The following is a 57,671-nucleotide window of genomic DNA, read 5'->3' as shown; positions in this document are numbered from 1 at the left end:
ATCAGAAATTTGATCAGCAGTTGAGAACCCTGGAGCAAAGATCAATTCGTAAATTTCATTGTCTTCTAAAGTTTCAGCTTCTTTTTCCGTAATGACCCCGCGCTCAAGTGCTTTTTCGAGAATTTTTTTGCGATTAAGGCCTGCACCGTCATCCTCTACTTCGATAAAGACATGGTTGCCGCTGTGATAAGCTTTAAGTACAACTTTTCCTGATTCCGGTTTTCCCTTTTGCAAACGTGTTTCCGGCGACTCGATCCCATGGTCAATACTGTTTCTGATCAAGTGAACGAGAGGATCTCCAATCTCATCGATCACTGTTCGATCCAGTTCAGTTTCCGCACCGATAATCGAGAGTTCGATTTTTTTATTCAGCTCTTTTTGAAGCTGGCGAATCATTCTCGGGAACCGGTTAAAAACGGTTTCAACCGGAACCATTCTCATATTAAGAATAATCGATTGCAAATCTCCGGAAATTCTCGTCATTCGTTCAACCGTTTCAGTCAGTTCATTGTGCTCAAGCTCTTTTGCAATCTGCTCGAGACGCCCACGGTCAATGACAAGCTCTTCAAATAGGTTCATTAAAGAATCAAGTCTGTCAATGTTGACACGAATTGTTTTAGACCCGCCGGCTGTATGCTTCGCCTGTTCATCGTTTTTAGCAGACTGCTTTTGTTTCTCCTGCTTCACAGGTACAGGCGCTTGCGAATCTGCCGGCTTAGATTCTTCCGGCTTTTCAGCTGATGTTAAAGGAGCCCCTTGGATGACTTGAACATGCTCAATTTCTGAAACGCCATTGATTAATTGTTCAATCTCTTCCGCTGATTGATGTGTTAAGAAACAAACTTGAAAGTCAGTGCCGAAATCTTCTGTTTCAAGCACTTCCGCACTTGGAATTGTTTTGGCTACTTCCCCAACTTCATTAAGCTTTTCAAACACCATATAGACACGAACTGCTTTTAACATACAGTTTTCGTTCAGAGAAATCTTGATTTCATATCGTTTGAAACCTTGCTCCTCAGCTTCTTGTATAACAGTCCGCTCAAATTCGTCATATTCCCAATCAGATGCTGAAACAGCTGCTTCTGCAACTTCCGCAGAAGCAGCTGTTTCAGCGTGCGCACCATTCACATCAAGCTTGGCACTCACTTCTGAGATATCTCTTTTACCATCCCCGCCGTCAATAATAGACTGAACCATAGCTTCCAGGTGATCCAAGGCTTCAAACAAAATATCCAGCCAGTCTGGGGTAACTGCCATGTCTCCGTTTCTGAATGCATCCAGCACGTTTTCAAGCAGGTGGGTTAGATGTGCTAAGTCGGTATAGCCCATCGTTGCGCTCATTCCTTTTAATGTATGGGCAGCTCTGAATATATCATGAACGAGCTGAAGGTCAGTCGGGTCTTTCTCTAAAAGGAGAAGCTTTTCATTACATGTTTGTAAATGTTCTTTACTCTCATCAATAAAGACATCTAAATACTGATTCATATCCATTTGAATCACACCCTTTCTTTTTTCACACAGCTTGTGATGGATGCTGCGATATCTTCCACATGTTTAATCTCATGGATGAGGCCCGCTTTAACAGCTGCTTTCGGCATCCCATATACGACACAAGAATCTTCAGACTCCGCAATGGTTTTCACATTGCCGGCCGTAACCATGTCCTTTAAGCCGGCAGTGCCGTCACTGCCCATTCCGGTCATGATAACCGCTACTTTTTCATAGTCTGCCAGTTTACCGACAGAACGGAATAAATAATCAGCTGATGGTTTATGACGGCTTGGCGTATCAAGATTATCAAGCACGATCTGGAGTCCTCCGCTGTTTTTGATAACGGATATGTTTTTTCCTCCCGGTGCTATGTAAACACAGCTGTTAAGAGCTGCTTCACCATCTTTTGCTTCTTTTACTTGAATGTCGGATAAATGATTCAGCCGCTCAGCCAAAGAAGCAGTAAAACCTTCAGGCATATGCTGAACAACAACCACTGGTGCGTTCAAATCCTTAGGGAGCTTCGGTATCACCTTTTGTAACGCCCTTGGACCGCCTGTTGATGTGCCGATACATACAATTTGTTTGCCTGTGCCGGGTCTCGGCTTGCTTAATTCAGGCTTTACAGCACGTACTATAGGTTCAGGCCGAACTGCCTGTGAAACAGAGTGTTTCCGCTTGCCGGAAAGTCCAGCCGCGACAACACGCTCAACCAATTGTTCTTTAATTTTGTACAAATCCAGAGATATTGAGCCTGATGGCTTTGTGATAAAGTCAAAGGCACCGATCTCTAAACAATTAATGGTGCACTCTTTTCCTTTTTCGGTCTGGCTTGACACCATGATGACCGGCAAGTTATAAATCTCAATGATTTTGCGCAGTGTGTCTGTTCCATTCATGACCGGCATTTCAACATCAAGAGTAACAACATCCGGTTTTAGTAATTCAATCTTCTTAAGCGCTTCTTCTCCGTTTCTCGCAGTTCCGATTACTTCTATCTGCTGTTCCTCGGTTAAAAAGTCACTTATCATTTTTCTCATGAAAGCTGAATCATCAACTACAAGCACACGAATCAAATTAAGCCCTCCTCATTAAAAAAGAAGATAATTTCTCAATAAATGTCTGTTTGTCTTCTTTGTGTCTTGTTTCTTCTCTTTCAAACAAGGCGTCCGCTAAAAGACGGACTGACCGGCTGGCTTTTGCCTGAGGACTTTTTATGAAAAAAGGAACCTGTTCGATAACTGCTTTGCCCACGATCGGATCGTCAGAAACGGAACCGGCAAACTGAACCTGAACATCCAAAAACATATGAATCGTGCGGGAAAGGCGAGTAAAAGCCTCCAGCCCTTCCTTTTGATCACGGCACCGATTGACAGCCACATTCATTGAAAGTTTATTTCCTGTTAAAACCAAGTGCTTGACAGCGCTGTATGCGTCCATGATGGCCGTTGGTTCGGGAGTTGTTATGATCAAAATATCTTCTGCCGATAAAATAAAAGGCAGCTGATCTTTTGATAAGCCCGCTCCCATGTCAAACAGCACATAATCGAACTGGCTTAGTGCATGAGAAAGCTCATTAGCAAAAAACGCCCATTTTTTCTGATCCAGCTTGAACATTACATCCAGGCCGGTTCCCCCTGATATATACCGCAAACCCTTTGGCCCAGTGGATAATGACTGCATCAAAGGCTTTCGATCGGTTAATACATCGATAATCGTGGCGGACGATAAGTCTCCAATTAATATATCAATGTTCCCCATCCCAATATCAAGATCGATGAGCAGTACCTTCTTACCTTTACCCTGCAGCGCAAGGGCCATATTTAAGGTAATATTGGATTTTCCGACACCGCCCTTGCCGCTGATGACAGCAAGTGTCTTCGCTTTTTGTGAATAAACCATTGGCAGAACACGCTGACGCTTTTCCATTTTCGCCCGTAAAGTTGCTGCTTGGTCAAATCTATTCATCTGCACAGCATCCTTACAAAATCAAGTGGAGATACAGTCTGTATATCCTCCGGCACATTCTGGCCGTTCGTTATAAACCCGGCACCTATTTTTGATTCTTCCAGTATATTAAATACAGAACCTAAGGAAGTAGTCTCATCTAATTTCGTAAAAATAAACTGATTGACAGGGACGGATGAAAAACGTTTGACAATATACTTCATATCTTCATATTTTGCAGTCGCGGATAAAACGAGAAATGACTGAATGCTGCTCTCAAAAGGAATCGTTTCTTTCAATTCTTCAATGTATTGCTGCTCCTTGAAGTTTCTTCCGGCTGTATCAATAAACACATGATCATACTCAGAAAATAACTCCTTCGCCTGCTGAAATTCTTCTTTTGTATAGCAAACTTCCAGAGGAGCCTGCAGCAGTTCGGCGTATGTTTTCAACTGTTCAACAGCTGCTATCCGATACGTATCTGTTGTAATAAAAGCGATTTTTTTCTGTTTTTCAAGCATAGATATGGCTGCGAGCTTAGCCAGTGTTGTTGTTTTTCCAGCCCCTGTTGAACCAAACAGCACGATATACTTTGAGTGAATAGGCTCCTGCCACTTGTCTGCTGAAGGCAGCGTATCGCATAGTATATCCTGAAGTTTGCCGATCACGTTTTCTTCCGTCAGACCGCCCGCTTCCACAGAGCAGCGAAGCAATTTTTTCAGAGCACTCGTCTTCGTCGACTCTTTAATTCCCGTTTCCTGCAAAAGCTTTTCTGCTTTTCGCAGCGGCTCAGGAAGTACAGATTGATAAACTGAAAAATCACCAGGCTCATGTTGCGCCGGAATTTGAGGGAGATATGTCCTCTCCTCTATTTTCGGACTGCTGACCGGAGTTTTTAATGCTGGTTTCGGCTCAGTTGCTTTCTTAGGCCTTTTTTGCTCAAGAAAGTCCTGATCCAATACGGCAATTACTTCAACAGCAGGCTTGTTGATGAGTCCAAACCATTTTCGTTTTTTAATGTTTTTCGAATTTAATATGACCGCTTCATTACCTAACTCTTTTCTGATGAGAAGTGCCGCTTCTTGCATTGAAGCAGCAGTAAATTTTTTTATTTTCATTAAATATCCACCACTCCAATGCTTTGTACCTCAACATTCGCCTCAAGTTCGTTATAAGAAAGTACCGGAAGGTCAGGGAAGTATCGTTCCAGAAGCTGTTTCACATACATTCTGACAGGCGGCGAGCAGAGAAGGATCGCAGTTTCCTGACGTAATGAAAGCTGTTCGGCTTCTTTAGCGACGGAGCGTACAATACTTTCTGAAACATCTGGTTCAAGCGACAAATAATTTCCGTGTTCTGTTTGCTGTACACCATCTGCAATTGCCTTTTCTACACGACCCGAACAAGTAACAACCTTCAACACTTCATTTTCTTTGGCAAACTGGGCTGTAATTTGTTTAGCCAGTGCCTGTCTTGTATACTCTGTCAAAAGATCAGAATCTGTTGTTAATTTTCCATAGTCAGCAAGCGTTTCAAAAATGGTTACTAAGTTTCGGATTGAAACTTTTTCTTTCAAAAGCTTGGCCAGCACCTTTTGAATATCACCGACAGACAACGGATTAGGCGTAACCTCTTCCACAAGGACTGGATACGTTTCTTTCAAGTGATCGATCAGCTGTTTCGTCTCCTGTCTTCCGATCAATTCGTGGGCATACTGCTTAATTTTCTCCGTAATATGGGTCGAAACGACTGAAGCAGGATCGACGACTGTATAACCAAGCATGTCAGCTTCATCTTTTACCGATTCGCTAATCCACTTGGCTGGCAGTCCGAATGAAGGTTCCACTGTTTCAATCCCTTCAATGAGATCGTCTTCAGGTGTAGGCGACATCGCTAAATAATGATCAAGCAACAGCTCGCCTTTTGCTACTTCGTTGCCTTTAATTTTCAATCGGTATTCATTAGGCTGTAACGCTATATTGTCTCTGATGCGCACGACAGGAATGACAAGCCCGAGTTCCAGAGCCAACTGACGGCGTATCATCACAATTCGGTCTAATAAATCACCGCCTTGATTGGCATCAGCAAGCGGTATCAGACCATATCCAAACTCAAACTCTATTGGATCGATGTGCAGAAGCTGAACAACGCTTTCAGGGCTTTTAAGGTCGTCAACCTCAGCCTCTTCCTCGAGAATCTCATCTACTTCTTCTTTTTCCTTACCTGATTTAGATAGCATATAAGCGCCGAAAGCAAGCAGCCCTGCAAGCGGCCCCGTCAGAAAAATGCCAATCGGAGTGAAAATACCAAGAAGCAAAATCGTAGATGCTGCGACGTATAAAAGCTTTGGATAGGCAAACAGCTGACCTGTAATGTCATGCCCTAAGTTTCCTTCAGAGGCAGCTCTAGTCACGACAATACCCGTCGCTGTAGAAATTAACAGCGCCGGAATTTGCGAAACAATTCCATCCCCTACAGTCAGCATTGTAAATTTTGAAGCGGCCTCTTGAATGGACATGCCCTGCTGAAGCATTCCGATCACGATACCGAAAATAATATTGATCATCACAATGATGATTCCGGCAATCGCGTCACCTTTTACAAATTTACTGGCACCGTCCATTGCTCCATAAAAGTCTGCTTCTCTTGCCACTTTTTCGCGGCGGTGCTTCGCTTCCTGTTCGGTAATCATCCCTGCGTTTAAATCAGCATCAATACTCATCTGCTTCCCCGGCATTGCGTCCAGCGTAAACCTTGCTGCAACCTCGGAAACACGTTCAGCACCTTTCGTAATCACGATAAACTGAATAATAATAAGGATGATAAATACAACGAGTCCAACTAATACATTTCCGCCGACAACGAAGTTTCCGAAAGTCTCGACGACTTTTCCTCCTTCACCATGGGAAAGAATTGAACGGGTAGTTGAGACATTCAAACCCAAACGAAATAGGGTTAGAAGAAGCAACAGTGACGGAAAAATCGAAAACTGAAGCGCTTCCTGCATATTCATTGTGGTGAGAAGCACGATCAACGCAAGAGAAATATTAATAATGATCAAAATACTTAACAGCCATGGAGGAAATGGAATCACCAGCATCGCCACAATGAGGACAACACTTATTAAAACGGATAAATCTCTTGTTGACATGCTGTTTTTTCTCTCCTTTTAAATCGAAAAATTCAATATACTTTTTGTTTTGTTTTATATACGTAAGCCAGAATTTCTGCCAAAACTTTAAAAAATTCTTCCGGCACTGTCTGGTCGATTTCTACCTGATCATATAACGCACGGGCAAGCGGCCTGTTTTCTACCATCATGACATCATGCTCTTTAGCAATTTTCCTAATTTTTAACGCTAGGTGGTCTACACCTTTTGCAACAATATAAGGAGCGTCCATTTTTTCTTCATCATATTTTAGGGCAATCGCATAATGGGTCGGGTTTGTGATAATGACATCTGCTTTTGGAACTTCCTGCATCATCCGCCTCATCGCCATTTCCCGCTGCCTTTGTTTAATTTTAGACTTGATAATCGGGTCTCCTTCAGATTTTTTGTACTCATCTTTTATATCCTGCTTTGACATTTTGATATTTTTCTCATAGTCAAATCTCTGATATAAATAGTCGAGACCAGCAAGTATCAACAAAACCCCCGCACCGCTCAGTCCCATCCACAAGGTGAGTTTTGAAACAAAAGAAAGTGCCTCTTCGGGTGTCAGGAGCGGGAGCCGGAGAATTTCTCCATAATGCAGCCAAAGCACAGCGAAAGCTGCAAAACCGACAATTGTGATTTTCAATATGGATTTAATCAGCTCTACAATCGCCCTCATACTGTATATTCGTTTAAAGCCTTTGATCGGGTCCAGCTTTTCAAGCTTAGGCTGTATCACTTCAGTAGAAAACAAGAACCCTACCTGCACATAGTTGCTGACGACCCCTGCAACAAGGGCTACAAGTAAAATCGGTGCAAGTATCATGCCCATATCCTTTAATAAGCTGATAAACAGTGTATGAACATTGGATTCTGAGAGCTTCATTGTGAGCGACTCGGTATAAAATGTTTCTAAAAATGACAGCAGCCTGTCTCTCATATACGGGCCAATGGCAATAAACGAAAGGAATACTACTAGTAAAGAAATAGCGGTATTGACATCCGAGCTTTTGGCTACCTGCCCTTTTTTTCGCGTATCCTTCCGTTTTTTCGGAGTGGCTTTCTCCGTCTTCTCTCCCGCAAAAAACTGCAGGTCAATTCTAAGCTTCATTAAGAAACACCGACCAATGCTAAAAGATTCCGCATCGTTTCAATCGTTAAACTGAAGATATTCCGCACAACGACGAACATAACGGACATACACACAATGAGCATGATGAAACTGACAGCGATCTTTAAAGGCAGACCGACCACAAATACATTTAATTGCGGAACAGTTCGAGCCACGATACCTAATGCTAAATCAACAAGAAACAAACTGGCCACAACAGGCGCTGACATTTGAAAAGCGATAATAAACATCGCATTAAAGCTTTTCGCGATAAAATAAGCAAACTTTTCATCGCCGAAATTCGGAAATGCCTGATCAACAGAAATATACTGAAAGCTGTAGTAAATACCGTCCAGCAGCAAATGGTGGGCATTGACACTCAGCATAAACAAAAGTGCCATCGTATAGATGAACTGGCCGATTAATGGACTTTGTGCACCGGTTTGCGGATCAATAACGTTCGCAATTGAAAATCCCATTTGAAAATCAATAAACGAGCCGGCAATCTGCACTGCAGCAATCATCATATAAGCTATTAAGCCTAGACAGAGACCAACCAAAGCTTCTTTAAACGTCAAGAGCATATATTGCCCATCTATCTCCAAAGAGGGAGGTTTATCAATGGTGCTGAAACAAATGACCGCGAGAAAAAAAGCAAATCCAATACGATGAACAGCTGGAACATTCCGGTGTCCAAATAACGGAATCGTTACAAAAAAAGCAGAGATTCTAATAAAAACCAATAAAAAAGCAGGAAATAAGTCAATAATTGAATTCATCTCTACATTACCCTGCAAAACGGTTTAAATTAGAAAACAGCTCTGTTGTAAATGAAAGAATGGTGGACAGCATCCATGGGCCAAAAAAAATCAGGGCCAGGAGAACCGCCACGATTTTTGGAATAAACGCCAAAGTCTGTTCCTGGATTTGAGTTGTTGCCTGAAATACGCTGACGATTAAACCGACCAGTAAAGCAATAGCCAATAATGGCCCGCTGATCATCAGCGTTACGTATACAGCTTTTTCCGCCATAGAAATTACAAATTCTGAACTCACGTTTAGCACCTACCCTAAAAGCTCTGAAGTAAAGATTTCACAATTAAATACCAGCCGTCTACTAAAACAAAAAGTAATATTTTAAAGGGCAGAGAAATCATAACTGGAGGGAGCATCATCATTCCCATTGACATTAAGACGCTCGCCACTACCATATCTATAATTAAAAATGGGATAAAAATCATAAAACCTATTTGAAACGCTGTTTTAAGCTCCGATATGGCAAAAGCGGGAACCATTGTAGTTAGCGGAATATCCTTTAATGATTCGGGTTTATCCATTTTCGCGTAATTCATAAACAGCGCCAGATCCTTCTGCCTTGTGTGTTTACTCATAAATTCTTTAATCGGTTCCTCAGCTTTCGTATACGCTTCGTCCAAGCTGATTTTGTTGTCCATCAATGGAGTTAGCGCTTCTTTATTAATCTCTGAAAAAGTAGGAGCCATAATAAAAAACGTTAAAAACAGCGCAAGTCCGATAAGAACCTGGTTTGGCGGCATAGATTGCGTCGCCAGTGAAGTCCTGACAAATGATAGAACAATGACGATGCGAGTAAAACAAGTCATAAGGATCAATATTCCAGGCGCCACTGAAAATACAGTTAACAATAATAGTAATTTAACAGTTGAACTTACGTTTTCCGGATCACTTGAACTGAAAATATTTATAAACTCATTCATGATGACGTGGGCCTTTCTTCTTTCCTTCAGAACGGTTTTGTTTTAACTCTTCAAGCTGCTCTTTTAATGCTTTTGAAAATGAAGGCAGTTTTTGCTGCGGCTGATGTTCAGAACCCTTCAGCGGTTTCACAAATTTTTGCCACTCTATTTTGCTTGACATCGCCTCTTCATGCTGGCTGAGAATCACTTCAATCTCTGTTTCATCCTCAATTTCTTTCAGCAGTTGGATCGTCTCTCCTACACCGACGACGAGCACGCTTTTTCCAACTTTGATCAATTGGATGGATCTGTTTTGGCCGACCGATGTGCCGCCAATATTTTCAACATATTGAAAAGGCTTTAGGAGCCTATTTCTTTTGTTCATGAGCTTGACCAACCCGTAAATCAGCACGATAACAAACAATAAAGCGAAAATCATCTTCACAAAATCAAAAGCTGAGACAGAAGGAGCAGCCGCTCCCTCCGTCTCATCAGCAGTTTGTGTTGTTTTTTCTTCCTTTTGCTCTGACTTATCTGCAGTTTTTTCATCTTTCTTTTGAAACCATTCGTTTACAGTTGAATTATCAGAGTCTGCCGCGGCAGCAGCAATCGGATGTACACTGGATAAAACGAAAAAACAGATAAAAGCGATGAAATATTGACTCTTTTTCAACAGTCGTACACCCTTTAACTTAATGTTTTGTTGATTGCTTCAAGCACACGGTCTGCCTGGAAAGGTTTTACGATAAAATCCTTAGCGCCTGCCTGAATAGCATCGATAACCATTGATTGCTGTCCCATAGCAGAACACATAATGATTCTTGCCTGTGCATCAATTTGTTTAATTTCTTTTAATGCTGTAATCCCATCCATTTCTGGCATTGTAATATCCATAGTAACGAGGTCAGGAGAATGCTCTTTATATTTTTCTACTGCTTGTGCTCCACTTTCAGCTTCCGCTACTACTTCAAAACCGTTTTTCACCAAAATATCTTTAATCATCATTCGCATAAATGCTGCGTCATCTACAATTAAAATTCTGTGTGCCATACTCTATCTCTCTCCTTGTATTTCGTTATTTTAAATTATTAATGCGCTCTGCCTGGCTTAAAATGTCAGTGACTCTTACACCGAAGTTTTCTTCAATGACAACGACCTCGCCTTTGGCAACGATACGCTGATTAACTAGAATATCTACCGGCTCACCGGCTAATTTATCAAGCTCAATAATACTTCCGGCAGAAAGCTCCAAAATCTCTTTTACGCTTCTCTTTGTTCTGCCAAGCTCAACAGTGATCGAAAGCGGGATATCCAAAAGCATATCCAGATTGTTAATAGGAGTTTGTGAAGCCTCGTTTGGGTCAAACGCGGAAAATTCAACCGGTGAAACCTGAACTGGCGCTGTTTTTTTCGGTGTTCCCTGCCTTTTTGGCGGCTGTTGCTGCTGTGGTTCAATACGCGGCTCTGGCGTCACAGGCTCTTTCGGCTGCTCATATGTAACATCAGGCTGCGGCGTTGTTTCTTCCTCTGCATTCCCTGTATTCATAAGGCTTGAAATTAAATCTTTCGCAAATGTCAGCGGGTAAAGCTGCATAATGCTGGAGTCTATTAAATCTCCCACCTTTAAGTTGAAAGAAACTTTCACCAGCATTTCATCATCAGGAATACGGTCAGTTCCCTTTTCTTCAGTGACATCAAGCAATTCAACCCGAGGCGGTGAAATATCAATTTTTTTACTGAATACAGTAGACATTGATGTAGCTGCCGAACCCATCATTTGGTTCATCGCTTCTTGAACCGCGCTTAAATGGATTTCACCCAGTGAAGGGTCCGCGCCTTTTCCGTCTCCCCCAATCATTAAGTCAGCAATGATTGCCGCGTCATTTTGTTCCACGACCAACAGATTGCTGCCGCTGAAGCCCTCCGTATAATTCACTTCAATCGCTACATACGGTTCAGGAAACGCATCGCTGATTTTACTTTTAGGAATGACAGTTACGCTCGGAGTCGTAATATCGACCTTTTGATTTAATAACGTTGACAGTGCTGTCGCAGAACTGCCGAATGAAATATTTCCGATTTCACCGATCGCATCACGCTCCATTTCCGATAAGTCATGTATTTCCGGAACCTCTGGCTCATCCGGCGTGCTGCCTGTGCCGTTAAGAAGCGCGTCAATCTCATCTTGAGATAATCTATTATTCTCCATCTTGTTCACCTCTTATGTCGTGATCTAATATTTGCACTGCCTGTTTTCGATTCACCCGGCCGGCTTGTCCTAAAAATTTCGGCTTATCTCCGACCAATACAGTAAGAGGATCCGTGACTGATTTGTCCAAAGTTATGCAGTCTCCGACTTCTAAACTTAAAAACTCTTCTATTGTCAGTTCAGATGTGCCGAGCTCGGCCACGACAGGTATTTGTGCTGTCATGATACGTTTTTCAAGCGACTTTGTTTCCTCAGGCTTTGGCTCATTTCTATCTGATTGCATCCAATAGTGGACTGAAAGCTTCGGTATGAGCGGCTCGAGGACGATATGCGGGATACAGAGATTTATGACACCGCTGATTTCACCGATTTGGGTATTGAGTGAGATTACCACGACCGTTTCATTAGGAGATACCATCTGAACGAATTGCGGATTCACTTCAAACTCAGTCATTTCCGGTTCAATATCAGCAATTGACTGCCAAGCCTCTTTATAATTTCCCAGTGCATTTTCAAATAAATTAGAAATGATTTTCGTTTCAATTTCTGTCAAGCTGTCTACCTTATTATGACTGATTCCTATTCCGCCCATTACCCGATCCATCATCGTATATGCAATCGTCGGATTAACCTCCATCATAATTCTGCCTTCCATCGGATGGACATCAAACAGATTTAAAATCGTCATGTTCGGGATGGATCTGATAAATTCCTCATAAGGGACCTGGTCAACAGAGCTGACAGATATGTGAATATAGGTTCTGAGCTGAGCAGAAAAGTGAGTAGTAAGAAGTCTTGCAAAATTGTCATGAATTCTCGTTAAACTGCGGATCTGATCCTTAGAAAACCGCAGCGCACGTTTGAAATCATAAACTTTCACTTTCTTCTCTTTTTCTTCTTTTTTCAGCTCTTCAGCGTCCATTTCACCAGTTGATATTGCAGAAAGCAGTGCATCTATTTCATTTTGGGAGAGAACTTCTCCTGACATTTTCCTCACCTCCGTATTCTGTCAAATTATTGTTTATTGCAGATTAAAGGAGGTAATATACACTTTTTCTACTTTTCCTTCTTGGAGGTAGCTATTTATTTTATCTTTTAGTTCCTTCTTAAAGGCTTCTTTTCCCTTGTCTCCCTCAATCTCATTAGCATTCGTATCAGCCAGCAGTGATATTACAGCGTCCTTTACTTGAAAATCCCGCTTTTCAAGTTCTTCTTTTGATTTATCAGAGTCAGTTTCAAGTTTAATAGCAAGCCGGATAATGTTATCAGACTTTAAATTTGTTGTGATCTCTTCTACATCAACAGAAGATGCAACGATTTCATCAATACTTTTTTTCGCTTCACTTTTTTCGGACTTTCCGCCTAAAACAAAATAAGCCGCCGCCCCGAGACCACCAATTACAATAAGAATAATTAGTAAAATGATCATTAATTTTTTCTTCATTCCGGTTCCTCTATTCCTTGATCCATTGAAAATATTTGTATTTTTCGGTAGAAAGATGCGATCTTTTCCAGAACAGCTTCTTCATCTTCTTTCACTACAAACTTCTTACCGTTTGACAGAGTGATTGTAGTATCCGGAAAACATTCAATCTGTTCAATAAATAACGCATTCAGTGTAAAAGGCTGCCCATTCAAACGGGTTACTTTAATCATAAAACAGCGGAGAAGCGATTACTCGCCTCCCCTCCCTCCTTAACGTTTAAGGTTAACCAGTTCTTGAAGGATTTCATCAGATGTTGTAATAATTTTTGAGTTTGATTGGAATCCACGCTGGGCAACGATCATTTCAGTAAATTCGTCAGTTAAATCAACGTTAGACATTTCGAGAAATCCTGATTTAAGTGAACCTGTACCTCCATCACCAGGCTGGTTGGCTGGACTGGCAGTCCCAGAGTTTAAAGATTCACGGTATAAGTTACTTCCAATTTTATCCAAACCGTCGCTGTTTGCAAAAGTAACAATCCCGATTTGTCCGCCGTCTTGTGTTTGACCGCCTGCGTCAACAATTGACACCTTTCCATCAGAACCAATACTAAAACTTTGTGCATCTGTAGGAATTTGAATAGTTCCACCATCCATATTTAATACATGGTAGCCATCACCTGTAACCAATGTTCCGGTATTATCTAAATAGAAGTTTCCTGCTCGTGTATAAGCCGTTCCGTCGCCTGTATCAATTCTAAAGTAACCATCGCCGTCAATCGCTAAATCAAGTGTTCTTCCTGTGCTTTGTGTTGCGCTTGTTGAATGAATTGTATCGATTGTGCCTGAAGATGAACCTAAACCGATCTGCTTAGAGTTCGTACCGCCTATAGTTGCACCAGCCGCAGAACCGCCGGCAATCGTTTGGCTTACCATATCTTTAAAGGTAACACGGCTCTTTTTGAATCCTACTGTATTCACGTTGGCTATGTTGTTGCCGATAACGTCAAGCTTTGTTTGAAAGTTTTTCATACCGCTGATTCCAGAATAAAGTGAACGTAACATTATAAATTCCCCCAGATTTTTTTATTTAGAAGACTGTGCTACAGACATTACATTCCACGGGTTGATCTCGGTCCCATCATCAAGAATGAGATAATAGTTTCCTTTAGAATGTTTAACAGAGCATACAGTGCCAGTTTTATCTGTTGTACTTTGACCATCAGTCCAAGATACTTCTTTTCCCAACCAATCAACATACGAAGTAAACGGATCTTGATTCTCAACGAATTGAGTCATGGTCTTATTCATGTTCATCATTTGCTCCAAGCTTGAAAAAGTCGCCATCTGACTGATAAATTCTTTGTCATCAACCGGGTTGAGCGGATCTTGGTTTTGGACTTGGGTCATTAATATTTTTAAGAACTCATCTTTCCCCAAGCTGCTATTGCTAGTCGTCACAGTGTTTGTTTTTTCAGGCAGTTTATATTCTGAACTTATAGAAGTCATTCTTCTTCCTCCAATTCAACCATCGATACTTCATCGAGGATATCGCCGAAATCATTTGATTGCTTTTTCTGTCTTTGCTGTCTCTGCCCTTCTTGCTGCTGTTTCTGTTCATCTGCAAGCTGGCCATAGATCGGCTGATCCCCGCTTTGGACAGGGAGAGTAAAACGGTCAATTTGGACGGCCATATTTGGTAATGATTGCTTCAGCTGAGGAAGATGCTGTTCAAGCAGTTCTTTTGCTGATTGGCTCGATGCGATGATTTTACTCTGAAACATTCCATTTTCATTTGTCAGCTTGATTGTGACAAACCCTAAATGCTCAGGGTTCAGCCGAATAGTGAAACTTCCCGTCGATCTGCCGAAAGGCGTATACTTCATCTGCTTCCACGCATTGATCACTTGATCAGCCACCGTTTTTGTTTCAGCAGTCGGTAAATCAGATGAAAGCTGCTGCAGATCAAGTGTTTGCACTCCCCCAGTGCTCCGGTATCCTGAAAACAGCATTTGGAGTCCTGATTTTCCATCTACAGGCTGAAGACTTCCAGAAACATCCGATGCACTTTTGCTGGATGAACTCTGCGAGAGCGGTGCGAAGACACGCTTTCCAAAGTCTTGCGATGATTCGGATGATTTCGATAACAAGAACGCTTTCAGCTGACTTTCAGCTAAATTCCATTCTTTGGTCCCTTTTTGAGGAAGCATAGACATTTGTTCCATTAAGCTTTGAAAGCTTTTCAGCTCTGACGCTGTCATCGAATAAAGTTTTGAACTGGACTTTTCTTTAGTGAATATTTGCTGTTTAAGATCCTGAATCAGCTGTTGAGCTACGCCCTTTTTTTCTAATGCAGAAAGAAATTGATCTCCATTTTGATAAATGACATGAGCTTCATTGACATTCCCGCGATCAGACAGCTTATTCCCTTCTAGCAGCTGACTAATGAACATGTGGAGAAGGACAAGTACTTTACCATTCTCAGATACTTCATTCTCCTGATTTGATTGCTCTGTATCAGACTTCAGTTCTCCATTAATGTCTGCAGCAGAATCATTGACTCCTAGGGCCGTTTTACCTTCTGAAATGATTTTCTCCGCTTCTGTGAGTAATTGATCCATCTCGCCGGACATTTTTGATTCAACCGCTTGCAACAGATTCTGCAGCGCTTGCTGAGCAGTTTCATCCAACTGCTTCCCTGTTAGTTTGCTTAATGTTTGCAGAAGTTCCGCTTTTTGTTTGTCTTGATCTTCAGGATTTGCATGTAGCCATTCACTAATTGTTTTAAGCGCACCTGCTAAAAGCTGCTCACTGGTATCAGGAGTTCCTTTTCCTTGTTCTGAGAGTTCCTTCAATCCGGTCTCAGACATAAGCCAGTTTTGAAAAACTCCCTGGTTACTTTTCATGGTTTTAGCTGCAGTACCCGCCGTGGTTTGCAGCAAAGGTCCCGCTAATTCAAGTAGCTTCACCTTTAATTCCCCCTATTCTTGGCTGGCAGCAATTTTTTCTGTATAAGTTGCTGCTTGCTCAGGAGTCATTTTCGCCAATATGTCAGCAAGCTGCTTTTTGCTTAGGCCATTCAATATTTTCAGCGCTTCTTGCTCCTTTAATTGGGCAATAATTTTAGCTGCCTTTCCGCTGTCCATGCTTTTATATACACTGATCACTTTGTCATTTCCAGTAGAAGAATTCGAGCCTGATGTATTTTCAGTATTATCTTCAGATGCCTTTTTTTGATCCTCCGCCGTCTTTTCAAGTGAACGGATCTTTTGATTGAGCCTGTCGATTTCAGATTTACTCGTTTCTAAGTCTTTATTCAATATACTGATTTCACTTTTTTGATCCTTAATGGTCTTTTCCAGAGCTGCCGTATTACTGCTATCCTTACTTGATGCTGTGTCTTTTTTATTTTCGGTTTCAGGAACCAATTCTTTTAGAACCGGCGTTTTTGCCGCAGCTTCCTGTATCGGCTTTAAAACATTGACACCAGCAGCCCAAAGAACAATTCCCCCTGCGATTAAAAGAAACATCAGCGGAAGGATAATGATAAGCAAAACCGAGCGGAACTTACCTGATTCTTTCTTTTTGCCGGACATTACATTCGCTCCTAATGGCCTTGAATCATAAACTGCTTAATCGAAATATCATCCATTTCTTTCATCTCTGCAGCTTTGTCTTCAAGAGCAAACATTTTAAACTGTTTTTCACGCATTTTTTCAAACTTTTTCACTTCAATATTTTTCTCTGTCAAAATTTCTTGTTTTTGATTCATTTGATTTCTTTTCATGATGACAAGCTTTTGATAGTGATAAATCGTATTTTCAAGATTTGAGACAAATTGCTGGTAATGTCTCATTTCTTGTACACTCATGCCGCTTTTCAATTTCTTTTCCTTATTTTGTTCAAGCAATTCCTTTTTGCTCATATTCTCATATAATTTTTCAGCAACATTTTCAAATTCAGAGACAGATTGCTGATACTCGGATAAGGATTGATCTTTCTCATTTTCTTTTAGTTCCAGCAGCTTTTGGAATCTAAATTGATAAGCCACGTTTATTCCTCATTTCCTGTCAAACTAGTTAACGAAGCAATACTTTCTTCCAATAATGCTGATTCGTCTGTTCCCTGTTTTAAAAATTGAATAAGCTGCGGATAATATTGTATCGCTTCATCGATTTCTCTTGAGGATCCTCTTTTATAAGCACCGATATTAATGAGATCTTCCGAATTTTGATATGTCGATAAAAGTTCACGGAATTTATTTGCTGCATCCAGGTGTTGTCTTGTCGATATGTTTGACATCACCCTGCTGATGCTTTTTAGTACATTTACTGCAGGAAACTGGCCTTTATTAGCAAGCGCCCTGTCCAACACAATATGCCCGTCTAAAATTCCGCGAACAGTGTCAGCAATCGGTTCATTCATGTCATCCCCGTCTACCAATACTGTATAAAAAGCCGTAATGGTTCCATGTTCATTAGCACCTGTTCGCTCTAATAAACGAGGTAAAATAGCGAACACAGACGGTGTATAGCCTTTTGTCGTCGGAGGCTCTCCGGCAGCCAGTCCAATCTCACGCTGCGCCATTGCCACCCTTGTAACAGAATCCATCATAAACATGACATTCCGGCCTTTATCGCGGAAATACTCAGCAATTGCCGTTGCTGTATATGCCGCTTTCAATCTCATTAATGCTGGCTGATCTGAGGTGGCAACGACTACAATCGATCGTTTCAGCCCCTCTTTTCCAAGATCTTTTTCAATAAACTCCCGAACCTCTCGCCCGCGTTCCCCAACAAGTGCAATGACGTTTAAGTCAGCCTCTGTCTGCTTGGCGATCATCCCCATTAATGTGCTTTTTCCGACACCGCTTCCTGCAAAAATGCCAATCCGCTGGCCTTTACCGACTGTCAGCAAGCTGTCAATTGATCTGACTCCGACACCCATCTTTTCACGGATAGGCGGCCGTTTCATCGGATTGGGCGGTGATTGCTCCGTCGATACAGGCGAAAGCCCTTTCGGCAAAAGCTTTCCGTCAAGCGGCTCGCCAAAAGCATCGATGACTTGTCCAATCAGTCCGGCTCCAACTTTAACCCGAAGAGATTCACCAGTGGCTTCTACAATGCTGCCGGGCGCAATGCTTGCAGCCTCTAAATAAGGCATAAGCAAAATATTTTCTTCCTGGAAGCCGACAACCTCAGCTTTAATGACTTTTCCAGATTGCCCTTTTGCATAAATCAGGCACACGTCGCCAATTGAGCTTGCAGGTCCTTTTGATTCAATCATCAGGCCGATCACCCGCTTGACTTTTCCGTACCGTTTATACGAGTCCGTCATTTCTATACAATCTATCAGACTCTGTGTCTTCATTCAGCTGCACCCGCTTCCAGCGCTGTCAGAAGTTTATCTTTCAATTGCATCAATTGAGTGTCAACACTCGCATCTACCCTGCCAAAAGGGGTTTCAATATAACAGGATCCTTTTTGAGCTTTTTCATCAGCATATATACCAAGCCGGCATTCTTTATAAAGGAGCTGCTTGATCTCATCTTTTTGCTGAAAGACCGTCTCATAGTAATATGGATCAACATATATTGATATATCGTCATATTCCTTTACTTCGTTTATGACCTGTTTCACTAGCAGAAGAAAAGCCTCTTTATCATCAGACTTTTGCTGCCAAACTTTTTTAGCTAGTGCAACAGCAAGCTCAACGATTTCTTCATTAGCGTCTTCAAGCTTATCCTCAACAGCTTTTCTGGACATTTCAGTTATGCTGTTTGCTTGGTCGATCAGCTCGGCATACTGCTGCATAGCCTTAGCTTTGCCTAATGCCATACCTTGTTCAAAGCCCTCGGCTTTTGCTTCCTCAATAAGCCGCTGTTTTTCAGCCGCCCAATCATTTTTTTCCTGCTCGATTTGACGGCGAATAGCTTCTATATGGCTGTTTGCTTGCTCAGATATCCGGTCAGCTTCCTCTTTCACTCGGGCCATAAGCGTTTCTGGGTTCTCTTCAGCCTGCAAAAGGTGAGAATGCTCGATACGCACCTCTTGTACAGAGAGTTTTCTTCTTTCTTTTTTTGGAGAAAAAGATGATTCTTGTTTAATGATATTAGACAATAATATCGTCCCCTCCGCCTCTTGCTATCACAATTTCACCGGCTTCTTCAAGCTTTCTGACGATGCTTACAATTCTTGATTGAGCTTCTTCTACATCTTTCAAGCGTACAGGGCCCATGAATTCCATTTCTTCTTTAAAGGTTTCAACCATACGCTGTGACATATTGTTGAATACAATTTCTTTGACTTCCTCGCTTGCAACCTTTAATGAAAGGAGCAGATCGTCGTTTTCAACATCGCGAATGACTCTCTGAATTGCGCGGTTATCAAGTGTAACAATATCTTCGAAGACAAACATCCGCTTTTTAATTTCTTCAGCAAGATCGGGATCCTGAATTTCCAATGAATCTAAGATCGTCTTCTCTGTTCCTCTGTCTACCCCGTTTAACACTTCAACAACAGCTTCAATTCCGCCTGTTTGTGTATAATCCTGAGTAAATGCAGAAGATAATTTTTGTTCCAGAATTCGTTCTACTTCATTAATAATTTCAGGTGACGTTCTGTCCATGACCGCGATTCTTCTCGCAACCTCAGCCTGTACCTCAGGATTCAGCTCGGATAAAATTTGCCCGGCTTGCACAGGATCTAAATAAGACAAGATTAAAGCCATCGTCTGCGGATGCTCTTGCTGTATAAAATTCAAAATTTGTTCGGGCTCCGCTTTTCTGGCAAAATCAAATGGTTTAACCTGTAAAGAAGAAGTCAGCCTGTTAAGAATGTTTTCTGCCTTATTCTCTCCAAGCGCCTTCTCAAGAACTTGTCTCGCATAGCTTAGACCGCCTTGAGAAATATAATCTTGCGCAATGGCTATATTATGAAATTCTTCTATAATTTCATCCTTTTTTTGATGATCGACACTTCGAACACCTGATATTTCCAGGGTAAGCCTTTCAATTTCTTCATCGGTTAAGTGCTTATATACAGAAGCTGACACATCTAACCCCAAGGAAATCATGAGAATGGCTGCTTTTTGTTTTCCTGTAAGCTTATCTTGATCACGTCTCGCCATTTCTAATTCCTCCTAATCCTCGGCCAGCCAGCTTCTCAGCAGTTTTGCAAAATCCTCCGGCTTGTCTTTCGCCATCTTTTCAAGCTGTTTTCGTCTGACTGTTTCCGCTGTTTCATTTTCCTCTTCATTGATATCAGGCAAATTGATTGGTTCTTGAGGAACCTCATACTCATATTCCTCAAATTCATCCTCTTGCGCCCGTTTCTTTCTGACAAGCATAATGATCAGAACAATGATCGCTGCGATTAAAACACCGCCTGCGATATATGCCCATAGCGGGATACCTGAGGATTTTTCCGTATTTGTATCCAAGTTGACTTTCCCGTCAAATGGCTGAACGGAGACCACAATTTTATTATTAATATCTTCATCAGAAAGGTTCTGGTTTTGTGTAGCATCCTTATCCAATGATGTTCTGACTACAGTTGAGAGGATTTTTTGTATATCATCCTGTCTTTCAGTTGATAGCGACGCTGTATTTTTGGCATCAGGCGGCTCTACCATTACTTGAATCCCTAAATCTCTGACCTTATAAGGGCTTTCAGCGATTTCCTTGTGGATTCGGTTAACCTCGTAATTGATTTTATTGCTGCTTTTTTCATAGTTTCCGCTTTCGGCATTTTCACCGTCAGCTTTATAATTTGTTACATCTTCGTCACCGGTTCCGGCAGTTCCACCGTTGGCTGCGCCGTCACCCTGGTATGTTTCAGATACCTTTTCCGCGCTTACTGCAATGCCTTCCATGTTTTCTTTATCAACAGGTTCGACAATGTCTTCTGTGCGATTTTCTTTGGTGAAATCAATGTCTGCTGTAACAGAGACAACGACTTTATCTTGGCCCATCATCGTACCGAGCAGTGACTGAACATGTTTTTGAATGTCTTTTTCAACTTGAGACTTAATTCCTTGCTGAGAAGAATAACTATCCGCATAGGACCCTGCATCGCTGTCTGATTTGTCGTAGTATGTAGAGTTTTGGTCCATGATGACGATGTTATCTTCTTTTAGGTTCGGCACGCTTTTTGATACCAGATGATACAATCCGTTGATCTGGCTTTGATCAAGTGTATAGCCCGGTTGAATCTGCAGAACGATTGATGCAGATGCTGCAGATTGTTCCTCACCGACAAACACAGCGTCTTTCGGGAGATTAATCATTACTTTTGAGTTTTTGATACCGTCCATTTCATTGATCAAATTTGACAGTTCCGTCTGTGTTGCTTTCACTTTCACCATATCAAACTCATTGTCTGTCAAACCAAAGCCGGCATTCTGCCCAAAAAATGAATAATCAATTGATCCGGTTTTAGGAAGTCCTTCTGCAGCCAGCTGCACTTTCAATGAATCAACCTGATCCTCCGGAACGCTAATCACTGTACCGCCATTCGAAAGCTCGTTCGGCACTTTTTTCGCATCCAGTTCTTCTTTGATTTGCCCTGCTTCTTCGGCAGACAAATCTTTGTACAGCGGCGCCATTTTAGAACTTGAAGCAAAAACGCTAATAATAATTCCAATAATAATAATTGCCGCTAAAGCACTAATCATTAAAATCTTTTGTAATTTAGATCTATTTTTCCAAAACTCGCTCGTTTTGTTTTTCATTTGCATTAGAGTACGATTCATGTTAACCCCCGGTCATTCCACTCTTTCTCTTAATCGTCAGACCCCCTACATTTGCATTCTCATAATCTCCTGATAAGCTTCCACTGCTTTATTGCGGAACTCTGTTGCTGCAGTTAGAGAGATGCTTGCTTTTTGAGCGGCGATCATGACCTCATCAAGATTTACATCTTTTCCTGCAGCCAAGGCATTAGTCATGTTGTCAGAAGTTACTTGGGACTCATTTAACGAACTAATAGAGTTTTTTAAAAGCTCCGAAAAGCTTGTTTGATTTGAAGAATCTGTTTTTTGGCTATTGTTTACTTGATTTGTTGCATTTTGAGTGTTTTGAGTATTTTGAACCTGAAAAGGAGAAATTGCATTAATCACATTCATTCACCTTACTTTCCGATTTCTAACGCCTTCATCAGCATTCCCTTTGTGGCATTCATCGCTGTGACATTCGCCTCGTATGATCTTGTGCTGCTGACAAGGTCAACCATTTCTTTCAACGGATCTACATTAGGCTTTTGTACATATCCTTCAGCGTTTGCATCAGGGTCTGTCGGATCATATACAAGATTAAATTCTGAGTCATCTTCCGTAATTTTAGAAACTTTCACACCGTTTCCAGCATTGCCGCTTCCGCTCATTTGAGAATTGAGAATGGAAGAGAACGATTCACCTTTTGACTGCAGGGAAACCATTTTTCTTCTGTAAGGGACCCATTCTCCGTTCACCTGCTTAGCTCTTGTCGTATCCATATTTGCCAAGTTAGACGATACAACGTCCATTCTGACTCGCTGAGCTGTTAAAGCAGATGCTGAAACATTTAAGCTATGAAAAGCTGTCATCATTTTCCTCCTGTTAATACGGTCTTCAGCGAATTAAATTTACCGTTCATTCTTTCAACTAAAGCTTGATAGTTGATTTGATTTTGTGCCAATTCTGTCATCTCTTTGTCAACGTCAACATTGTTTCCGTTTTGCTGATACGATGTATCTCCGCTCGTTACAATTGAATAATTCGAATCAGTGCCAGAAAAATCAATATGACGATAGTCTGTTTTTATCGCTTCAAGACGAGAGGATTCTTGATCTAATAAATTTTGGAAAGAGACTTTTTTTGCCTTATAGTTCGGTGTATCTATATTGGCGATATTATTAGTTATGACTTTTTGCTTAATATCCGCTCTGCTCAAGGCATTTTCAAGATTTTGTATCGTTCCAGAAAATAAGCTCAAATCCACTTACCTCCATTTCAGTTTTTTTCACCCTCAATATCCTTGTCGAGAATTGTAAAACTATATGCTTATTGTAAGAAATAACAGGCATAAAGTCTATGAAGATCGTGTAAAAAAATGTCCTCACAATTATCTATTTTACAACTAGGTACATAGTCCTAGATTGTTAGAACTACATTTTCCGCCTTAATATAAGCCTGAAAATAGCAGAATTTCTGTTTTTTCTATATTCTTTTCGTCATTTTTAAGCCTTTTTCAAGAAATTTGCGAGATTTATTAAAATTATTACAAAGAAAGACTTTCATCCCAGGAATTAAAGCATATTGATTTCCTTTATTTGAAATAAAAAAAGAACCCCTTATAAGGGGTTCTTTGACATGATTAATGAGATTTTAGATTTTCTAATTCAATTAGGAATTTGTTGTTTAGGACTTTGATATAAGTACCTTTCATTCCTAATGATCTTGACTCGATAACACCCGCGCTTTCCAGCTTTCTGAGTGCGTTCACAATAACAGAACGGGTAATGCCGACGCGATCAGCGATTTTACTTGCAACAAGAAGACCTTCGTTTCCGTCAAGCTCTTCAAAAATGTGCTCAATTGCTTCAAGCTCACTGTAAGAAAGAGAACTGATAGCCATTTGAACGACAGCTTTGCTTCTTGCTTCCTCTTCGATTTCTTCTGCTTTTTCTCTCAGGATCTCCATTCCAACAACTGTAGCGCCGTATTCAGCGAGGATTAAGTCATCGTCATTAAACTGATCCTGTAAACGTGAAAGAATGAGTGTTCCTAATCTTTCTCCGCCACCGATGATCGGCACAATTGTTGTTAAACCAGCTTGGAACAAGTCTCTGTTTTCAACAGGAAAAGCAGTATATTCACTATTAATATCCAAGTTAGAAGATGTTTCAGGGACATTAAACAGATTTTTCGTATATTCTTCAGGGAATTGACGATCCTCAAGCATTTTTTTCATACGATCATTTTCAATTTGCTGGTTAATAGAATATCCAAGGAGTTTGCCTCTGCGGCTTACAACGAAAATATTGGAATCAATTACATCCCGCAGCGTCTCCGCCATTTCCTTGAAATTTACCGGTTTCCCTGCCGCAGCTTGCAGCATGGAGTTAATAATTCTTGTTTTTTGTAATAAAGCCATGATAAATAATCCTCCTAAACATTCCTCTTATTAAATTTTTCACAATATAAATTGACTTAAATCTTTGTTTTTGGCTATCGTTCCGAGCTTTTCTTCGACATACTGTGGTGTAATCGTTATTTTCTCCATTGTTACATCAGGAGCTTCAAACGATAAATCTTCTAATAGACGTTCAAGTATTGTATGAAGGCGTCTCGCACCGATATTATCTGTGTCCTGGTTCACATGATAAGCCACTTCAGCAATCTTATGAATAGCTTCGTCAGAAAATTCAAGAGATATACCTTCAGTCTCTAATAATGCCTGATATTGTTTCAGCAGCGCATTATCCGGCTCAACCAAAATTCTTACAAAGTCGTCTACCGTGAGTTTGCTCAGTTCTACACGAATCGGGAAACGCCCCTGCAGTTCAGGAATCAAATCAGACGGTTTGGCCATATGAAACGCTCCTGCTGCAATAAATAACACATGGTCCGTTTTTACCGAACCATATTTAGTGACAACGGTAGAACCCTCAACGATTGGGAGAATGTCCCGCTGAACGCCTTCTCTAGATACATCGGCAGAGGATGACGCCCCACCGTTTTTTGCAATCTTATCAATTTCGTCGATAAAGATAATCCCACTCTCTTCTGCTCTTTGAACAGCTTCCTGGCTGACTTCATCCATATCGATGAGTTTGCTTGCTTCTTCATTCGTCAGGACTTTTCTGGCTTCTCTGACTGTCATTTTGCGCCGTTTCTTTTTCTTTGGCATTAACCCGCTCAGCGCATCCTGCATATTCATGCCCATCTGCTCCATACCCGAGCCCTGCAGCATGTCAAACATAGAAGGCTGCTGCTCTTCGACTTCTACTGTTACATAGTGGTCTTCCAGCTCTCCTAAAGCCAGCTGATGTGCCATGCGTTTTCTTTTTTCTTCAATGTTTGCTTCTTCCTGGCTTTCCGCCTCATCTTCACCGTTCGGTTGGCTGCCGCCAAAAAACATTTCAAACGGATTTTTAACGCCTGATTGTTTTTTCTTCCCAGGAACTAACAGACGAACAATGCGTTTGTTTGCATTTTCTTCTGCCTGCTCCTTTACTTCATTCATTTTCTCTTCTTTTATAAGCCGTACAGAAGTTTCCACAAGGTCTCTAACCATTGATTCAACATCTCTGCCTACATAGCCGACTTCGGTAAATTTTGTTGCTTCAATTTTGATAAATGGCGCTCCTGAAAGCTTAGCGATTCGTCTTGCAATTTCAGTTTTTCCAACGCCGGTAGGCCCCATCATTAAAATGTTTTTCGGAACGACCTCGTCCTTCAGCTTTTCATCCAGAAGACTTCTTCTATAGCGGTTTCTTAATGCCACGGCGACAGCTTTTTTCGCGTTTTGCTGACCGACAATATATTGGTCTAACCGATCTACAATCTGTCTTGGTGTTAACGATTGTTTTTCCATGCGCCTCAAGTCCTTTCTATTCAAGCTCTTCCAGTATGATTTGATCGTTCGTGTAAACACAAATTTCGCCTGCTGTTTCTAACGCGGCTCTAGCAATTTCACTTGCAGACATAGTTTCACCGGCATGTTTTTTCAAAGCTCTTCCGGCTGCCAGAGCGTAATTGCCTCCTGACCCAATCGCGAGGATGCCGTCATCTGGTTCGATTACCTCGCCTGTTCCCGATACGAGAAGCAAAGTATCCTGGTTCATAACAATCAGCATGGCTTCAAGCTTTCTAAGCACTTTATCACTGCGCCATTCCTTCGCAAGCTCAACAGCTGCCCGTTTTAAGTTGCCGTTATATTCTTCAAGCTTAGCTTCAAACTTTTCGAATAATGTGAAAGCGTCTGCAACAGATCCCGCAAACCCAGCAAGAACCTTGCCGTTAAACAGTTTTCTCACCTTTCTTGCAGTGTGTTTCATGACAACAGCCTGACCAAATGTCACTTGGCCGTCTCCGGACATAGCGCTTCGTCCCTTATGCTGTACGGCAAATATTGTGGTCGCATGAAAAGATGACATAAAGGGCCTCCTTTAATTTTTCTTAAAAGCTCTTGGATGGTGAGACATATATGTGTTTCTCAACATTTCCTTCGAAACGTGCGTGTATATCTGTGTCGAAGACAGATTGGAATGCCCGAGCAGTTCCTGAACGCTTCTCAAATCTGCTCCTTCGTTTAACAGATGAGTGGCGAACGTATGTCGAAGCATATGCGGATGGATATGTAAAGTGCCGGACGCTTTTTGAACAAGCCCGCTTAAAATATGTCTGATACCTCGGGCTGTAAGCGGTCCGCCTCTTTGATTTACGAATAATAGATCATGAGGTTCTTTTGCTTTCCTCAGCAAGCACTGTCTTCCGCTATTCATATATACCTTCAACGCTTCGCGGGCGTAAGACCCAAAGGGGATATAGCGCTGCTTCTTGCCTTTACCGTGAACAAGAACAGTGTCCATAAATAAGTCAACGTCGTTAACCGTTATGGAACAGCATTCACTGACCCTCATTCCGGTAGCATAAAGAAGCTCTAACAGCGCTTGATCCCTCATTCCGGTTGGCTGGCTTATATCTGAAACTTCAAACAGCTCCTCAAGCTCTTTTTGATATAGAAACTTTGGTATCCGTTTCTCTTGTTTCGGCAGATGAACAAGCTGAAACGGATTTTCTTCAACAAGCTTTTCCCGCATCAGAAACTTATAAAAGCTTCTTAATGCAGATATCTTTTTGCTTATTGTTCTTCTCGATAAACCTTTTTCATAAGCTTCTGTCAAAAAAATCCTAGTATCTTGATATGCAGCTTTTTCAAATCCATTTATACCTTGAACGCGCAGGAAAGTCTCGAATTCTTCAATTGAATCCACATAATTCACAATAGTATATTGTGAATAATTTTTTTCAATTTGTAAATATTCAACGAATAACTTTACGAAATTCTTAACATTCTCCATGCCTAATACCTCCCCTGAAGGGCTTTTAAATGGTATCACAAATCGCGTTCAGGTTGCAATCAATACCTATATTGTTTTCGAAATTGTTTGAATTGTCTCAATCGCACGGTTCGCATATTGTTCATTACGCTCTTTTTTATTTTTAATTTTAACAGGCAATTCTTTTAAAAGCCCAAAGTTTGCATTCATCGGCTGGAAGTTCTTCTGGTTTGTTGTTGTAATATAGTGAGCCATACTGCCTATTGCTGTTTCCTGAGGAAAAGTGACAAGCTCTTCTCCTAAAACAAGTTTAGCCGCATTAATTCCCGCTACCAGTCCTGAGGCAGCTGATTCTACATATCCTTCTACTCCCGTCATTTGGCCTGCAAAGAACAGATCACTGCGGTTATTAAATTGATAAGTCGGCTTTAACAGGCTTGGAGAGTTAATGAACGTGTTTCTGTGCATCACGCCGTATCTGACGATTTCTACATTTTCAAGCCCTGGGATCAATTTGAGAACTTCCTTTTGGTCTCCCCATTTTAAATGTGTCTGGAAGCCTACAATATTATAGAGTGTTCCCGCAGCATCATCCTGTCTGAGCTGAACGACAGCATGTGGACGTTTTCCTGTAACAGGATGCTCTAAACCAACCGGTTTCATCGGTCCGAAAAGCATTGTTTTCTTTCCCCGTTTTGCCATGACTTCAATCGGCATGCAGCCTTCAAAGAAAATCTCTTTTTCAAATTCTTTTAACGGAACTGTTTCTGCTGATGTTAATGCTTCATGAAAACGGTCAAACTCCTCTTCTGTCATCGGGCAGTTCAAGTATGCCGCTTCACCTTTATCGTAACGGGATTTCAAGTATACTTTATCCATATCAAGGCTGTCTTTTTCTACAATTGGTGCCGCTGCGTCATAAAAATACAAATAGTCTTCGCCAGTCAGCTCCTTCAGCTGTGCAGACAGTGATTCAGATGTTAACGGACCCGTTGCGATAATTGTAGGGCCTTCAGGAATTCCTGTCACTTCTTCATTAATAACAGTTACGTTTGGGTGATTTTTAACCCGATTTGTTACACTTGCGGCAAATTCATGACGGTCTACTGCGAGAGCTCCGCCGGCAGGCACCGAACATTCGTCAGCAGCCGCGATGATGGCTGAATCAAGCGCCCGCATTTCTTCTTTTAATACACCGACAGCGTTAGCAAGCGTATTGGAGCGCAGAGAGTTGCTGCACACAAGCTCGGCAAATTTATCTGTATGGTGCGCAGGCGTTTGTTTAACAGGGCGCATTTCATATAATTTGACTTGAATCCCCCGTTTGGCAAGCTGCCATGCTGCTTCACTTCCTGCGAGTCCGGCTCCGATTACATTCACTGTTTGTTGGTTCATCTTTCACATCTCCTAGTTTATTATTCAAGGCCTTCTTTTAACACACAAAGAAGGTGAGCAAGACCCTGCTCACCGCTACTTCTGTGGTTCTTCCTTATAATCGCATTCCACGCATTGGACTTGTATGCCTTTTTTGAGTTTTTTCTCGACGAGCATTTTCCCGCATTTCGGGCATTTTCGTTCAATTGGTTTGTCCCAGGAAACGAATTCACAGTCCGGATAACGGTCACAGCCGTAAAAGACCCGTTTCTTTTTCGATTTTCGCTCAACTATATTTCCTTCACCGCAGCTCGGGCACTTCACGCCGATTTGTTTCACAATCGGTTTTGTGTTCCGGCAGTCCGGGAAGTTGGAGCAAGCTAAGAATTTACCGTATCTACCCATTTTATATACCATTGGAGAACTGCATAATTCACAATCTTCCCCTGCATATTCCGGTTCGATTTCAACTTCCTTCATTTCCGATTCGGCTTTTTTGACGCGTTTTTCAAAATCGGTGTAGAAGTTATCAATAATCTTGACCCATTCGGTATTGCCTTCTTCAACATGATCAAGGTCTTTTTCCATTTTCGCTGTAAACTCAACGTTAATGATTTCAGGGAAAAATTCCATGATCAAGTCAAGGACAATCTGTCCCAGTTCAGTCGGAACAAAGCGTTTATTATCCAAAGACACGTAACCACGCCGCTGAATGGTATCAAGCGTCGGTGCATATGTGGAAGGACGGCCGATGCCGAGTTCTTCAAGAGTTTTCACAAGCCGTGCCTCAGTATAGCGCGGAGGCGGCTGGGTAAAATGCTGCTCCGGTTCTATATCTTTTGATAATACCGTGTCGCCTTCCTGTAAGTCAGGCAGCATCCGGTCTTTTTCTTCCATTTGGTCGTCTTTTCCTTCGACATACACCTTCATAAACCCGGAAAACTTGACTTTACTTCCATTTGCACGAAATGTCAAACCATTGTTTGTCAGGTCAACACTCATTGTATCAAGAACAGCAGGTGCCATTTGGCTGGCAACAAAGCGCTCCCAAATTAATTTATACAATCTCATTTGGTCTCTTCCAAGCAATGCTTTTAATTCACTTGGTTTTCTGAGAACTGATGTCGGGCGAATTGCTTCGTGAGCGTCCTGAGCATTTTCATTCTTTTTCGCAGGCTTTCGTTTGCCGCCTAAGAACTCTTTGCCGTATGCCTGATCAATAAATGCAGCTGCTTCATCAACCGCCGTATTTGAAATACGGGTTGAATCCGTTCTCATATAGGTGATCAGACCGACTGTTCCTTCTCTTCCAAGATCAATTCCTTCATATAATTGCTGTGCAATCATCATCGTTTTCTTCGCTCTGAAATTGAGCTTACGCGCAGCTTCCTGCTGCAGGGTGGAAGTGGTAAAAGGCAAGGCCGGATTACGTTTGCGTTCCTTTTTCGTTACTTTTTCAACTGTATATTTATTGCCTTTGAGCTGAGAAAGAATGTCTTTTACATCGGCTTCACTTTTTAAAGGAAGTTTTTTGCCGTTTTTTCCGAAAAAGCTCGCTTCGAACGTTTCCTGTCCTTTTAAGAACGTACCGTCAATTGTCCAATATTCCTCTGGCTTAAAGTCGTTAATTTCTTTTTCACGGTCAATAATCAAACGGAGGGCAACAGATTGTACGCGGCCTGCGCTAAGCCCTTTTTTGACTTTTTTCCATAGGATAGGACTTATTTTATATCCGACAAGCCTGTCTAAAATACGTCTCGCTTGCTGTGCATCCACTAAATCCATATTGATCATGCGAGGATGCTTAAACGATTCCTTAATGGCATCTTTTGTAATTTCATTAAACACCACACGGCAATCTGAATTGAGATCTAAATCAAGGCTGTGTGCCAAGTGCCATGCAATCGCTTCCCCTTCTCTGTCGGGGTCGGCTGCAAGATACACTTTTTTGGCTTTTTTCGCAGCCGTTTTCAGCTCTTTTAATACCGGCCCTTTACCTCGAATGGTAATATATTTCGGTTCAAAATTCTGTTCTATGTCAACTCCCATTTGACTTTTTGGAAGATCCCGGACATGTCCCATTGATGCTTTCACTTTATATTTTTTACCTAAGTAACGTTCAATCGTTTTCGCCTTAGCGGGCGATTCCACGATGACTAGATAATCAGACATTTTCATCCCCCTCAAGAGGTGTTCTCTCTCTTCAAGTATTTCAATTTTGTTTTTGCAGCTGTCTTTATTTGGCTTTCAACATTTCATTCTTTATGATGAACGTCATTATTTAAATAGAAAACAATATGCAACTTTAAATCCTCACTATTATTAAATATTACAATGCCGTTTGTCAAACGATAATTCAAAAGGGTTCCGTATATTGAACGTTTCTCTCAGGAAGCTCCTCGAAAATATCCTCTGCTGACCTTATTGCTTTAGCCCCCTGCTGGATCAGTTTTATAGGACCTCCGGCGTAAGGGTCAAATAATGAACCGGGTACGGCAAATACTTCTCTCCCTTGTTCCAGTGCTTGATATGCAGTAATCAACGAACCGCTTTTTTCTTTGCCCTGCACGACAATAACTCCTTCACTTAGTCCGCTGATGATACGGTTTCTCATAGGGAAATGCCATTTTTGGGGTTTGGTTTCAGGTGGGTGCTCTGACAGAAGGATATGGTGTTTAGCCATGTAATCAGCTAACTGAAGGTTTTCCCGGGGATAAATGTGTTGAAATCCACCTGCAATGACGCCGATTGTCCGTCCCTTCGCCTTAATACTTGCAGCATGGGACATTCCGTCTATTCCAGACGCCAGTCCGCTGACAATCACCCAATTTTTACGGCAAAGCTCTTTTGTAAGATGATTGACAACTTGTATCCCATAAGCTGTTGGATTTCTTGTCCCTACAATTCCAATTTTCCTCCCTTTAGAAAGAAGGGTCATATCACCCTTTGCAAACAGGACGGCGGGGGGATCATAAATGGTTTTCAGCCAGAAAGGATATTGCTTTGAAGAAATCGGGATGGTGTTAATGCCTTGCTCATGGTAAGCAGCAAGTACAGGCTGAAGTTTTGGATAATGTTCTTCTATTTTGTTTTTTAATGCAGCTGCCTTTATTTTACCTTGAGTAACAGTTTCTAACACTGGTGACGTCAGCGACATAGACGGGTCGGCTTTCCACCATTTTAATAGAAGGGATGGGGATAATAATTGATTGATTCTGCAAATCATTAAACAGGCAGCGGCCTGATCCAATATATTGACCTCCTTTTGACAGAAAAAGCAGGAACAGCCTTGACGGCTGTCCCTTCTTTATTAGTGCGTTTTGCAAGTTTCGAACAAGTTCTTCTCTTTCAGCACCTTAATTAGGGTTTCACCCATTACAGAAGGTGTCTCTGCAACTTCGATACCGCATGCATTTAGGGTTTTGATTTTTTCATCAGCTGTCCCTTTTCCGCCGGAAATAATGGCGCCTGCATGCCCCATGCGCTTCCCTGGAGGTGCTGTTTTCCCGCCGATAAAACCAACTACCGGTTTTGTCATGTTGGCTTTTACCCACTCTGCCGCTTCTTCTTCGGCAGTACCGCCGATTTCGCCAATCATGATGACAGCATGTGTGTCAGGATCTTCGTTAAACGCTTTTAAAACGTCAATAAAGTTTGTTCCATTTACAGGATCGCCGCCGATTCCAACAGCTGTAGATTGTCCTACACCCGCTTCTGACAGCTGGTGCACCGCTTCGTATGTTAATGTTCCTGAACGTGATACAACGCCTACATGACCCTTTTTATGGATATATCCAGGCATAATGCCGATTTTACATTCCTCAGGCGTGATGACACCAGGGCAATTGGGCCCTATCAGTCTCGTTTTCTTGCCTTCCATGAAGCGTTTGACCTTCACCATGTCCAAAACCGGAATGTGCTCTGTAATACAAATCACGAGATCAAGCTCCGCATCTACAGCTTCCATAATCGCATCAGCTGCAAACGGTGCCGGCACATATATAACAGACGCGTTAGCGCCGGTCGTTTGAACTGCTTCAGCCACTGTATTAAATACAGGAACACCTTCCACTTCAGTTCCGCCTTTTCCAGGTGTTACACCGCCTACGATATTTGTGCCGTATTCGAGCATCTGCTTCGTATGAAATAAAGCGGTAGAACCTGTAATCCCTTGCACAATAACTCTTGTATCTTTATTAATAAAAACACTCATTATCTGGTCCCCTGCCTTTCATTCTTTCCTAAACTAAGGATACGATTTTCTGCGCGCCGTCAGCCATTGATTCCGCAGATGTAATATTTAATCCTGATTCACTAAGGATTTTCTTCCCTAGGTCCACGTTTGTGCCTTCAAGACGGACAACAAGCGGCAATGTCAAACCGACTTGTCTTGTCGCTTCAACAACCCCTTCTGCGATGACATCACATTTCATAATGCCGCCGAAAATGTTGACAAAAATCCCTTTAACGTTTTGATCAGAAAGAATGATTTTAAATGCTTCCGTGACTTTTTCTGCGGTTGCACCGCCTCCAACATCAAGGAAGTTGGCCGGTTCTCCTCCATAATGCTTGATAATATCCATTGTGGACATTGCAAGTCCCGCGCCGTTTACCATACAGCCGATATTTCCATCAAGGGAAATGTAGCTTAAGTCATATTTGGACGCTTCGATTTCTTTCGGATCTTCTTCATCCAAATCTCTGTATTCCATAATGTCCTTTTGTCTGTACAACGCGTTGCTGTCAAAATTCAATTTGGCATCAAGCGCCATCACATTTCCGTCGCCGGTAACAACGAGCGGATTGATTTCGGCGATTGAGCAGTCCTTCTCAACAAACGCTTTATATAGTCCAAGCATAAATTTAGCAGCTTTCCCCACAAGCTCTTTTGGAATATTAATAGCGAATGCGATTTCTCTGGCTTGATAGCCTTGGAGGCCGACAGCCGGATCAATGACAGCTTTCTTGATTTTTTCCGGTGTTTTCTCCGCTACTTCTTCAATTTCCGTTCCGCCTTCTTCAGAAGCCATCAGAACGATTCTAGAAGTGGCGCGGTCAAGCACAAGCCCCACGTAGTATTCTTTTTTAATATCGCAGCCTTCTTCAATAAGTAAGCGTTTTATTACTCGGCCGTCCGGACCCGTCTGATGTGTAACTAGGGTTTTCCCTAAGAGTTCTTCGGCATACACTTTCACTTCGTCTAATGATTTTGCTATTTTTACCCCACCAGCTTTGCCTCGACCGCCAGCATGAATTTGAGCCTTTACGACATAAACCGAGCTGGATAAGCTCTTTGCTTTCTCAACTGCTTCTTCTGCTGTAAAAGCCACTTTACCTTCAGGAACAGATACCCCATATTTTCTGAGGACTTCTTTTCCCTGGTACTCATGGATATTCATTTCCCATCCTCCTAACTTATGTAACAAAACTAAAATAGACTGCGCTTTCATTCTATAATAATACTGGAAGAATTGTCTAGAGTTCGATGTAAAATCTTTAAATCCTTCTAAACATTCAAACTTTTATTTTATTAAAAACATAAATTTCAAACGGAGGATGGGGAATATTTTAGCTATTTTTTGTTTTTAACGCTTTCATCCAATCTGTAAATAAACGAAAAAATCTCAGCTACTGTTTCATAAAGAGCCTCCGGGATTTGATCATCTACAGTCAAATGGCGCATTAATTCGACAAGGGTCCGATCTTCTTGAATCGGGACCCCTGCCTTTTTCGCTTCTTTGATAATGTTGTCAGCTACATGGCCCTTTCCTGTTGCAATCACTTTCGGGACCTTGTCTTTTTGTTCGTCATAATGGAGAGCCACAGCTTTTCTGATCGGCGTCTGCTTTTTCATATTTTCACATCCACTTCCTGATCACTGATGCTTGTTACATATTGATCGATTGCAGCCTTCCCTTCGGAGTGAATCCTTTTTTTAGCATTTACTCCTGAAAGACTGTATCCCATTTTCTTCAGACCCTGTTTAAGCGCGGGCACCATCGGATCGATCGCGGCCTGAAGCTCAAAATCAGTCTCAATTGTAATTGTCATGACTTTTTGCTGTATCAAACAGTCGACGACCGTTTCTTTTAACGTATCCAGCTGCAGCAAAAACAAAAGACGGCAATGAGAAGGATCAAGTTTTCCATCCGCTTCTTTCTTTCCTTTAAACAGAACAGTGATGTCCTGAACCCCTGACTTCGAAAACAGCGGAAATGACATCACAATTTGGCTGTATGACGGATGGTCCTGCTGCATGAAAAGCTGGCCGTTTAATTTATGAAAAAGCTGATCGGCTTCCTGTTTGACAGGTTCAGCTACCTCATGCGACGCTCTTGCGGCATGAAGAGCCAGCTTGATGGATTGTATTTCGTCAGGGGTGACTGCGCTTCCTTGTTCAAACGCTTTAATGAATGCAAGCTCGTCCCTTGCACCGATTGCTGTTTTCACTTTGGATAAGAAAGAATGAACATCTGCTTTATCCGCCAAATTAGGTGCTGTCTGCTGAACAGCCTTTAAAAAGACTTCGGCTTCCTGATCTGTGACTTGTGCCGCCTGTAAAACAGCTGAAGCTTCTGGTGACTTCCTATCACCCGATGAAGCAGCCGCTTTAATCCAATTTGCTGCTTCTTTCACAATTTGAAGACTGTTTTTTTCAGCAGATTCCGTTAGCTTTGTCAGCAGCTGGCGGGCTTCTTTGATTGGAATGTCTGCTGCTGTTTTAACTGGCTCTCCTTGTACGTTTTTCTGTTCCGCTGTGTGGTTTACAGGCATCAAGTTGGTCTTTCCGGGAGGGCCGGCTGGTGCGCTAAGTTCCCTGTTTCCAGCTGTATTGCTTAAAGAAGCTGATTTGGTATTGTCTGTTAAAGAGACAAGTTTATCGATCAGACGTTCTGCATGGACATCGATTTCACTATTAAAAAGTGCCGTAACTGCTTCTTTTAGCTTTGACGTCATTTGGCTCTGCTGAGGGTTTTGGTTGATTGCCTGAAGCAGCCTGGATACGTGCTGATGCAGCGGAACAGGCGATTTCACAGCATGAACACCGCTCAAAATCTCGGGGTGAATGGGAAGCTCGCGCTTTAAAGCAAACAGAACGGTTTCAATCGCTTTTTTTGCATCTGACGCTGGCAACGTCTCCATCCAGCGGACAGCTGTTTTGATATCATTTTCTGTTACGGGTGTTTTGCTCTTCAGCATCGCTCCCGTCATCATTAGAGCAGCGTTTGAAGGTTTTACCGAAATGGCATTTAAAAGCTTGCCAGCTGCATCCTGAATGGTTTTGAGGTTTTGCTCGAAGCTTTGAACGACCTGAAGACGGCCTGTCTGTTCTGCTGTTGTTTTTTCGTAGGAAAACCAATAGTACGCCTGTGGGCGAAGCTGGGTTTCAAGTTTTCCCTGGACAGTTTGATTGCCGACTTGGATCAGCGCATGCTGATCTCCTAATAAACGAAGCACCTTTCCTAAAAGGAGACGCTTCTCCCCGTTTAGCGCTTCGCTGACATTTGGTGTTTCCTGCGGGACTGCTGTATTTCCCAAAAGGTGCTGCAGCGCCTTTTGCACATCATTTCGTATATTCATTTAAAAAAGGTGCCTCCTTGTCCATCGGTTTATCTGAAGGATTGAACAGGAGCGAAAGTTTTGCGGTGCAATTCAGTTGGGCCGTATGCGGCGAGAGCTTCCAGATGCTCTTTTGTCCCATAGCCTTTATTTTTTTCAAAGCCGTACATGGGGTATGTTTCGGCATAAGCGCTCATCATCCGATCTCTCGTCACTTTCGCGATACACGCACCTGCAGCAATAGACACGCTTTTGGCATCGCCTTTTATAATTGACGACTGCTCCGTTTCGAGCGGCAGCGTCATTGCGTCAACAAGCAAATAATCAGGTGTATCTGACAAATCGTGTATCGCTTTCACCATTGCCATCCTTGAAGCTTCATATATATTGATTTCATCAATGACAGAAGCTTCTACAATTCCTATCCCGACCGACAGTGCTTCTTTCATAATAAGCTCGTAATATTCCTCACGCTTTTTTTCGGAAAGCTTTTTGGAGTCTGTCAGCCCAAGTATTTCACATTCCTCTGGAAGGATGACTGCGCTGGCGACAACGGGTCCTGCCAGCGGCCCCCGGCCGACCTCGTCAACACCTGCTATAAAGCGAAATCCTTTGTTTCTTGCCAGCCTTTCATAGGAAGTCATATTCACCCATTGTTCTTTCAGCGCTTTTTCTTTCGCCTGCCTTTTAAGCCACTGCTCTACAAGCGTTTGAACGCTTTTTCTGGGGTCGTTTTCGCATTGGGCAAGGAATGGGTCTTGCTCATCCTTCACTCTCTGTAAACGGTCTTTAATGTCCTTTACGGTTAATGTATTCACTTTCTCTTCTCCCTTACTGTATGTATCGGTTCGGTCCTGAATAAATAAAGACCCGCATTTCTGCGCGCCTTTAGATAGTCGGCTGTTCAAATGACAGCCTGCCGAACTTTTCAGTGCGGATATCGCGAATGATGACCTCAGTCGTTTTATCGTAGTTAATGAGCCCTCCGCTCATGAGACAGCCGCGCTTTTCACCTATAGCATCAAACAGCTCTGCAATGTCCTCTGGGATCTCATCAAGGCCGTAACGCTCTTTCAGCCGTTCAGGATAATGTTCTTCGAGAAAACGAAGGCCAAACACGGCCACATCCTGCAGGTTAATAATCGAGTCTTTAATAGCCCCGGTGACGGCCAGCCTTAAGCCGACAAGCTCATCCTCAAATTTAGGCCATAAAATCCCGGGTGTATCTAATAGCTCTAATTCTTTTCCAACTTTGACCCACTGCTGTGATGTCGTAATACCAGGTCTGTCTCCCGTTTTTGCTATGTTTTTCTTTGCCAGCCGGTTGATAAGCGTTGATTTTCCTACGTTTGGAATGCCAATAATCAAAGCGCGAATTGCTCTCGGCTTCACACCTTTTGCCCTCATCCGGTCAAATTTTTCTTGAAGGATCTCTTTTGATGCCGGCACAATTTGATTTAAGCCTTGTCCGTTTACAGAATTAATGGACAGGGAGCGGATCCCCTGGTTCTCAAAATGCTCTTTCCACTGCTGTGTAACTGACGCATCTGCTTTGTCAGCCTTGTTTAACAGCATAATTCGTGGCTTGTTTTTTAGAATATCTTCAATCATTGGGTTTCTTGATGACATTGGAATTCTGGCATCTACCAATTCATATACAATATCGATTAATTTTAATTTTTCGGTTACTTCCCTTCTTGCCTTTGCCATATGGCCCGGGAACCATTGAATTGTCATGTGACACGAACACCGCCTTTATCTCTTCAGTATACATGATTCTTTGTTGTCCTTTATGTATTTTACGATGCCTGTCCGGCATTTTCAAATTCTGTATAAAAAAAGAGCTTGTTACAGGTAACAAGCTCTTTTCGTTCGTTATCATTATCGTCTGATCTCTTTAATACGAGCCGCTTTTCCGCGAAGTTCACGCAGGTAGTAAAGCTTAGCACGGCGTACTTTACCGTAACGTACAACTTCGATTTTCGCGATTTTTGGTGTGTGTACAGGGAAAGTACGTTCAACGCCAACACCGTAAGAAATCTTACGAACTGTGAACGTTTCGCTGATTCCACCACCACGACGCTTAATCACAACACCTTCAAAGATCTGGATACGCTCACGGTTACCCTCAACAACTTTAACGTGTACACGTAAAGTGTCACCAGGACGGAACGCAGGAAGATCAGTACGAAGCTGTTCTTTTGTGATATCTTCAATTAGTTTTTGCATCGTTTTCAACTCCTTCCAACAGATGCTCTTGACCACAAAACCCGGCACAGCGGAACATCGTTTTCAAGCTTGCAGCGGATAAGCCCGCTTAAGCCACAAGTAGTATCTTATCACAATTTCATAGGCTATGCAATAAAATCTATTCTTTTTCCCATTCAGAAATCCATTTTCTTTGCTGCTCTGTAAGCGGGTAGTCTTTCAAAAGATCCGGACGCCTTACATAGGTCCTTCTGATCGATTCTTTATTCCGCCATTCTTCGATTTTTGCATGGTTTCCTGATAGAAGTGTTTCAGGCACTTTTAGACCTTTGTAATCTGCCGGTCTTGTATAATGCGGGTGTTCTAAAAGACCGGTGCTGAATGAATCCTCAATATGGGAAGCTTCTTTGCCCAGCACACCCGGAAGCAGTCTGACCACACTGTCTGCAATCATCATGGCAGGAAGCTCACCGCCCGTCAGAACAAAATCACCAATGGATATTTCATCCGTCACCAGATGCTCGCGAATACGTTCATCATAGCCTTCATAGTGGCCGCAAATGAACAGCAAATGCTCTTCCTTCGCTAATTGTTCGGCTTTTTTTTGGGTAAAACGCTCACCTTGCGGGCATACGAGGATAATACGCGGAGCAGCTGCTGCCTTTGATGTCAGGTCATCGACAGCGTCAAAAACAGGCTGAGGCTTGAGAACCATGCCAGCGCCGCCGCCATAAGGATAATCATCAACAGTATTGTGCTTGTTATCAGAATACTCCCGGAAATTTACGACCTGAAACTGCACCGCATCTTTGTCCTGGGCTTTTTGAAGAATTGATGAACCAAGCACACCTTCGAACATTTCGGGAAACAGCGTCAAAAAGTCGATTTTCATTCGTCTATTAATCCTTCCATGAGTTCAATCTCAATTTTCTTTCCGCTGACATCGATATGTTTGACCACCGATTCAATGTAAGGAATTAGCGCGTCTTTTTTCCCTTTTCGGCCGATGACCCATACGTCGTTAGCTCCCGGCGTCAAAATTTCCTTGATCTTTCCGATTAGTTCGCCGTCTTCGGTAAATACTTCGCACCCAATGATTTCGTGGAAATAAAATTCTCCCTCATTCAGCTCTCCTAAATCTTCTTCAGGAACTTTAATGATTGCGTTTTTCAGTTCTTCTACTTCATTCAGGCTTGGTCTTTCTTTAAACTGCAGCAGATGAAATTGCTTATGCAGTCTGTGCGTGTTAACCGTTACTTCTACTGGTTCGTTACGGCCGTCTATAAACAAATAAAGCGTGTTGCCCGGCTTGTACCGTTCCTCGGCAAAATCTGTTTTCGAGATCACCCGCACTTCGCCTTTAATTCCGTGGGTATTTACGATTTTACCTACATTAAACCATCGCTTTGTCATATAATCACCTCTGGCGAATTTCAATTACTTTTCCGTCTTTTATGACGATGGTGTTTGCTGCTGTTTTCTCATGCCAGTCATCACCGGCTTCAATCGTCAGCAGCGCATCGACTTCCTTTTCTTTCATCTCACTGCCAAGCGGCAATGTATGTACTTGAGCAATTTGAAAATCGATTATTTTTATGTTATCTTTTCGCTTTTCTATTGCCTTTTTAAATTGTTCAATCATATCTGGGTTTTGCTGTTCTTTCTCATGTTTTCTAAGCTGAAAATAGAGCTGGCTGCATTCTCGTTCAAGCATTTGTTTCTTTTTGGCAAATGAAGCTAAAAGCTTTTCTTTGCTGCGCTCGGTTAAGACTTGCATAACGGCTACACGGTGAATAATTTGCATCGCACCAAGCTCCCCGCTTTTAAAACTTTTTTGGCTCAGGGCTTTTTTATTTTGCCTAAGCTTCTATCAGTTTACCCTTTTTTTGCGTGTAAAAAAAGGGGAGGTGCCGGCCCTCTCCCTTTTAGTCAAATATCTCAAATTGAACTTTCTTAGAAGACTGTGCGCCAGCTGCAAATACAGCTGTTCGAATCGCTTTTGCAGTCCGGCCTTGCTTTCCGATAACTTTACCGGTATCTGACTTATGGACAGATAAGCGCAGCGCAATCTTTTGATCGGTTTCTTCTCTTATGACGCGAATGTCATCTGGATGATCAACAAGCGGCGTCACAATTTGGACAATCAAATCTTCCAAGTGTTGATCGGTCATTACTTGCCTTGTTTAGCGTTGTGGAATTTTTCCATGATTCCTTGGCTAGAGAACAAGTTGCGAACTGTATCAGATGGTTTCGCTCCAGTTTGAAGCCATTTAAGAGCAAGCTCTTCGTCGATTTTTACTTCCGCTGGTTTTGCAACCGGGTTGTAAGTTCCGACTGTTTCGATGAAACGGCCGTCACGTGGTGAACGAGAATCTGCTACAACAATACGATAGAAAGGAGATTTTTTTGCTCCCATACGTTTTAAACGAATTTTTACTGCCATTTTACTAGCACCTCCGAAAATATTTCAACAAGATAGTATATTAACAATGATAAAAGTGTTTGTAAAGTGTTTTTTCTTAACAACGGTTTTATCATGTATAACCGATTACATAAAAGGTAGCTTAAACCCTTTTTTCTTACCTTTTGACATGTTTGTCATCTGCTTCATCATTTTTTTCATTTCGTCAAACTGCTTAAGCAGACGGTTGACTTCCTGCACGGATGTCCCGCTTCCTTTTGCAATCCGCTTCCGCCGGCTGGCATTGATCACCTCAGGCTGTTCTTTTTCAAGAACAGTCATTGATTTGATAATCGCTTCCACATGATTCAGCTGCTTTTCATCAACTTGGATGTTTTTCAAGCCTTTCATTTTACCTGCACCCGGCATCATCTGCAGTAGCTCATCAAGCGGCCCCATGTTTCTGACCTGCCCGAGCTGCTCCAGAAAATCGTCCAATGTGAAGCTCATCGTTCTCATTTTTTGTTCCAGCTCTTTGGCTTTGTCTTCATCGACGCTGGCCTGTGCTTTTTCAATCAATGTCAGCACGTCGCCCATGCCGAGAATCCTTGATGCCATGCGTTCAGGATGGAACGATTCTAATGCATCAAGTTTTTCGCCTAAACCAGCGAACTTAATCGGCGTGTTTGTGACTGCGCGAATAGAAAGCGCAGCACCGCCGCGTGTGTCTCCATCAAGCTTAGTTAAGACAACACCGGTCAAACCGAGCTGTTCATTAAAGCTTTTGGCAACATTTACAGCGTCCTGACCGGTCATTGAATCGACAACCAGGAAGATTTCTTCCGGATTCGCGATTTCTTTCACGTTGGTCAGTTCATCCATCAGTTCATGGTCAATATGCAAGCGGCCTGCCGTATCCAAAATGACATAATCATAATGTTCTTCCTTGGCTTTTTCAATAGCCTGTTTAGCTATTTCTACAGGACTGACCTGATCACCAAGAGAGAAAACAGGCATGTCAAGCTGTTTGCCGAGCGTTTCCAGCTGCTTAATCGCAGCCGGACGGTAAATATCGGCAGCAACCAGCATCGGTTTGCGATTATGCTTTTTGCGCAGCAGATTCGCCAGCTTACCGCTTGTTGTCGTTTTACCGGCACCCTGGAGACCGACCATCATAATAACAGTCGGCGGCTTTTTTGCGACGGCGATTTTGCTCTCTTCGCCGCCCATCAGCTCAGTCAGTTCCTCTTTAACAACTTTAATGACCTGCTGGCCAGGCGTCAGGCTTTTCATGACGTCTTGGCCGATAGCGCGTTCACTTACTTTTTTGACAAAATCCTTGACTACTTTAAAGTTAACGTCAGCCTCAAGCAGCGCAAGACGAACCTCACGCATCATATCTTTTACATCTTGTTCGCTGACTTTCCCTTTTCCGCGGATTTTAGAAATCGTCTGCTGCAGTCGGTCGGCTAATCCTTCAAATGCCATAGTTTGCCGCCTCCTAATCTAATTTCTCAAGCGCTTCAATCAGAGCTGTAATTTCTTCCTCTTCGTTTGAACCGGAAGCAAGCTCCTTCAGCTTATTAAACATCTCTTTACGCTCCTGAAACTTTTTCAAAAGGAGCAGCTTTTCTTCATATTGTTCAAGCATCGCTTCTGTTCGTTTGATGTTATCATAAACAGCTTGTCTTGAAACCTCATATTCTTCGGCTATTTCGCCTAGGGAGAAATCGTCCAAATAATAAAGCGACATATAGCTCTTCTGTTTTGACGTCAACAACGACTGATAAAAATCAAACAGATAGTTCATTCTCGTTGTCTTTTCGAGTGACATTTGAGCTCTCCCCTTTGTTAAGTCAAATCCCTTTACGATAACTTAGTTTACACGGTTTTATTGAGACTGTCAAGTTTTTATCTTGTCAAAGCAGCGATTACTTTTTTCCAAAATACGTTAAATATAATCCGATTTATTCCGATGTTGTATATGAACCCTATTTAAAGGAGGATATTTTATGAAAAAAATCAGTTTATTGTTTATGTTGTGCCTGGCAGCCGTGTTTACAATCATTGCCCCGGCAGAACAAGCAGACGCTGCTGAAGCGCCTTATAAGGCTTCAATCACAAATATCAGCACAGATGGAGGGGTTTACGGTAAAATCAATTACGGCCAAGGCCAATTTTGGCGAGTCAAGTACAATATTACAATAAGCGGAAAATTACTCGACCAAAACGGACAGCCGGTGCCGAACGCTCCAGTACGATTTGAAGCAGATACGAAAGTCGGAAATACAACACAAACAGCTTCAGGAACAACCGATGTAAACGGAACGTTTGAGGTTCCAATGTATTTGGGGCCGGCTGCTGGGTACTACACATATTACACATCTGTTTCCGTTCATTACTATGACATCATCCCATTCAGAGTTTATTCAGGAGATTCAAGACTGGTATCCACTGATAACAGCCTTTATCATTTCGCCTATCAAGTGAGAAGATAAAAAAGAAAAAGGCCCCCAAATGCGAGGGCCTTTTCTTAATCGTCGGCTTTTTCCACTAAATCTGAAAAGAGGCCGTATACATACGATTCAGCATTAAATTCCTGGAGATCATCAACTTTTTCACCTAACCCGACTAATTTAACCGGGATTTGAAGTTCGTTGCGGATCGCGAGGACGATACCGCCTTTTGCCGTACCATCAAGTTTTGTTAATGCAATGCCAGTAACGTTTGTTGCTTTAGAGAACTCTTTCGCCTGCGCCATTGCGTTTTGGCCGGTTGTGGCATCAAGGGCAAGCAGCACCTCATGCGGCGCTTCAGACACTTCTCTTTCGATAACGCGCTTCACTTTTTCAAGCTCTTTCATCAGGTTTACTTTGTTTTGGAGACGCCCTGCCGTATCACAGATTAATACATCGGCATTTCTAGCTTTTGCAGCATGTACAGCATCGTAGATGACAGCCGCAGGATCGCTTCCGGCCGCCTGCTTAATGACAGGCACTCCCGTACGCTCTCCCCATACTTCCAACTGTTCAATGGCTCCCGCTCTAAATGTGTCTCCGGCAGCAAGAACAACAGATTTTCCTTCTTGCTTCAATTTATGAGCAAGCTTTCCGATTGTTGTCGTTTTGCCGACTCCGTTTACACCTACCAAAAGGATTACATTTAAACGCCCATCCTGAATGTTCAACTCAGAAATTTGCTCATCTCCGCTGTTATAAATCTCGACCAGTTTCTCAGAAATAACAGACTGGACTTCCATCGGATCTTGAATATTTCTGCGTTTCACTTCTTTTTTCAGCTCATCTATTAATTCCATAACGGTTGTAAAACCGACATCCGCGCTGATGAGAACCTCTTCAAGCTCTTCGAAGAAATCCTCATCCACTTTACGGTAACGGGATACAAGATCATTCACTTTGTTTTGAAAGGAGTTTCTTGTTTTTTCAAGGCCATCCTTAAACTTTTCAGATACGGAATCTGTCTGTTTTGTGATTTTCTCTTTTAATTTTTTAAAAAAGCTCATCTTTTAACCTCTTTCCTCGTTACTGAACGAATTCTTTTGTTTCTTCCAGCTTAACTGAGATTACCTTGGAAACACCGGATTCCTGCATTGTTACACCGTATAGCACATCCGCTTCCTCCATTGTCCCTTTTCTGTGGGTAATCACGATAAACTGGGTATCGCTGCTGTATTTTTTTAAATACTGCGCAAATCGGAACACATTCGCTTCATCAAGCGCAGCCTCTACTTCGTCAAGGACGCAAAACGGCACAGGACGAACCTTTAAGATTGAGAATAAGAGCGCTATAGCAGTAAGCGCACGCTCTCCTCCTGACAGAAGATTTAAGTTTTGCAGTTTTTTCCCCGGCGGCTGTGCGATAATCTCGACTCCTGAGTGAAGCAGATCATTAGGATCGGTGAGCCTCAGTTCAGCTCGCCCTCCTCCGAATAAGGAGCGGAAGACTTGATCAAAGTGTGAACGGATTTGGACGAATGTGTCATTAAAGCGTTTCGTCATTTCTTCATCCATTTCTTCAATCACTTGGAACAGGGTATTTTTCGCTTCTGTCAAATCTTCTTTTTGCTCTGACAGAAACTTATACCGTTCGTTGACCCTCTCAAACTCATCTATGCTTCCGAGGTTTACGGTGCCCAGCTCTTCGATTGCGAGCTTAATCAGCTTCACGCGCTTTCTGGCTTCCTCTGGATCAGTTTCAAGCTGATATTTCTCTTTTGCCCCCTCAAAGGACAGGCTGTATTCCTCCCGCAAGTACTGGAGTAAATTATCGAGCTCAACTTCCATCCGGCCGAGTTTGACTTCTTCGTCTTTTAAGAGCGTTGTTTTTTGTTTATACAGGCGTTTCATTTCTTTCAGCTCACGCTCATATGTATCAAGCCCATGCTGAAGTTTGATACGCTGATCGCGTCTTAACGCAATCAGTTCGATTGTTTTCGTTTTGTCATTCAATTTATGTTTTGCGGCTTCTTCAAGCTTTTCTTCACCGCTGGTGCTTGATGACATCTCTGACGTTAAGAAGCTTAAGTCCTCTTTCGCTTCTTTTAACGCAAACTCTGTTTCTGTGAGCTCTTTTTTTAATCTAGCAAGGTTGTCCTCTTCACCCTTACATGCCTGCTCTTTTTTGGCAGCAGTGATTTTCAGCTCAGTCAGCTCGTTGGAGAGAGACTCTTTTGTTGAAGATTGTGTTTGTTTTTGTTTCGTTAGTCTGTCAATATCCTCTTCAAGCAGTTTCATCTTTTCTGATACAGCGGAAAGTTCTTCTTCCAGCTTGCGTTTGCGCGTTTTCTTCTCTTCATCGCTTTCTGCCAGAGCAGATTTTTCTTGATCATAGAGCTCTAAATGGGTGTTGATATTTTTCTCAGCAACTTGAAGTTCGTACAGCTGGCCTTTTACATCCTGTTGCTTTAATCTTAAACCTTCCCCGGTCTCTCTTAAGTCAGCCAGTTTTTTCTCCATATCCTGAATGGAATGCTTAAGGGTTTTGACTTCTTGTTCAAGCAGTGCTGTTTTCTCTTCCATTTCAGCGAGCCGTTTCGTCACATCTTCAAGCTCCCTGCTTCTTCCTAGCAGCGAGTTATTTTTCTTTTTAACCGCGCCGCCCGTCATTGATCCCCCCGGATTCACGACATCTCCCTCAAGGGTTACGATGCGGTACCGATGCCCGAGAAGCTTCGCTAGTTCGTTTGCTCCCTTTAAATCCTCTGTGATCAACACGGTTCCCAGAAGGTTCTGGATGATGCGCCGATACGCAGGATCAAATGTGACAAGTTCACTGGCAACCCCTAGAAATGACGAGTGCTGGGCTGCTGTTTCCGCGTCCCGGCTTTGAAGCTGGCGGTCTCTAATAACTGATAGAGGCAAAAACGTCGCTCGGCCGAAGGAATTCTGTTTTAAATATTGAATCGCTTTGCGGGCAGACTGTTCATCGTCGGTCACAACATGCTGGGCAGAAGCGCCGAGCGCAATTTCAATGGCCGTTTCATACTTCTGTTCTGTTGAAATCAGCTCAAGGACCGCTCCGCGAATCCCACCAAGGCGCTCTTTCGCTTTCAGCACTTCTTTAACACCTTGATAAAAGCCGGAGAAATCCCCCTGCATCGTCTCAAGCATGTCCTTTTTCGATCTCGCTTGCTGAACGTATTGGTACGCCTGATACAGAGCGGATTCATTTTTTTCATATTGTCGCTTTTTCTGCTCATATTTTGTCAGCATATCACGGTATGCGCCCACTTGGCTGTGAATCTCCTGCTCAATTCGGGCAAACTCCGTTTCACATGTAGCTTTTCGCGCAGAAATATCGCGCCGTTCCTGAAGATGCTTTTCATTGTTGTCCGCAAGCCTCTGCAATACAACAGCCGATTGGGACATCTGGTCATCCAGCAGCTGAAGCTCATTGCGAATCGAAGCCTGACTGTTCAACAGCTCAAAGTAATCGCTTTTCAGCTGCTCGATTTTCTCTTCGACATTTTCATTATGAAGACTGAGAACCTGCTGCTTTTCTTTTGCCTGAGCCCTTAACTGTCTCACCTCTGCCTGAAGCGTTTCGAAGACAGCTTCCTGCTTAGCGAGCTCTTGTTTCAGCACCGTTTCCTTTTGCTGAAACTGAACGATAGCTTCTTCAAGCTGTTCTTGGTTTTGCACAGCGTTTTTCTTGCGCTCTTTCAGGACTTCTTTACGGCCTTCAAGCTTTTCCAGCTCTTCACTCGTCACCAACAAGACTTGCTGGAGCTCATTTACTGATTCATCAAGCGCATGAATTTTGTCTCGCGTATCCTCAATCTTTGCTTCTTTCGCAGAAATCGCAGACGATTCAGCAAGCTCTTCTTCCTTTGCGAGCTGTACTTTCTCTTTAAGAGTTGACCATTTACCATGCAGCTCTTCGATATCATAGGCCGTCAACGCAATTTCAACATGCTCCAGCTCTTTCTTTTTCTCCAAATAGTCTTTCGCGATTGATGCTTGAATTTTAAGAGGTTCAACCTGTCCCTCGAGTTCATGTAATATATCTTCTACCCGGTTTAAATTGTCCTGTGTCTCAAACAGTTTATTTTCTGCTTTTTTCTTTCTCGTTTTATATTTAAGCACCCCGGCTGCTTCTTCAAAGATACTGCGGCGATCCTCCGCTTTGCTGCTAAGGATCTCTTCCACTTTCCCTTGGCTGATAATAGAAAATGCTTCTTTACCCAAGCCAGAGTCCATAAATAAATCAATAATATCTTTTAAGCGGCACGGCTGATTGTTAATCAGAAACTCACTCTCGCCTGATCTGTACACACGTCTTGTGACACTGACCTCATGGAAGTCAATCGGCAAGAAATGATCATCATTATCAAGAGTAAGCGTAACTTCAGCTAGATTTAATCGCTTTCTCGAATCGCTGCCGGCAAAAATGATGTCTTCCATTTTTCCGCCGCGAAGAGACCGTGCCGATTGTTCTCCGAGAACCCAGCGAATGGCATCTGTGATGTTGCTTTTTCCGCTTCCGTTTGGGCCGACAACCGCTGTCACGCCTTTAACGAAGTCTACGGAAATCCGTTCTGCAAATGATTTAAATCCTATAACGTCTAAACGTTTGAGGAACATAGCGATCCTCCTTATGTAATAAGTATTTCAATTCTATCATAAAACATGAATAAAATAAGACGGCATACATACTGAAATCCCCCTTATGATTCAGGGGGATTTTATTGTCTCGTATGGTGTTTTTGCAATTTAGCTAAAGCTTCCTGAGCAGCGTGCTGTTCGGCTTCTTTCTTTGAACGGCCGTTTCCGACTCCGAGTGGTTCACCTTTTAGAGATACGATGGCTTCAAATTCACGGTTGTGCGCAGGTCCTTTTTCGTTGGAGATTTTATACTCCAAAGAGCCTTTGCCGTCCCGCTGCACATATTCCTGCAGCTGGCTTTTGAAATCCATCACATGAGAAAAAGCACCATCGTTAATTTTAGGGAACACATAGACTTTTAAGAAACTTTCGACCGGCTCTAACCCCTGGTCAAGATACAAGGCTCCGATAAATGCCTCAAAAACATCCGCCAATAGTGCGGGACGCTTTCTTCCGCCTGTCATTTCCTCACCTTTACCCAACAGGACAAGGTCGCCGAATGACAGTTCGTGAGCCAATGAAACGAGAGACGGCTCGCATACAATCGCGGCTCTCAGCTTCGTCAAATCTCCTTCACTCATAGCCGGGTACTTGGCAAATAAGAATCTGGAGATCGTCAGTTCCAAAACAGCGTCACCTAAAAATTCAAGCCTTTCATTATCCTCATACGGCTTTTTCCGATGCTCATTCACATAAGATGAATGTGTAAATGCTTGATACAAAAGCTTTTCATTTTGAAAGTGAACCGAAATCCGTTCTTGAAACTCTTTAAACTGTTCTACTTTTTTATAGAACTTTTTTTTATCTTTATAATGTGAGTGTTTTGACATAGTAACCTCCATAGGCACATCAGGTTCACCGCGCTTCTCTGACTAAACCGGATACAGCGCGCGTAAAAGCGGCATGCTGTAGTAACTGCACGAATAAAGGGCTAAAGCCCCGCGTTTCGGCGGGACTTTTAGCATCAGCTTATTGCTGGTTTTGTATGTAGTTCACAGCGTCGCCGACTGTTGCAATCTTTTCAGCATCTTCGTCAGAAATTTCCATATCAAACTCGTCTTCAAGTTCCATAACAAGCTCAACTACATCTAGGGAATCAGCACCTAAGTCTTCCTTGAAAGAAGCTTCAAGTTTGACGTCTGCTTCATCAACGCCAAGGCGATCTACGATGATTTTCGTTACACGCTCTAATGTGTCTGCCATAGCAATTCACCTCCCCTCAAGTATTATAGTGGATTCGTTTTTAAAAAACTAGAGAAACTATGATGAAATTTTTGAGAAAAAAACTTACATCACCATTCCGCCGTCAATATGAAGCGTTTGGCCAGTCATGTAACGAGCTCCCTCAGAAGCAAGGAACGTGACAACGCTGCTGACGTCGCCAGGTTCGCCAAAGCGCGCGAGCGGAATTTGTTTCAGCATTTCGTCTTGAACGTCTTTTGTAAGCTTATCTGTCATATCAGTGGAGATAAATCCAGGCGCAATCGCATTTACCGTAATATTGCGGCTTGCAAGCTCTTTAGCAGAAGATTTTGTTAAACCGATCACGCCGGCTTTTGCAGCCACGTAGTTGGCTTGTCCAGGATTTCCGCTGACGCCGACGATAGACGATACGTTAATAATCCGGCCTGAACGCTGTTTCATCATCTGTCTTGTAACAGCTTTCGTGCAGTTGAAAACACCCTTCAGGTTAATGTTAATGACATCATCCCATTCATCTTCCTTCATTCTCATGATGAGATTGTCTCTTGTAATTCCGGCATTATTAACTAAAATATCAATCGTAGAAAAAACAGAAAGCGTTTCTTTTATCATGTTTTGTACATCTTCGGGATTTGATACATCCGCTTTGACAGCAATTGCTTTTCTGCCCATTGATTTGATTTCATCTACCACTTCATTTGCTTTCGCTTCATTGCCGGAGTAGTTCACGACAACATCGGCGCCGCTTTTTGCCAGGTCAAGGGCGATTGAGCGGCCGATTCCGCGGGATGCGCCAGTGACAATAGCCGTTTTGTCATTAAGCATTATCATTCTCCTCCTTAAGCGTTTGAATTGCCAGTTCGATCGTTTCCGGATCTGATACAGCAATTGTTTTTAACCGTCTATTCACTTTTTTCACAAGGCCTGAAAGCACTTTTCCGGGGCCGATTTCAATAAAAGTCGTAACACCCTCTGCAATCAGCTTGTTAATGCTTTCCTCAAAACGAACCGGAGAGTAGAGCTGCTCAATGAGTTTCTCTTTAATTTCAGCTTTATCAGTCATGACATCGGCAGAAACATTTGAGATGACCGGAACGCCAGCGTCTTTTATGTCACAGGAGTCCAATACTTCTTTCAGCTTTTCCGCAGCAGGCTTCATCAGTTCGGAATGGAACGGACCGCTTACTTCAAGCGGAATGGCGCGTTTTGCACCGTTCTCTTTTGCCTGTTCAGATGCAAGCTCTACACCTTTAGCTGTTCCGGAAATAACGATTTGTCCGGGACAGTTGAGATTTGCAAGCTGTACAAGATGGCCTTCCTCCGTGACTTTATCGGTTACTTGCTTTAATGCTTCAGCGTCCATGCCGAGAATCGCAGCCATAGCTCCTTCGCCAGCCGGCACTGCTTCATTCATAAACTCTCCGCGTTTTCTGACGGTATAAACAGCATCTTTGAAAGACAGTGCGCCAGACGCAACCAGTGCGGAATATTCACCAAGGCTGTGTCCTGCTGTGAAATCAGGTGTAATACCAGATTCTTTAAATTTCTCAAGAACAGCAATGCTTGTCGTCAGCAAAGCAGGCTGTGCATTGTATGTAAGTGTTAATTCTTTCGCATCACCTTCAAAAATCAGGGAGCTAAGTTTTGTTTCCAATGTTTCATCCGCTTCATCAAACAGACGTTTTGCAGCAGGCACCTGCTCATAAAGCTCTTTCCCCATGCCGATAAATTGTGATCCTTGACCTGGGAATAAAAATGCAATCTTACTCATGATGTAAAAACCTCCAGACTACTCATCTGTTTTTTCTTCTTTAACTTCTTCCTGAATGAGCGCAGCCACATTTTGGCTGACCATCTCTCTCGCTTGCCGAATCGCATGAAATACAGCATTAGAATCTGATGAGCCGTGCGCCTTGATCACAGGCGCTTTTAAGCCAAAAAGACTTGCTCCGCCATAATTCGAATACTCCATTTTCATTTTCATTTCTTTCAACTTTGGCTTCAGCACAGCTGCTGCAAGCTTTGATGTGAGATTAGACGTCATTACTTCTCTCATCATTTTAAAAATAGATAACGCAGAGCCTTCCAGCGTTTTGAGTGTAACATTCCCGGTAAATCCGTCTGTTACTACAACATCCGCCACATCATCTAAAAGGTCTCGCGCTTCCACATTTCCGATAAAATGAATGTTTGCTGTTTCTTTTAATATTTGAAACGTCTGCTTTGTCAGTTCGTTTCCTTTTTTATCTTCTGTTCCGACATTTAAAAGCCCGACTCTCGGTGAAGTGACACCGCGCACTTGCTGAGAATAAACAGAACCCATGATGGCGTATTGAACGAGGTGCTCCGGTTTGGCGTCGACATTGGCGCCGACATCAAGGAGAAGAAATCCGTCTCCTGAAACGGTCGGAAGTGTCGGGGCAAGCGCCGGGCGGTCAATCCCTTTAATTCTTCCGACAATAAACAGACCGGCTGTCATTAATGCACCGGTATTTCCTGCTGAAATGCAGGCGTCAGCTCTGTTTTCGGCAACTTCCTGCGCCATAAGGACCATAGATGAGTTCTTTTTTCTACGCACGGCGCGGACCGGTTCATCCGTAGGCTCAATCACTTCATCTGCGTGCAGCACCGTGATGCGATCTGATGTAGTTGTTAAATGTGATTCTATCGTTGTTTTGTCACCGACAAGTGTGATATGGAGATCATCAAATGCCTCTATACCTTTTATAACTCCGTCAATAACAGCTTTGGGAGCGTGGTCTCCTCCCATTGCATCTACAGCTATTCTCATGCATGCTCCACCTTTATGAATGTTTTGAACGATACATGTCAAAGCGTCCAGAAAAAACAATTTCTTCGCCAACGTAGCTGTTCACTTCGACAACCGTTCTTCCTTTTTCTTTTTCGACAGCCGTCACTTTCGCTTTTGCTACGACACGTTCACCCTGCTTTACCTGTCTTGTAAAGCGGATGTCTGCACTTGCAGTCAGCGCCAGCTCGTCATCAATGACTGCAACGGCCAAAGAATTCGCCTGTGCAAATAAATGGTGTCCTCTCGCAATCTGATTCCGGCTGAACACGTGCTCCTGTTTTATTTCTAAAATGGATATCGCCTGATCATCCAGCTCAAGGTCAATAATTTCTCCGATAACTTCATCAAGTGACAGGGACTTCACTTCGTCCTCAAGTGTTTTCTCTGCCACGTTCTTAATTCTTTCTCTCAGCTCCGGTATGGAAAGCTCTAAGCGGTCCAAACGTATCGTCTGGATGCTCACCCCGAATTTACTTGCTAATTCTTCATCTGTAATAAAGGGGGTTGCTTGAATCGTCTGCTGAAGTAATTCCTGGCGTTCTCTCTTATTTCTTCTCATATCTAAACACCATCCGGACAATTAAGACTAGGTACTAATAGTAGTATATAATTTCATAGATTGGAATGCAACGATTGTTTCTGGCTGAACACCAAAAACTTCTGATACTCAGCTTAATTTTTCCCCGTCCATTACTCCGCTCTTCAGCAATTCATCTCTTAACACAGCGTATTCCGGCTCCTTCCAGAACGCGTCAGAAGCCACAAGATTCGCAGCATCCTGCCTTGCCGTTTCAAGTGCCCTGTAATCATGAACCATGTCCGCCACCTTGAATTCAGGCATTCCGCTTTGTTTTTTGCCGAAGAAATCACCGGGACCTCTCAGTTCCAGATCCTTTTCAGACAGCTCGAAACCGTCATTGGTCTCCGACATGATCCTCATCCGTTCTTTCCCTGTTTCTGATTTAGGATCGGCCATCAGAATGCAGAAAGATTGATGCTCCCCCCGTCCGACACGGCCGCGGAGCTGGTGAAGCTGTGACAGCCCGAAACGGTCGGCGTCATAAATCACCATAATGGTTGCATTCGGAACATTCACGCCAACCTCAACAACAGTGGTTGATACAAGAATTTGACAATGATTCGCACTGAATTCTCTCATGACCTGATCTTTTTCATCGGAATGCAGCTTTCCGTGCATAAGGCCGACGTTCCATTTCCCACGAAAAATATCAGAAAGCATATTGTACACGTCAATGGCGTTTTGCACATCAAGCTTGTCTGATTCTTCAATCAGCGGGCAGATGATGTAAGCCTGTCTACCCTGCTTTAATTCTTTTTCGACAAATGCCAAAATACGATCCAGCATGTCATGCTTTACCCAATAAGTTTCGATTTGTTTTCGTCCCGCCGGCATTTCATCAATGACAGATACATCCATTTCACCGAACACTGTGATGGCTAACGTTCTTGGGATTGGAGTTGCTGTCATAAAGAGAACATCGGGATCCTGCCCTTTGTTCCGAAGCTTTTTACGCTGCTCAACTCCAAATCGATGCTGTTCATCCGTAATGACAAGACTCAGCGCCTTAAACTCCACCTCATCCTGAATTAAAGCATGAGTTCCTACAAGAATATCAATCTCTCCCGCCGCGAGACGCTCAAGCAGTTCTTTTCGCCGCTTCCCTTTAACAGAGCTTGTCAAAAGGGCGACGCTGACATCCCACTTTTCAAATAGTGAAACGAGCGAATCAGCATGCTGTTCGGCCAGAATTTCTGTCGGCACCATGAGCGCTCCCTGGTATCCGGATAGGATCGCGGCATACAGCGCAATGGCGGCAACTGCCGTTTTTCCTGATCCAACGTCCCCTTGAAGTAGACGGTTCATTCTGTATGGAGAAGACATGTCTGCTGTTATTTCGCGGAGCACGCGCGACTGGGCGTTTGTAAGGGGAAACGGGAGGCTTTTAATAAATCCCATGAGTTCTTCGTTTGAAAAACGCTGCCATATCCCTTGTGTCTGCTCTCTTTCCGCCTTTCGGAACGCCTGCATTTTCAACTGAAACAACAAAAATTCTTCGTAAACAAACCGGCGTCTGGCAAGCTTTAACGCTTCTCTTGTTTCGGGCTGGTGCATTGCTTGTAACGCCTGCTGATAGTCTGGCAGCTTATAGCGTGTTTTTAGCCTTTCCGGCAGAGGATCTGAAAGTGAATCTGCATATTGGTTCAGCGCCTGCTGAATAAAGCGTCTCATCATTTTGACGGTAACATTTTCTTTCACAGAATACACAGGTTCAATACTCTTATCCTCTTGGTGCGGACCGTTTTTTAACTCCTGAACAGAGATGGTTTGGCGGTGCTTGTCCCATTTACCGGAGACCGTCACAACAGAGCCCAGAGAAAGCTTTTTCTTCAAATAAGGCCGGTTGAAGCATACAGCTGTGACTAAATAGTTGCCGACAAGAACCCTAAATGTCAGCCTGTTTCGTTTCTTTCCGTAATAGGTAAGAGAAGGCTCTGAATGAACCTTCCCTTCGACTGTGACTCTTTCATCATGCTTCACTTCTTCTAAATCCCTCAGCTCGTAGTCATCATAACGATAAGGGAAATAATTCAGAAGATCAGAAATGTCATAAATACCGAGTTCATTTAATGTTTTTTCTGTTTCCGGCCCAATACCCTTAATGTTAGCTATACTAGTTTGCTGATGTTGTTTCACTTGAACCTAGCGCTCCTCCGAAAATTTTTTTCTCTAATTCTCTTCCTGTCGGTGTTGCTGCTAAACCGCCCTGGCCTGTTTCTCTAAGTGCAGTGGGCATCGTTTGGCCAATTTTATACATGGCATCGATAACCTCATCACATGGAATGCGGCTTGTAATGCCTGCCAATGCCATATCAGCTGCAATCATCGCATTTGACGCGCCCATTGCATTCCGTTTCACGCAAGGTACTTCAACAAGCCCCGCAACAGGATCGCACACTAGGCCGAGCATATTTTTTAATGTAATGGCCATGGCCTCCGCGCTTTGTTCGGGTGTTCCGCCTGCCATTTCAACAATCGCCGCAGCAGCCATGCCTGATGCTGATCCAACCTCTGCCTGACAGCCCCCGGCGGCACCGGAAATACTTGCGTTATTAGCCACAACAAATCCGAAAGCCCCGGCTGTAAATAAAAAGCGGATCATTTGTTCTCTTGTTGGGTTCAGCTTTTCTTTTACAGCAAATAACGTGCCAGGCACCACACCGGCAGAACCTGCAGTTGGTGTCGCACAGATCGTTCCCATGGCTGCATTTACTTCATTTGTTGCAACAGCTTTCGATACAGCATCTAAAATCAGCGGGCCGGACAGGCTTTTACCTGATCGGATGTAGGCCTGTAATTTAACGGCGTCACCGCCTGTTAAGCCCGTTTGGCTCGTAACTCCCTCGAGTCCTTTCTGAACCGCAGCTTCCATAACAGTCAAATTATGATCCATCTGCTGAAAAATCTCTTCTTTTGTTTTTTCTGTTACCTCCATCTCTTGCGCGATCATGACATCAGAGATGGATATTTGCTTTTCTTTAGTAATCTCAATTAATTCATTTACATTACGAAACATAACTGGCTCCTCCTGACCTTTCGCTAGTCAGCAATCTTTGTCACTTGAATAATATTCGGCAGCTTTGACAGCTCGTCGAGAACGTGGTCGTCAATATTTTGATCGACTTCTATTGTCATCAAAGCAAGCTGGCCGATATCCTTTCGGGCTACTTCCATATGTCCTACGTTGATTGAAAACTTCGCCAGAACATTGGCAACACCGGCAATTGTGCCAAACTTGTCATTATGAACAACCAATATGGCCGGATGATTTCCGGACAGCCGGAGTTCAAAACCATTTAATTCTGTGATTTCAATCTTTCCTCCGCCAATCGAAATACCCGTCAGCTCAAGCTCTCCCTTTTCATCGGAGATAGTGATTTTGGCTGTGTTCGGATGGACCGGGACAGCGTCTTCCACCCGAAACTCTATATCAATTCCTTTATCCTCTGCAATTTGTATAGCGGTTTTAATCCGTTCGTCGAATGTATCAAAATCAAGCAATCCGCCGATAATCGCAACATCTGTGCCATGGCCCTTATACGTTTCCGCAAAAGAGCCGTAAAAGGATACAGTGATGCGCTCAGGCTCCCTGCCAAATAAACTTCTTGCCACTCTTCCGATTCTCGCCGCTCCCGCGGTATGCGAGCTGGACGGACCGATCATAACCGGGCCGATAATATCAAAAACGCTTCTGTATTTCATGCTATTCCTCCTTATGAACCAGAGCTTATAAGCGCTTTGCTTCTAGACTAATTGATCATATATAAAATGGCAAGCGGGCGCGTTACAGCGCTGCCGCACTTAAAAGCAGACATAAGAATAGAAGGGCAAATTGCCCTTCTATTCTACAGAAACTATATACGAATACAGCGGCTGTTTTCCGTTGTGGATCTCAACCTCAATCTCCTCGTACTTTTCACCGAGAAACGCTTCAAGCTCCTCAGCTTCTTCCTGAGACGCATCCTCACCATATAGGATGGTGACAATTTCGTCGTTTTCTCCGATCATTTCTGACAGCAGCATTTTCGCGGCTGACAGCTGATCTACAGCTGTGCCGATAATCGTTCCATTCAGAATTCCCATAAAGTCGCCTTTTTTAATGTCTTTGCCGTCAATATGAGTATCTCTGACTGAGTACGTCACCTGTCCGCTTTTCACTTGCTGAATGGCGCTGAGCATATTGGCTTCGTTGGCTTCAGCTTCCTGATCCGGATTAAATGCCAGCAGGGCTGACATCCCTTGCGGAACCGTTTTGGCCGGAATGACAAAAACCTGTTCATCCATTACACTGGCCGCTTGATTAGCTGCCATGATGATGTTGGAGTTATTTGGTAAGATGAACACCGTTTCTGCATTTACAGATTTCACGGCCTCGACAATATCCTCAGTGCTCGGGTTCATGGTCTGTCCGCCTTCGATCACAACAGAAGCACCGATGCTTTTGAATAAGTCCGAAATGCCTTCTCCCATCACCACAGTTACAATGCCATACGGCTGCTTCGCCGACGGTTTGTTGTCAGCAGGCTTGCTTTCCTGACTGATGATGGAGGTATGCTGCTCTCTCATATTTTCTATTTTAATTTTGATTAATTCACCGTAATGCTGGGCATAGTTTAACACGTTTCCCGGCTCTTCAGCATGAATATGAACCTTCGCCAATGATTCATCCGCAATAACCAACAGAGAATCACCGAACTGGCTGAGGTCTTGTCTGAACGCACCTTCGTCGAATTCTCTTTTTGTCTGATCGAGCTTTACCATCACTTCGGTACAAAAACCAAATTCAATATCTTCGGTATTCATCATGCTTTGCGCGCTCTTATGATGCTCTGCACTGACCATGTCATCAAGTGACGGAAGAACGGCTTTCTGAGACACAGTTTCACCTTTTAATGAAGCAAGGAAACCTTCATATACACAAAGCAGGCCTTTGCCGCCGCTGTCGACGACTCCTACTTCCTTCAGGACAGGAAGCAATTCAGGGGTCCGGTTTAAAGACGCCTCTGCTTCTTCTGTTACTGCAGTCATGAGCGCTATGATATCGGTTTCTTTTTCTGCCAGTGTTATCGCTTTTTTCGCAGCGTCTTTTGCTACTGTTAAAATGGTGCCCTCTACAGGTTTCATGACAGCTTTATACGCCATATCAACACCTGCTTGCAGTGAAGCGGCAAACTCCAGCGCATTAATTTCTTTTTTCGTTTCAATGCTTTTACTGAATCCGCGGAACAATTGGGACAGGATCACTCCTGAATTTCCGCGTGCTCCCATGAGCAATCCTTTAGATAACGCGGAGCCCACCTTTCCGATATCATCC

At 42.8% G+C, this 57,671-nt stretch carries 61 protein-coding genes (2 of these 61 running past the window's edge); 1 reads left to right on the top strand and 60 read right to left on the bottom strand.

The window, feature by feature from the left end; all coding sequences use genetic code 11:
• From cheA to M0696_RS08665, 48 genes are all read right to left on the bottom strand, one after another.
• Positions 1 to 1,491: the 5' portion of a chemotaxis protein CheA gene (gene cheA / locus M0696_RS08900; RefSeq protein WP_248602699.1), read on the bottom strand. 525 nt of this gene lie to the left of the window's left edge; 1,491 of the gene's 2,016 nt are visible here — the first part of the coding sequence; its start codon is at positions 1,489 to 1,491; its stop codon lies beyond the left edge, outside the window.
• Positions 1,492 to 1,496: 5 nt separating this feature from the next.
• Entirely contained in the window at positions 1,497 to 2,567 is a 1,071-nt protein-coding gene (gene cheB / locus M0696_RS08895; protein ID WP_248602698.1) for a protein-glutamate O-methylesterase CheB, read from the bottom strand.
• Position 2,568: 1 nt separating this feature from the next.
• The gene (locus tag M0696_RS08890) at positions 2,569 to 3,465 is read right to left on the bottom strand and encodes a MinD/ParA family protein (protein WP_248602697.1); all 897 of its coding nucleotides are present in this window, start codon (positions 3,463 to 3,465) and stop codon (positions 2,569 to 2,571) included.
• Complete coding sequence (locus M0696_RS08885) at positions 3,456 to 4,556, bottom strand: flagellar biosynthesis protein FlhF (protein WP_166852940.1); 1,101 nt, start codon at positions 4,554 to 4,556, stop codon at positions 3,456 to 3,458. Before M0696_RS08885 ends, M0696_RS08890 begins: the two co-directional genes overlap by 10 nt.
• Positions 4,556 to 6,589: a flagellar biosynthesis protein FlhA gene (flhA, locus tag M0696_RS08880; RefSeq protein ID WP_166852942.1), complete on the bottom strand. Its 2,034-nt coding sequence runs from the start codon at positions 6,587 to 6,589 to the stop codon at positions 4,556 to 4,558. Before flhA ends, M0696_RS08885 begins: the two co-directional genes overlap by 1 nt.
• Before the next feature lie 32 nt (positions 6,590 to 6,621).
• Complete coding sequence (gene flhB / locus M0696_RS08875; RefSeq protein ID WP_222142832.1) at positions 6,622 to 7,704, bottom strand: flagellar biosynthesis protein FlhB; 1,083 nt, start codon at positions 7,702 to 7,704, stop codon at positions 6,622 to 6,624.
• On the bottom strand, positions 7,704 to 8,483 hold the full coding sequence (gene fliR / locus M0696_RS08870) for a flagellar biosynthetic protein FliR (RefSeq protein ID WP_248602696.1): 780 nt from the start codon (positions 8,481 to 8,483) through the stop codon (positions 7,704 to 7,706). Before fliR ends, flhB begins: the two co-directional genes overlap by 1 nt.
• Positions 8,484 to 8,490: 7 nt before the next feature.
• Positions 8,491 to 8,760, bottom strand: a complete 270-nt coding sequence (fliQ, locus tag M0696_RS08865) for a flagellar biosynthesis protein FliQ (RefSeq protein WP_166852948.1) — start codon at positions 8,758 to 8,760, stop codon at positions 8,491 to 8,493.
• A gap of 14 nt (positions 8,761 to 8,774) precedes the next feature.
• Complete coding sequence (gene fliP / locus M0696_RS08860) at positions 8,775 to 9,440, bottom strand: flagellar type III secretion system pore protein FliP (protein WP_003245692.1); 666 nt, start codon at positions 9,438 to 9,440, stop codon at positions 8,775 to 8,777.
• The gene (gene fliZ / locus M0696_RS08855; RefSeq protein WP_166852951.1) at positions 9,433 to 10,092 is read right to left on the bottom strand and encodes a flagella biosynthesis regulatory protein FliZ; all 660 of its coding nucleotides are present in this window, start codon (positions 10,090 to 10,092) and stop codon (positions 9,433 to 9,435) included. Before fliZ ends, fliP begins: the two co-directional genes overlap by 8 nt.
• Positions 10,093 to 10,106: 14 nt before the next feature.
• Positions 10,107 to 10,469, bottom strand: coding sequence for a chemotaxis protein CheY (gene cheY / locus M0696_RS08850; protein ID WP_248602695.1), 363 nt, complete (start codon positions 10,467 to 10,469; stop codon positions 10,107 to 10,109).
• 25 nt (positions 10,470 to 10,494) lie between these two features.
• Complete coding sequence (gene fliY, locus M0696_RS08845; protein ID WP_248602694.1) at positions 10,495 to 11,628, bottom strand: flagellar motor switch phosphatase FliY; 1,134 nt, start codon at positions 11,626 to 11,628, stop codon at positions 10,495 to 10,497.
• Positions 11,618 to 12,616, bottom strand: a complete 999-nt coding sequence (gene fliM, locus M0696_RS08840) for a flagellar motor switch protein FliM (protein WP_003220879.1) — start codon at positions 12,614 to 12,616, stop codon at positions 11,618 to 11,620. The genes fliY and fliM overlap by 11 nt, the downstream gene beginning before the upstream one ends.
• 33 nt (positions 12,617 to 12,649) lie before the next feature.
• Entirely contained in the window at positions 12,650 to 13,072 is a 423-nt protein-coding gene (fliL, locus tag M0696_RS08835) for a flagellar basal body-associated protein FliL (protein ID WP_166852955.1), read from the bottom strand.
• A complete protein-coding gene (swrD, locus tag M0696_RS08830) occupies positions 13,069 to 13,284 on the bottom strand; it encodes a swarming motility protein SwrD (protein ID WP_003220876.1) in 216 nt (71 codons plus the stop codon). The genes fliL and swrD overlap by 4 nt, the downstream gene beginning before the upstream one ends.
• A gap of 39 nt (positions 13,285 to 13,323) precedes the next feature.
• Entirely contained in the window at positions 13,324 to 14,118 is a 795-nt protein-coding gene (flgG, locus tag M0696_RS08825) for a flagellar basal body rod protein FlgG (protein WP_166852957.1), read from the bottom strand.
• Positions 14,119 to 14,139: 21 nt separating this feature from the next.
• Positions 14,140 to 14,562, bottom strand: a complete 423-nt coding sequence (gene flgD / locus M0696_RS08820; protein ID WP_166852959.1) for a flagellar hook assembly protein FlgD — start codon at positions 14,560 to 14,562, stop codon at positions 14,140 to 14,142.
• On the bottom strand, positions 14,559 to 16,022 hold the full coding sequence (locus M0696_RS08815) for a flagellar hook-length control protein FliK (RefSeq protein WP_248602693.1): 1,464 nt from the start codon (positions 16,020 to 16,022) through the stop codon (positions 14,559 to 14,561). The genes flgD and M0696_RS08815 overlap by 4 nt, the downstream gene beginning before the upstream one ends.
• Positions 16,023 to 16,034: 12 nt before the next feature.
• Positions 16,035 to 16,649 (bottom strand): MotE family protein, encoded by a 615-nt coding sequence (locus tag M0696_RS08810; protein WP_248602692.1) that lies wholly within the window; start codon positions 16,647 to 16,649, stop codon positions 16,035 to 16,037.
• Positions 16,650 to 16,660: 11 nt separating this feature from the next.
• Complete coding sequence (gene fliJ, locus M0696_RS08805; RefSeq protein WP_003238536.1) at positions 16,661 to 17,104, bottom strand: flagellar export protein FliJ; 444 nt, start codon at positions 17,102 to 17,104, stop codon at positions 16,661 to 16,663.
• Positions 17,105 to 17,106: 2 nt separating this feature from the next.
• The gene (gene fliI, locus M0696_RS08800) at positions 17,107 to 18,423 is read right to left on the bottom strand and encodes a flagellar protein export ATPase FliI (protein WP_222142828.1); all 1,317 of its coding nucleotides are present in this window, start codon (positions 18,421 to 18,423) and stop codon (positions 17,107 to 17,109) included.
• Complete coding sequence (fliH, locus tag M0696_RS08795) at positions 18,420 to 19,172, bottom strand: flagellar assembly protein FliH (protein WP_248602691.1); 753 nt, start codon at positions 19,170 to 19,172, stop codon at positions 18,420 to 18,422. The genes fliI and fliH overlap by 4 nt, the downstream gene beginning before the upstream one ends.
• Positions 19,165 to 20,181 carry a flagellar motor switch protein FliG gene (gene fliG / locus M0696_RS08790; RefSeq protein ID WP_003220860.1) on the bottom strand — a complete coding sequence of 339 codons (1,017 nt, stop codon included), beginning with the start codon at positions 20,179 to 20,181 and terminating at the stop codon, positions 19,165 to 19,167. The genes fliH and fliG overlap by 8 nt, the downstream gene beginning before the upstream one ends.
• Positions 20,182 to 20,193: 12 nt before the next feature.
• A complete protein-coding gene (gene fliF, locus M0696_RS08785) occupies positions 20,194 to 21,804 on the bottom strand; it encodes a flagellar basal-body MS-ring/collar protein FliF (protein WP_248602690.1) in 1,611 nt (536 codons plus the stop codon).
• A 45-nt stretch (positions 21,805 to 21,849) separates the two neighbouring features.
• Positions 21,850 to 22,170, bottom strand: coding sequence for a flagellar hook-basal body complex protein FliE (gene fliE, locus M0696_RS08780; protein ID WP_166852971.1), 321 nt, complete (start codon positions 22,168 to 22,170; stop codon positions 21,850 to 21,852).
• An 11-nt stretch (positions 22,171 to 22,181) separates the two neighbouring features.
• Positions 22,182 to 22,634, bottom strand: a complete 453-nt coding sequence (gene flgC, locus M0696_RS08775) for a flagellar basal body rod protein FlgC (RefSeq protein WP_014113787.1) — start codon at positions 22,632 to 22,634, stop codon at positions 22,182 to 22,184.
• The gene (gene flgB, locus M0696_RS08770; protein ID WP_222142825.1) at positions 22,634 to 23,023 is read right to left on the bottom strand and encodes a flagellar basal body rod protein FlgB; all 390 of its coding nucleotides are present in this window, start codon (positions 23,021 to 23,023) and stop codon (positions 22,634 to 22,636) included. The genes flgC and flgB overlap by 1 nt, the downstream gene beginning before the upstream one ends.
• A 381-nt stretch (positions 23,024 to 23,404) precedes the next feature.
• The gene (gene codY / locus M0696_RS08765; RefSeq protein ID WP_003220850.1) at positions 23,405 to 24,184 is read right to left on the bottom strand and encodes a GTP-sensing pleiotropic transcriptional regulator CodY; all 780 of its coding nucleotides are present in this window, start codon (positions 24,182 to 24,184) and stop codon (positions 23,405 to 23,407) included.
• Between the two features lie 39 nt (positions 24,185 to 24,223).
• A complete protein-coding gene (gene hslU / locus M0696_RS08760) occupies positions 24,224 to 25,627 on the bottom strand; it encodes an ATP-dependent protease ATPase subunit HslU (protein WP_166852976.1) in 1,404 nt (467 codons plus the stop codon).
• 16 nt (positions 25,628 to 25,643) lie between these two features.
• Positions 25,644 to 26,189, bottom strand: coding sequence for an ATP-dependent protease subunit ClpQ (clpQ, locus tag M0696_RS08755; RefSeq protein WP_166852979.1), 546 nt, complete (start codon positions 26,187 to 26,189; stop codon positions 25,644 to 25,646).
• Positions 26,190 to 26,201: 12 nt separating this feature from the next.
• Positions 26,202 to 27,116 carry a tyrosine recombinase XerC gene (xerC, locus tag M0696_RS08750; RefSeq protein WP_166852982.1) on the bottom strand — a complete coding sequence of 305 codons (915 nt, stop codon included), beginning with the start codon at positions 27,114 to 27,116 and terminating at the stop codon, positions 26,202 to 26,204.
• Between the two features lie 66 nt (positions 27,117 to 27,182).
• Entirely contained in the window at positions 27,183 to 28,490 is a 1,308-nt protein-coding gene (gene trmFO, locus M0696_RS08745; protein WP_166852985.1) for an FADH(2)-oxidizing methylenetetrahydrofolate--tRNA-(uracil(54)-C(5))-methyltransferase TrmFO, read from the bottom strand.
• A 75-nt stretch (positions 28,491 to 28,565) separates the two neighbouring features.
• Positions 28,566 to 30,641 (bottom strand): type I DNA topoisomerase, encoded by a 2,076-nt coding sequence (topA, locus tag M0696_RS08740; RefSeq protein WP_248602689.1) that lies wholly within the window; start codon positions 30,639 to 30,641, stop codon positions 28,566 to 28,568.
• 184 nt (positions 30,642 to 30,825) lie between these two features.
• Positions 30,826 to 31,719 (bottom strand): DNA-processing protein DprA, encoded by an 894-nt coding sequence (dprA, locus tag M0696_RS08735; RefSeq protein WP_222142822.1) that lies wholly within the window; start codon positions 31,717 to 31,719, stop codon positions 30,826 to 30,828.
• Between the two features lie 60 nt (positions 31,720 to 31,779).
• The gene (gene sucD / locus M0696_RS08730) at positions 31,780 to 32,682 is read right to left on the bottom strand and encodes a succinate--CoA ligase subunit alpha (RefSeq protein ID WP_024572248.1); all 903 of its coding nucleotides are present in this window, start codon (positions 32,680 to 32,682) and stop codon (positions 31,780 to 31,782) included.
• 28 nt (positions 32,683 to 32,710) lie between these two features.
• Positions 32,711 to 33,868, bottom strand: a complete 1,158-nt coding sequence (sucC, locus tag M0696_RS08725; protein WP_166852996.1) for an ADP-forming succinate--CoA ligase subunit beta — start codon at positions 33,866 to 33,868, stop codon at positions 32,711 to 32,713.
• A gap of 173 nt (positions 33,869 to 34,041) precedes the next feature.
• Positions 34,042 to 34,323: a FlhB-like flagellar biosynthesis protein gene (locus M0696_RS08720; protein ID WP_222142821.1), complete on the bottom strand. Its 282-nt coding sequence runs from the start codon at positions 34,321 to 34,323 to the stop codon at positions 34,042 to 34,044.
• Positions 34,320 to 36,050 carry a hypothetical protein gene (locus M0696_RS08715; protein ID WP_248602688.1) on the bottom strand — a complete coding sequence of 577 codons (1,731 nt, stop codon included), beginning with the start codon at positions 36,048 to 36,050 and terminating at the stop codon, positions 34,320 to 34,322. The genes M0696_RS08720 and M0696_RS08715 overlap by 4 nt, the downstream gene beginning before the upstream one ends.
• Before the next feature lie 29 nt (positions 36,051 to 36,079).
• Positions 36,080 to 36,847, bottom strand: coding sequence for a ribonuclease HII (gene rnhB / locus M0696_RS08710; RefSeq protein WP_222142942.1), 768 nt, complete (start codon positions 36,845 to 36,847; stop codon positions 36,080 to 36,082).
• A gap of 70 nt (positions 36,848 to 36,917) precedes the next feature.
• Positions 36,918 to 37,766, bottom strand: a complete 849-nt coding sequence (ylqF, locus tag M0696_RS08705) for a ribosome biogenesis GTPase YlqF (RefSeq protein ID WP_222142819.1) — start codon at positions 37,764 to 37,766, stop codon at positions 36,918 to 36,920.
• 144 nt (positions 37,767 to 37,910) lie between these two features.
• Positions 37,911 to 38,258, bottom strand: a complete 348-nt coding sequence (gene rplS / locus M0696_RS08700) for a 50S ribosomal protein L19 (protein WP_003220825.1) — start codon at positions 38,256 to 38,258, stop codon at positions 37,911 to 37,913.
• Positions 38,259 to 38,397: 139 nt separating this feature from the next.
• Complete coding sequence (gene trmD, locus M0696_RS08695) at positions 38,398 to 39,129, bottom strand: tRNA (guanosine(37)-N1)-methyltransferase TrmD (RefSeq protein WP_166853008.1); 732 nt, start codon at positions 39,127 to 39,129, stop codon at positions 38,398 to 38,400.
• Positions 39,126 to 39,650 carry a ribosome maturation factor RimM gene (gene rimM / locus M0696_RS08690; RefSeq protein ID WP_166853011.1) on the bottom strand — a complete coding sequence of 175 codons (525 nt, stop codon included), beginning with the start codon at positions 39,648 to 39,650 and terminating at the stop codon, positions 39,126 to 39,128. Before rimM ends, trmD begins: the two co-directional genes overlap by 4 nt.
• A gap of 4 nt (positions 39,651 to 39,654) precedes the next feature.
• The gene (locus M0696_RS08685; protein ID WP_222142818.1) at positions 39,655 to 40,041 is read right to left on the bottom strand and encodes a YlqD family protein; all 387 of its coding nucleotides are present in this window, start codon (positions 40,039 to 40,041) and stop codon (positions 39,655 to 39,657) included.
• A 121-nt stretch (positions 40,042 to 40,162) separates the two neighbouring features.
• A complete protein-coding gene (locus M0696_RS08680; protein WP_075746093.1) occupies positions 40,163 to 40,408 on the bottom strand; it encodes a KH domain-containing protein in 246 nt (81 codons plus the stop codon).
• The gene (rpsP, locus tag M0696_RS08675) at positions 40,408 to 40,680 is read right to left on the bottom strand and encodes a 30S ribosomal protein S16 (RefSeq protein WP_003220815.1); all 273 of its coding nucleotides are present in this window, start codon (positions 40,678 to 40,680) and stop codon (positions 40,408 to 40,410) included. Before rpsP ends, M0696_RS08680 begins: the two co-directional genes overlap by 1 nt.
• 105 nt (positions 40,681 to 40,785) lie before the next feature.
• On the bottom strand, positions 40,786 to 42,126 hold the full coding sequence (ffh, locus tag M0696_RS08670; protein ID WP_166853017.1) for a signal recognition particle protein: 1,341 nt from the start codon (positions 42,124 to 42,126) through the stop codon (positions 40,786 to 40,788).
• A gap of 13 nt (positions 42,127 to 42,139) precedes the next feature.
• On the bottom strand, positions 42,140 to 42,472 hold the full coding sequence (locus M0696_RS08665; protein WP_166853020.1) for a putative DNA-binding protein: 333 nt from the start codon (positions 42,470 to 42,472) through the stop codon (positions 42,140 to 42,142).
• A gap of 178 nt (positions 42,473 to 42,650) precedes the next feature.
• Between M0696_RS08665 and M0696_RS08660 the strand changes: the two genes are divergently transcribed.
• Positions 42,651 to 43,136, top strand: coding sequence for an Ig-like domain-containing protein (locus M0696_RS08660; protein ID WP_166853023.1), 486 nt, complete (start codon positions 42,651 to 42,653; stop codon positions 43,134 to 43,136).
• A 35-nt stretch (positions 43,137 to 43,171) separates the two neighbouring features.
• On the opposite strand, the gene ftsY is transcribed toward M0696_RS08660, so the two are convergent.
• From ftsY to M0696_RS08600, 12 genes are all read right to left on the bottom strand, one after another.
• Positions 43,172 to 44,161: a signal recognition particle-docking protein FtsY gene (gene ftsY, locus M0696_RS08655; protein WP_222142816.1), complete on the bottom strand. Its 990-nt coding sequence runs from the start codon at positions 44,159 to 44,161 to the stop codon at positions 43,172 to 43,174.
• 19 nt (positions 44,162 to 44,180) lie between these two features.
• Positions 44,181 to 47,741, bottom strand: a complete 3,561-nt coding sequence (gene smc, locus M0696_RS08650; protein WP_222142815.1) for a chromosome segregation protein SMC — start codon at positions 47,739 to 47,741, stop codon at positions 44,181 to 44,183.
• Between the two features lie 101 nt (positions 47,742 to 47,842).
• Positions 47,843 to 48,592, bottom strand: coding sequence for a ribonuclease III (rncS, locus tag M0696_RS08645; RefSeq protein WP_014113767.1), 750 nt, complete (start codon positions 48,590 to 48,592; stop codon positions 47,843 to 47,845).
• Between the two features lie 139 nt (positions 48,593 to 48,731).
• Positions 48,732 to 48,965: an acyl carrier protein gene (gene acpP / locus M0696_RS08640; RefSeq protein WP_003154310.1), complete on the bottom strand. Its 234-nt coding sequence runs from the start codon at positions 48,963 to 48,965 to the stop codon at positions 48,732 to 48,734.
• A gap of 84 nt (positions 48,966 to 49,049) precedes the next feature.
• Entirely contained in the window at positions 49,050 to 49,790 is a 741-nt protein-coding gene (gene fabG / locus M0696_RS08635; protein WP_166853032.1) for a 3-oxoacyl-[acyl-carrier-protein] reductase, read from the bottom strand.
• Positions 49,783 to 50,736 (bottom strand): ACP S-malonyltransferase, encoded by a 954-nt coding sequence (gene fabD / locus M0696_RS08630; RefSeq protein ID WP_166853035.1) that lies wholly within the window; start codon positions 50,734 to 50,736, stop codon positions 49,783 to 49,785. The genes fabG and fabD overlap by 8 nt, the downstream gene beginning before the upstream one ends.
• 18 nt (positions 50,737 to 50,754) lie before the next feature.
• Positions 50,755 to 51,756, bottom strand: coding sequence for a phosphate acyltransferase PlsX (gene plsX / locus M0696_RS08625; protein ID WP_166853038.1), 1,002 nt, complete (start codon positions 51,754 to 51,756; stop codon positions 50,755 to 50,757).
• A gap of 13 nt (positions 51,757 to 51,769) precedes the next feature.
• Entirely contained in the window at positions 51,770 to 52,336 is a 567-nt protein-coding gene (gene fapR / locus M0696_RS08620; protein ID WP_063335345.1) for a transcription factor FapR, read from the bottom strand.
• Between the two features lie 108 nt (positions 52,337 to 52,444).
• Positions 52,445 to 54,493, bottom strand: coding sequence for an ATP-dependent DNA helicase RecG (recG, locus tag M0696_RS08615; RefSeq protein ID WP_222142814.1), 2,049 nt, complete (start codon positions 54,491 to 54,493; stop codon positions 52,445 to 52,447).
• Positions 54,471 to 55,373: an L-serine ammonia-lyase, iron-sulfur-dependent, subunit alpha gene (sdaAA, locus tag M0696_RS08610; RefSeq protein WP_166853047.1), complete on the bottom strand. Its 903-nt coding sequence runs from the start codon at positions 55,371 to 55,373 to the stop codon at positions 54,471 to 54,473. The genes recG and sdaAA overlap by 23 nt, the downstream gene beginning before the upstream one ends.
• Before the next feature lie 23 nt (positions 55,374 to 55,396).
• Entirely contained in the window at positions 55,397 to 56,059 is a 663-nt protein-coding gene (gene sdaAB / locus M0696_RS08605) for an L-serine ammonia-lyase, iron-sulfur-dependent subunit beta (protein WP_222142813.1), read from the bottom strand.
• Between the two features lie 138 nt (positions 56,060 to 56,197).
• A protein-coding gene (locus M0696_RS08600; protein WP_166853050.1) for a DAK2 domain-containing protein crosses the window boundary here: on the bottom strand, positions 56,198 to 57,671 show its 3' portion. It continues 185 nt past the right edge of the window; 1,474 of the gene's 1,659 nt are visible here — the last part of the coding sequence; the start codon falls outside the window, past its right edge — the gene reads right to left on this strand; it ends in the stop codon at positions 56,198 to 56,200.

This window comes from Bacillus rugosus, from assembly GCF_023238245.1.
GTDB classification, from domain to species: domain Bacteria; phylum Bacillota; class Bacilli; order Bacillales; family Bacillaceae; genus Bacillus; species Bacillus rugosus.
Note: the sequence above shows the minus strand (reverse complement) of the source record. Positions and strands in the feature narration are given on the sequence as shown.

What these genes read in the sequence shown, in the direction of transcription:
- M0696_RS08885 (WP_166852940.1), bottom strand. Translation starts at nt 4,556, where the DNA reads ATGAAAATAAAAAAATTTACTGCTGCTTCAATGCAAGAAGCGGCACTT.
- flhA (WP_166852942.1), bottom strand. Translation starts at nt 6,589, where the DNA reads ATGTCAACAAGAGATTTATCCGTTTTAATAAGTGTTGTCCTCATTGTG.
- flhB (WP_222142832.1), bottom strand. Translation starts at nt 7,704, where the DNA reads ATGAAGCTTAGAATTGACCTGCAGTTTTTTGCGGGAGAGAAGACGGAG.
- fliR (WP_248602696.1), bottom strand. Translation starts at nt 8,483, where the DNA reads ATGAATTCAATTATTGACTTATTTCCTGCTTTTTTATTGGTTTTTATT.
- fliP (WP_003245692.1), bottom strand. Translation starts at nt 9,440, where the DNA reads ATGAATGAGTTTATAAATATTTTCAGTTCAAGTGATCCGGAAAACGTA.
- cheY (WP_248602695.1), bottom strand. Translation starts at nt 10,469, where the DNA reads ATGGCACACAGAATTTTAATTGTAGATGACGCAGCATTTATGCGAATG.
- fliY (WP_248602694.1), bottom strand. Translation starts at nt 11,628, where the DNA reads ATGGAGAATAATAGATTATCTCAAGATGAGATTGACGCGCTTCTTAAC.
- fliM (WP_003220879.1), bottom strand. Translation starts at nt 12,616, where the DNA reads ATGTCAGGAGAAGTTCTCTCCCAAAATGAAATAGATGCACTGCTTTCT.
- fliL (WP_166852955.1), bottom strand. Translation starts at nt 13,072, where the DNA reads ATGAAGAAAAAATTAATGATCATTTTACTAATTATTCTTATTGTAATT.
- swrD (WP_003220876.1), bottom strand. Translation starts at nt 13,284, where the DNA reads ATGATTAAAGTAACCCGTTTGAATGGGCAGCCTTTTACACTGAATGCG.
- flgG (WP_166852957.1), bottom strand. Translation starts at nt 14,118, where the DNA reads ATGTTACGTTCACTTTATTCTGGAATCAGCGGTATGAAAAACTTTCAA.
- flgD (WP_166852959.1), bottom strand. Translation starts at nt 14,562, where the DNA reads ATGACTTCTATAAGTTCAGAATATAAACTGCCTGAAAAAACAAACACT.
- M0696_RS08810 (WP_248602692.1), bottom strand. Translation starts at nt 16,649, where the DNA reads ATGTCCGGCAAAAAGAAAGAATCAGGTAAGTTCCGCTCGGTTTTGCTT.
- fliI (WP_222142828.1), bottom strand. Translation starts at nt 18,423, where the DNA reads ATGAAGACACAGAGTCTGATAGATTGTATAGAAATGACGGACTCGTAT.
- fliG (WP_003220860.1), bottom strand. Translation starts at nt 20,181, where the DNA reads ATGGCGAGACGTGATCAAGATAAGCTTACAGGAAAACAAAAAGCAGCC.
- fliF (WP_248602690.1), bottom strand. Translation starts at nt 21,804, where the DNA reads ATGAATCGTACTCTAATGCAAATGAAAAACAAAACGAGCGAGTTTTGG.
- flgC (WP_014113787.1), bottom strand. Translation starts at nt 22,634, where the DNA reads ATGACAGCTTTTCATAGCTTAAATGTTTCAGCATCTGCTTTAACAGCT.
- codY (WP_003220850.1), bottom strand. Translation starts at nt 24,184, where the DNA reads ATGGCTTTATTACAAAAAACAAGAATTATTAACTCCATGCTGCAAGCT.
- hslU (WP_166852976.1), bottom strand. Translation starts at nt 25,627, where the DNA reads ATGGAAAAACAATCGTTAACACCAAGACAGATTGTAGATCGGTTAGAC.
- clpQ (WP_166852979.1), bottom strand. Translation starts at nt 26,189, where the DNA reads ATGTCATCTTTTCATGCGACCACAATATTTGCCGTACAGCATAAGGGA.
- xerC (WP_166852982.1), bottom strand. Translation starts at nt 27,116, where the DNA reads ATGGAGAATGTTAAGAATTTCGTAAAGTTATTCGTTGAATATTTACAA.
- trmFO (WP_166852985.1), bottom strand. Translation starts at nt 28,490, where the DNA reads ATGAACCAACAAACAGTGAATGTAATCGGAGCCGGACTCGCAGGAAGT.
- topA (WP_248602689.1), bottom strand. Translation starts at nt 30,641, where the DNA reads ATGTCTGATTATCTAGTCATCGTGGAATCGCCCGCTAAGGCGAAAACG.
- sucD (WP_024572248.1), bottom strand. Translation starts at nt 32,682, where the DNA reads ATGAGTGTTTTTATTAATAAAGATACAAGAGTTATTGTGCAAGGGATT.
- sucC (WP_166852996.1), bottom strand. Translation starts at nt 33,868, where the DNA reads ATGAATATCCATGAGTACCAGGGAAAAGAAGTCCTCAGAAAATATGGG.
- M0696_RS08720 (WP_222142821.1), bottom strand. Translation starts at nt 34,323, where the DNA reads ATGAAAAAGCAGACGCCGATCAGAAAAGCTGTGGCTCTCCATTATGAC.
- M0696_RS08715 (WP_248602688.1), bottom strand. Translation starts at nt 36,050, where the DNA reads ATGAATATACGAAATGATGTGCAAAAGGCGCTGCAGCACCTTTTGGGA.
- ylqF (WP_222142819.1), bottom strand. Translation starts at nt 37,766, where the DNA reads ATGACAATTCAATGGTTCCCGGGCCATATGGCAAAGGCAAGAAGGGAA.
- rplS (WP_003220825.1), bottom strand. Translation starts at nt 38,258, where the DNA reads ATGCAAAAACTAATTGAAGATATCACAAAAGAACAGCTTCGTACTGAT.
- trmD (WP_166853008.1), bottom strand. Translation starts at nt 39,129, where the DNA reads ATGAAAATCGACTTTTTGACGCTGTTTCCCGAAATGTTCGAAGGTGTG.
- rimM (WP_166853011.1), bottom strand. Translation starts at nt 39,650, where the DNA reads ATGACAAAGCGATGGTTTAATGTAGGTAAAATCGTAAATACCCACGGA.
- M0696_RS08685 (WP_222142818.1), bottom strand. Translation starts at nt 40,041, where the DNA reads ATGCAAATTATTCACCGTGTAGCCGTTATGCAAGTCTTAACCGAGCGC.
- M0696_RS08680 (WP_075746093.1), bottom strand. Translation starts at nt 40,408, where the DNA reads ATGACCGATCAACACTTGGAAGATTTGATTGTCCAAATTGTGACGCCG.
- rpsP (WP_003220815.1), bottom strand. Translation starts at nt 40,680, where the DNA reads ATGGCAGTAAAAATTCGTTTAAAACGTATGGGAGCAAAAAAATCTCCT.
- ffh (WP_166853017.1), bottom strand. Translation starts at nt 42,126, where the DNA reads ATGGCATTTGAAGGATTAGCCGACCGACTGCAGCAGACGATTTCTAAA.
- M0696_RS08665 (WP_166853020.1), bottom strand. Translation starts at nt 42,472, where the DNA reads ATGTCACTCGAAAAGACAACGAGAATGAACTATCTGTTTGATTTTTAT.
- M0696_RS08660 (WP_166853023.1), top strand. Translation starts at nt 42,651, where the DNA reads ATGAAAAAAATCAGTTTATTGTTTATGTTGTGCCTGGCAGCCGTGTTT.
- ftsY (WP_222142816.1), bottom strand. Translation starts at nt 44,161, where the DNA reads ATGAGCTTTTTTAAAAAATTAAAAGAGAAAATCACAAAACAGACAGAT.
- smc (WP_222142815.1), bottom strand. Translation starts at nt 47,741, where the DNA reads ATGTTCCTCAAACGTTTAGACGTTATAGGATTTAAATCATTTGCAGAA.
- rncS (WP_014113767.1), bottom strand. Translation starts at nt 48,592, where the DNA reads ATGTCAAAACACTCACATTATAAAGATAAAAAAAAGTTCTATAAAAAA.
- acpP (WP_003154310.1), bottom strand. Translation starts at nt 48,965, where the DNA reads ATGGCAGACACATTAGAGCGTGTAACGAAAATCATCGTAGATCGCCTT.
- fabG (WP_166853032.1), bottom strand. Translation starts at nt 49,790, where the DNA reads ATGCTTAATGACAAAACGGCTATTGTCACTGGCGCATCCCGCGGAATC.
- fabD (WP_166853035.1), bottom strand. Translation starts at nt 50,736, where the DNA reads ATGAGTAAGATTGCATTTTTATTCCCAGGTCAAGGATCACAATTTATC.
- plsX (WP_166853038.1), bottom strand. Translation starts at nt 51,756, where the DNA reads ATGAGAATAGCTGTAGATGCAATGGGAGGAGACCACGCTCCCAAAGCT.
- fapR (WP_063335345.1), bottom strand. Translation starts at nt 52,336, where the DNA reads ATGAGAAGAAATAAGAGAGAACGCCAGGAATTACTTCAGCAGACGATT.
- sdaAA (WP_166853047.1), bottom strand. Translation starts at nt 55,373, where the DNA reads ATGTTTCGTAATGTAAATGAATTAATTGAGATTACTAAAGAAAAGCAA.
- sdaAB (WP_222142813.1), bottom strand. Translation starts at nt 56,059, where the DNA reads ATGAAATACAGAAGCGTTTTTGATATTATCGGCCCGGTTATGATCGGT.